Origin of the sequence: Plantibacter sp. Mn2098 (genome assembly GCF_049319745.1) — a bacterium.
In the GTDB taxonomy this organism is placed as follows: Bacteria; Actinomycetota; Actinomycetes; order Actinomycetales; family Microbacteriaceae; genus Plantibacter.
Genome location: NZ_JBMOUH010000013.1, coordinates 55,984 through 113,654, shown reverse-complemented (window position 1 = coordinate 113,654; position 57,671 = coordinate 55,984). Strand labels below are relative to the sequence as shown.

The 57,671-nt window shown below is 61.9% G+C and carries 48 protein-coding genes and 1 pseudogene (2 of these 49 only partly in view); 22 read left to right on the top strand and 27 right to left on the bottom strand.

What is annotated here, in order from left to right:
- Positions 1-168: the 3' portion of a helix-turn-helix transcriptional regulator gene (locus ACL9RL_RS18640; protein WP_422781788.1), read on the top strand. The gene continues 594 nt to the left of window position 1, outside the view; the window shows 168 of its 762 coding nt (coding positions 595-762); its start codon lies beyond the left edge, outside the window; it ends in the stop codon at positions 166-168.
- A gap of 64 nt (positions 169-232) precedes the next feature.
- Positions 233-616, top strand: a complete 384-nt coding sequence (locus tag ACL9RL_RS18635) for a VOC family protein (RefSeq protein WP_422781787.1) — start codon at positions 233-235, stop codon at positions 614-616.
- Between the two features lie 522 nt (positions 617-1,138).
- Here ACL9RL_RS18635 and ACL9RL_RS18630 read toward each other — a convergent pair.
- Positions 1,139-2,323 carry an MFS transporter gene (locus tag ACL9RL_RS18630; RefSeq protein WP_422781786.1) on the bottom strand — a complete coding sequence of 395 codons (1,185 nt, stop codon included), beginning with the start codon at positions 2,321-2,323 and terminating at the stop codon, positions 1,139-1,141.
- Positions 2,324-2,466: 143 nt separating this feature from the next.
- Here ACL9RL_RS18630 and ACL9RL_RS18625 point away from each other — a divergent pair, with 143 nt between their 5' ends.
- Positions 2,467-3,093 carry a TetR/AcrR family transcriptional regulator gene (locus tag ACL9RL_RS18625; protein WP_422781785.1) on the top strand — a complete coding sequence of 209 codons (627 nt, stop codon included), beginning with the start codon at positions 2,467-2,469 and terminating at the stop codon, positions 3,091-3,093.
- Between the two features lie 204 nt (positions 3,094-3,297).
- On the opposite strand, the gene ACL9RL_RS18620 is transcribed toward ACL9RL_RS18625, so the two are convergent.
- Positions 3,298-3,708 (bottom strand): Rid family hydrolase, encoded by a 411-nt coding sequence (locus tag ACL9RL_RS18620; protein ID WP_422781784.1) that lies wholly within the window; start codon positions 3,706-3,708, stop codon positions 3,298-3,300.
- Positions 3,709-3,783: 75 nt separating this feature from the next.
- Here ACL9RL_RS18620 and ACL9RL_RS18615 point away from each other — a divergent pair, with 75 nt between their 5' ends.
- The gene (locus ACL9RL_RS18615) at positions 3,784-4,161 is read left to right on the top strand and encodes a winged helix-turn-helix transcriptional regulator (protein ID WP_422781783.1); all 378 of its coding nucleotides are present in this window, start codon (positions 3,784-3,786) and stop codon (positions 4,159-4,161) included.
- 54 nt (positions 4,162-4,215) lie between these two features.
- Here ACL9RL_RS18615 and ACL9RL_RS18610 read toward each other — a convergent pair whose 3' ends face one another.
- The 3 genes from ACL9RL_RS18610 to ACL9RL_RS18600 form a co-directional block, all read right to left on the bottom strand.
- Entirely contained in the window at positions 4,216-5,742 is a 1,527-nt protein-coding gene (locus ACL9RL_RS18610; RefSeq protein ID WP_422781782.1) for an MFS transporter, read from the bottom strand.
- 194 nt (positions 5,743-5,936) lie between these two features.
- A complete protein-coding gene (locus tag ACL9RL_RS18605) occupies positions 5,937-6,857 on the bottom strand; it encodes an NADP-dependent oxidoreductase (RefSeq protein WP_422781781.1) in 921 nt (306 codons plus the stop codon).
- Positions 6,854-7,633, bottom strand: a complete 780-nt coding sequence (locus ACL9RL_RS18600; protein ID WP_422781780.1) for a TetR/AcrR family transcriptional regulator — start codon at positions 7,631-7,633, stop codon at positions 6,854-6,856. Before ACL9RL_RS18600 ends, ACL9RL_RS18605 begins: the two co-directional genes overlap by 4 nt.
- Positions 7,634-8,044: 411 nt before the next feature.
- Between ACL9RL_RS18600 and ACL9RL_RS18595 the strand changes: the two genes are divergently transcribed.
- A complete protein-coding gene (locus tag ACL9RL_RS18595) occupies positions 8,045-9,289 on the top strand; it encodes a cation:proton antiporter (RefSeq protein ID WP_422781779.1) in 1,245 nt (414 codons plus the stop codon).
- 142 nt (positions 9,290-9,431) lie between these two features.
- On the opposite strand, the gene ACL9RL_RS18590 is transcribed toward ACL9RL_RS18595, so the two are convergent.
- On the bottom strand, positions 9,432-10,148 hold the full coding sequence (locus ACL9RL_RS18590) for an SDR family NAD(P)-dependent oxidoreductase (protein ID WP_422781778.1): 717 nt from the start codon (positions 10,146-10,148) through the stop codon (positions 9,432-9,434).
- An 83-nt stretch (positions 10,149-10,231) separates the two neighbouring features.
- Between ACL9RL_RS18590 and ACL9RL_RS18585 the strand changes: the two genes are divergently transcribed.
- Positions 10,232-10,597 (top strand): winged helix-turn-helix transcriptional regulator, encoded by a 366-nt coding sequence (locus ACL9RL_RS18585; protein WP_422781777.1) that lies wholly within the window; start codon positions 10,232-10,234, stop codon positions 10,595-10,597.
- Positions 10,598-10,714: 117 nt separating this feature from the next.
- Here the strand turns inward: ACL9RL_RS18585 and ACL9RL_RS18580 are convergent, their stop codons facing one another.
- The gene (locus ACL9RL_RS18580; protein WP_422781776.1) at positions 10,715-11,086 is read right to left on the bottom strand and encodes a VOC family protein; all 372 of its coding nucleotides are present in this window, start codon (positions 11,084-11,086) and stop codon (positions 10,715-10,717) included.
- Between the two features lie 25 nt (positions 11,087-11,111).
- Entirely contained in the window at positions 11,112-11,882 is a 771-nt protein-coding gene (locus ACL9RL_RS18575) for an oxidoreductase (RefSeq protein WP_422781775.1), read from the bottom strand.
- A 53-nt stretch (positions 11,883-11,935) separates the two neighbouring features.
- Here ACL9RL_RS18575 and ACL9RL_RS18570 point away from each other — a divergent pair, with 53 nt between their 5' ends.
- Positions 11,936-12,244, top strand: a complete 309-nt coding sequence (locus tag ACL9RL_RS18570) for an ArsR/SmtB family transcription factor (RefSeq protein ID WP_422781774.1) — start codon at positions 11,936-11,938, stop codon at positions 12,242-12,244.
- A 147-nt stretch (positions 12,245-12,391) separates the two neighbouring features.
- Here the strand turns inward: ACL9RL_RS18570 and ACL9RL_RS18565 are convergent, their stop codons facing one another.
- The 3 genes from ACL9RL_RS18565 to ACL9RL_RS18555 all read right to left on the bottom strand — a co-directional run bounded on the left by ACL9RL_RS18565 (position 12,392) and on the right by ACL9RL_RS18555 (position 17,110).
- On the bottom strand, positions 12,392-13,723 hold the full coding sequence (locus tag ACL9RL_RS18565) for an ABC transporter substrate-binding protein (RefSeq protein WP_422781773.1): 1,332 nt from the start codon (positions 13,721-13,723) through the stop codon (positions 12,392-12,394).
- A 232-nt stretch (positions 13,724-13,955) separates the two neighbouring features.
- Positions 13,956-15,653, bottom strand: coding sequence for a CocE/NonD family hydrolase (locus ACL9RL_RS18560; protein WP_422781772.1), 1,698 nt, complete (start codon positions 15,651-15,653; stop codon positions 13,956-13,958).
- A 29-nt stretch (positions 15,654-15,682) separates the two neighbouring features.
- A complete protein-coding gene (locus tag ACL9RL_RS18555; RefSeq protein ID WP_422781771.1) occupies positions 15,683-17,110 on the bottom strand; it encodes a DHA2 family efflux MFS transporter permease subunit in 1,428 nt (475 codons plus the stop codon).
- An 82-nt stretch (positions 17,111-17,192) separates the two neighbouring features.
- On the opposite strand from ACL9RL_RS18555, the gene ACL9RL_RS18550 reads away from it, so the two are divergent.
- Complete coding sequence (locus ACL9RL_RS18550; RefSeq protein WP_422781770.1) at positions 17,193-17,816, top strand: TetR/AcrR family transcriptional regulator C-terminal domain-containing protein; 624 nt, start codon at positions 17,193-17,195, stop codon at positions 17,814-17,816.
- Positions 17,817-18,198: 382 nt separating this feature from the next.
- Here the strand turns inward: ACL9RL_RS18550 and ACL9RL_RS18545 are convergent, their stop codons facing one another.
- Positions 18,199-18,786, bottom strand: coding sequence for a helix-turn-helix domain-containing protein (locus ACL9RL_RS18545; protein WP_422781769.1), 588 nt, complete (start codon positions 18,784-18,786; stop codon positions 18,199-18,201).
- A gap of 94 nt (positions 18,787-18,880) precedes the next feature.
- Between ACL9RL_RS18545 and ACL9RL_RS18540 the strand changes: the two genes are divergently transcribed.
- The 5 genes from ACL9RL_RS18540 (at position 18,881) to ACL9RL_RS18520 (ending at position 23,298) form a co-directional block, all read left to right on the top strand.
- Entirely contained in the window at positions 18,881-19,846 is a 966-nt protein-coding gene (locus tag ACL9RL_RS18540) for an NAD(P)/FAD-dependent oxidoreductase (RefSeq protein WP_422781768.1), read from the top strand.
- A complete protein-coding gene (locus tag ACL9RL_RS18535; protein WP_422781767.1) occupies positions 19,846-20,445 on the top strand; it encodes an SAM-dependent methyltransferase in 600 nt (199 codons plus the stop codon). Before ACL9RL_RS18540 ends, ACL9RL_RS18535 begins: the two co-directional genes overlap by 1 nt.
- Positions 20,446-20,651: 206 nt before the next feature.
- Entirely contained in the window at positions 20,652-22,151 is a 1,500-nt protein-coding gene (locus ACL9RL_RS18530) for an MFS transporter (protein ID WP_422781766.1), read from the top strand.
- A 12-nt stretch (positions 22,152-22,163) separates the two neighbouring features.
- Entirely contained in the window at positions 22,164-22,472 is a 309-nt protein-coding gene (locus tag ACL9RL_RS18525; RefSeq protein ID WP_422781765.1) for a DsbA family oxidoreductase, read from the top strand.
- 49 nt (positions 22,473-22,521) lie between these two features.
- Positions 22,522-23,298 carry a DUF1883 domain-containing protein gene (locus ACL9RL_RS18520; protein WP_422781764.1) on the top strand — a complete coding sequence of 259 codons (777 nt, stop codon included), beginning with the start codon at positions 22,522-22,524 and terminating at the stop codon, positions 23,296-23,298.
- A gap of 53 nt (positions 23,299-23,351) precedes the next feature.
- Here ACL9RL_RS18520 and ACL9RL_RS18515 read toward each other — a convergent pair whose 3' ends face one another.
- The 3 genes from ACL9RL_RS18515 to ACL9RL_RS18505 all read right to left on the bottom strand — a co-directional run bounded on the left by ACL9RL_RS18515 (position 23,352) and on the right by ACL9RL_RS18505 (position 27,159).
- On the bottom strand, positions 23,352-24,251 hold the full coding sequence (locus ACL9RL_RS18515; RefSeq protein ID WP_422781763.1) for a hypothetical protein: 900 nt from the start codon (positions 24,249-24,251) through the stop codon (positions 23,352-23,354).
- Positions 24,241-25,917: an N-6 DNA methylase gene (locus tag ACL9RL_RS18510; protein WP_422781762.1), complete on the bottom strand. Its 1,677-nt coding sequence runs from the start codon at positions 25,915-25,917 to the stop codon at positions 24,241-24,243. The genes ACL9RL_RS18515 and ACL9RL_RS18510 overlap by 11 nt, the downstream gene beginning before the upstream one ends.
- A gap of 879 nt (positions 25,918-26,796) precedes the next feature.
- Positions 26,797-27,159 (bottom strand): hypothetical protein, encoded by a 363-nt coding sequence (locus tag ACL9RL_RS18505; protein WP_422781761.1) that lies wholly within the window; start codon positions 27,157-27,159, stop codon positions 26,797-26,799.
- A gap of 295 nt (positions 27,160-27,454) precedes the next feature.
- Between ACL9RL_RS18505 and ACL9RL_RS18500 the strand changes: the two genes are divergently transcribed.
- From ACL9RL_RS18500 to ACL9RL_RS18490, 3 genes are read left to right on the top strand one after another with little or no spacing between them, the layout of a single operon-like run.
- Positions 27,455-29,026 carry a type I restriction-modification system subunit M gene (locus ACL9RL_RS18500; protein ID WP_422781760.1) on the top strand — a complete coding sequence of 524 codons (1,572 nt, stop codon included), beginning with the start codon at positions 27,455-27,457 and terminating at the stop codon, positions 29,024-29,026.
- The gene (locus ACL9RL_RS18495) at positions 29,019-30,245 is read left to right on the top strand and encodes a hypothetical protein (protein WP_422781759.1); all 1,227 of its coding nucleotides are present in this window, start codon (positions 29,019-29,021) and stop codon (positions 30,243-30,245) included. The genes ACL9RL_RS18500 and ACL9RL_RS18495 overlap by 8 nt, the downstream gene beginning before the upstream one ends.
- Positions 30,242-33,355, top strand: a complete 3,114-nt coding sequence (locus tag ACL9RL_RS18490; protein ID WP_422781758.1) for a type I restriction endonuclease subunit R — start codon at positions 30,242-30,244, stop codon at positions 33,353-33,355. The genes ACL9RL_RS18495 and ACL9RL_RS18490 overlap by 4 nt, the downstream gene beginning before the upstream one ends.
- Positions 33,356-33,768: 413 nt before the next feature.
- Here the strand turns inward: ACL9RL_RS18490 and ACL9RL_RS18485 are convergent, their stop codons facing one another.
- From ACL9RL_RS18485 to ACL9RL_RS18450, 8 genes and pseudogenes are all read right to left on the bottom strand, one after another.
- Positions 33,769-34,863 carry an AAA family ATPase gene (locus ACL9RL_RS18485; protein ID WP_422781757.1) on the bottom strand — a complete coding sequence of 365 codons (1,095 nt, stop codon included), beginning with the start codon at positions 34,861-34,863 and terminating at the stop codon, positions 33,769-33,771.
- Positions 34,864-35,913: 1,050 nt separating this feature from the next.
- Positions 35,914-36,648 (bottom strand): triose-phosphate isomerase, encoded by a 735-nt coding sequence (locus tag ACL9RL_RS18480; RefSeq protein WP_422781756.1) that lies wholly within the window; start codon positions 36,646-36,648, stop codon positions 35,914-35,916.
- Between the two features lie 8 nt (positions 36,649-36,656).
- The gene (locus ACL9RL_RS18475) at positions 36,657-37,145 is read right to left on the bottom strand and encodes an RpiB/LacA/LacB family sugar-phosphate isomerase (RefSeq protein WP_422781755.1); all 489 of its coding nucleotides are present in this window, start codon (positions 37,143-37,145) and stop codon (positions 36,657-36,659) included.
- A 129-nt stretch (positions 37,146-37,274) separates the two neighbouring features.
- Positions 37,275-37,886 carry an HAD family hydrolase gene (locus tag ACL9RL_RS18470; RefSeq protein WP_422781754.1) on the bottom strand — a complete coding sequence of 204 codons (612 nt, stop codon included), beginning with the start codon at positions 37,884-37,886 and terminating at the stop codon, positions 37,275-37,277.
- 1,038 nt (positions 37,887-38,924) lie between these two features.
- The gene (locus ACL9RL_RS18465; protein WP_422781753.1) at positions 38,925-39,314 is read right to left on the bottom strand and encodes a hypothetical protein; all 390 of its coding nucleotides are present in this window, start codon (positions 39,312-39,314) and stop codon (positions 38,925-38,927) included.
- A gap of 161 nt (positions 39,315-39,475) precedes the next feature.
- Positions 39,476-40,267: an SDR family NAD(P)-dependent oxidoreductase gene (locus ACL9RL_RS18460; RefSeq protein ID WP_422781752.1), complete on the bottom strand. Its 792-nt coding sequence runs from the start codon at positions 40,265-40,267 to the stop codon at positions 39,476-39,478.
- A gap of 296 nt (positions 40,268-40,563) precedes the next feature.
- Positions 40,564-42,978 carry a hypothetical protein gene (locus ACL9RL_RS18455; RefSeq protein ID WP_422781751.1) on the bottom strand — a complete coding sequence of 805 codons (2,415 nt, stop codon included), beginning with the start codon at positions 42,976-42,978 and terminating at the stop codon, positions 40,564-40,566.
- Between the two features lie 83 nt (positions 42,979-43,061).
- Positions 43,062-43,628, bottom strand: a pseudogene (locus ACL9RL_RS18450) (recombinase family protein).
- A 1,379-nt stretch (positions 43,629-45,007) separates the two neighbouring features.
- Between ACL9RL_RS18450 and ACL9RL_RS18445 the strand changes: the two are divergent.
- Positions 45,008-46,984, top strand: coding sequence for a hypothetical protein (locus ACL9RL_RS18445; protein WP_422781750.1), 1,977 nt, complete (start codon positions 45,008-45,010; stop codon positions 46,982-46,984).
- A 535-nt stretch (positions 46,985-47,519) separates the two neighbouring features.
- Positions 47,520-48,401, top strand: coding sequence for a ParA family protein (locus ACL9RL_RS18440; RefSeq protein WP_422781749.1), 882 nt, complete (start codon positions 47,520-47,522; stop codon positions 48,399-48,401).
- A 583-nt stretch (positions 48,402-48,984) separates the two neighbouring features.
- Here the strand turns inward: ACL9RL_RS18440 and ACL9RL_RS18435 are convergent.
- A complete protein-coding gene (locus ACL9RL_RS18435) occupies positions 48,985-49,959 on the bottom strand; it encodes a replication protein RepA (RefSeq protein WP_422781748.1) in 975 nt (324 codons plus the stop codon).
- 2,267 nt (positions 49,960-52,226) lie between these two features.
- Between ACL9RL_RS18435 and ACL9RL_RS18430 the strand changes: the two genes are divergently transcribed.
- The gene (locus tag ACL9RL_RS18430; RefSeq protein WP_422781747.1) at positions 52,227-53,270 is read left to right on the top strand and encodes a hypothetical protein; all 1,044 of its coding nucleotides are present in this window, start codon (positions 52,227-52,229) and stop codon (positions 53,268-53,270) included.
- 18 nt (positions 53,271-53,288) lie between these two features.
- On the opposite strand, the gene ACL9RL_RS18425 is transcribed toward ACL9RL_RS18430, so the two are convergent.
- The gene (locus ACL9RL_RS18425) at positions 53,289-53,582 is read right to left on the bottom strand and encodes a hypothetical protein (RefSeq protein ID WP_422781746.1); all 294 of its coding nucleotides are present in this window, start codon (positions 53,580-53,582) and stop codon (positions 53,289-53,291) included.
- A gap of 458 nt (positions 53,583-54,040) precedes the next feature.
- Between ACL9RL_RS18425 and mobC the strand changes: the two genes are divergently transcribed.
- A complete protein-coding gene (mobC, locus tag ACL9RL_RS18420; RefSeq protein WP_422781745.1) occupies positions 54,041-54,397 on the top strand; it encodes a plasmid mobilization relaxosome protein MobC in 357 nt (118 codons plus the stop codon).
- A gap of 5 nt (positions 54,398-54,402) precedes the next feature.
- Positions 54,403-56,079, top strand: a complete 1,677-nt coding sequence (locus ACL9RL_RS18415; RefSeq protein WP_422781800.1) for a relaxase/mobilization nuclease domain-containing protein — start codon at positions 54,403-54,405, stop codon at positions 56,077-56,079.
- Here ACL9RL_RS18415 and ACL9RL_RS18410 read toward each other — a convergent pair.
- Positions 56,076-56,966 carry a hypothetical protein gene (locus ACL9RL_RS18410; protein WP_422781744.1) on the bottom strand — a complete coding sequence of 297 codons (891 nt, stop codon included), beginning with the start codon at positions 56,964-56,966 and terminating at the stop codon, positions 56,076-56,078. The two genes, ACL9RL_RS18415 and ACL9RL_RS18410, sit on opposite strands and share 4 nt — an antisense overlap.
- A gap of 60 nt (positions 56,967-57,026) precedes the next feature.
- Here ACL9RL_RS18410 and ACL9RL_RS18405 point away from each other — a divergent pair, with 60 nt between their 5' ends.
- Positions 57,027-57,563 carry a hypothetical protein gene (locus tag ACL9RL_RS18405; protein ID WP_422781743.1) on the top strand — a complete coding sequence of 179 codons (537 nt, stop codon included), beginning with the start codon at positions 57,027-57,029 and terminating at the stop codon, positions 57,561-57,563.
- Between the two features lie 71 nt (positions 57,564-57,634).
- Here the strand turns inward: ACL9RL_RS18405 and ACL9RL_RS18400 are convergent, their stop codons facing one another.
- Positions 57,635-57,671, bottom strand: partial view of a hypothetical protein gene (locus ACL9RL_RS18400; protein ID WP_422781742.1) — the final stretch only. Its footprint extends 1,082 nt past the window's final position; 37 of the gene's 1,119 nt are visible here — the last part of the coding sequence; the start codon falls outside the window, past its right edge — the gene reads right to left on this strand; its stop codon occupies positions 57,635-57,637.

The following is a 57,671-nucleotide window of genomic DNA, read 5'->3' as shown; positions in this document are numbered from 1 at the left end:
ATGACTGCGGAACCGACCGGCGAGCGTGCGCCACGCCGATCGCTCAGCGCTGAAGACCTTGACATCGCCTACGGGACGCTGCGCACGCTCAACGCTTCAAATGGCCCCGACGTGTTTCCGCGCGGCGCATCCCGTACAGCCCGGGCGAGTTTCGAAACACCGACATGACGTTGTCGCGGAAGCGGCGCACCATGGGGGGATCGGGTCGTGCGACCCGGCCGAAAGGAACACCATGGACTTCGCATCTATCCGCATCATCACCGAGGACGTTGACCGTCTCGCCCGCTTCTACCAGCTCGTGACGGGCACGGACGCCACCCGCCCCGCCCCTGTATTCGCCGAGTTCCGTACCGCCGCAGGCACGCTAGCGATCGGCAGCACGGCGACCGTCGCGATGCTCGGCGAACATGCTCCCAAGCCTGGCCGCAACGACTCGGTCATCATCGAGTTCCTCGTGACGGACGTCGATGCGGAATTCGCGCGCCTCCGGGACGCGCTGGAGGACATCGTCCTGGAGCCAGCCACGATGCCGTGGGGAAACCGGTCAGCGATGTTCCGCGACCCCGACGGCAACCTCGTCAACCTGTTCACGAGGCCGGCCGGGCAGTCTCGCTAGCCGCACGGCCAGGGGACGGCCCCAGGACGCATGACAGACCAGTGTTTCCGCGGTCTTCGTTGAGACCGACGGACCACGGCTGGAGGATCTACTTAGACTGACACCACTTGCATTCTGTCGGCCAGGGTCAAGGACACCCATTTCCGTTCGAGGACGCAGCCAACCGTTGCCACGGCAAGTAGCGCCGGCCAGCTGGATCGGCCAGTGGCCCAGTTCCAATAGTCGCGGTCGACGATGAAACACCGAAGGACTTCAACCGACCTGGTCGCGTGCGCGGGGTCAGCCGCCAGGATCCACGTTGAAGACGTTGGAGCGTGATTCTCCTGCAGGTGGCAGGGGTGATGGCGATTGGCTGGAGCTCTCCGAGAACACGTCTGCGCAATAGCCGACCTCCCCAGGGTGCCGGTTGTGCTGCTATTCGGACCCGGAGGTGCCTGGCGGGAGCGGGCCTGCCAGAAAGGGGGGCCTCGGAACGTATCGGTTCCGAGGCCCAGCTCGACCGCGTGGTTGTGGTGTGGGGAGTCAACTTCGCGGGAAGGCGTGTCGCTTCGCAACGATGGTGACGATCGCGGCGGCTGCTGCTAGGACGAGGCAGACGTCCACCAGGATGTTCGTTCCGTAGGCGCCCAACAGGAGCCCGCCGATCAGGCCACCGCCGGCGATCGACCCGCTGAAGACCGAGATGAATACCGACTGTGAGACGTCGCCCGCTGGGCCGGAGGCGTTCACGATGGCTGTGGTGAACAGTGTCGCTGAGCTTCCGAATGCGAGTCCCCAAGCGGCCGCAGCGAGGAACACAACGACCGGTGAGTCGGAGAGGAGCGCGAGCGCCAGCACGGCCGCCGCGAAGAGGACAGTGCTGACGACGATCAGCGTCCGCAGGCGTCGATCGATGTGTGTGCCGACGACGAAGATGCTCAGTACCGCTAGCGCGCCGAAGACGAAGAGGATCCAGCCCGTCTGCGCCGCCAGCCCGATGTCCGAGAGATACGCGGCGATGTACGTGTAGAGGATATTGTGCGCGATCACGAACGCAGCGACGACGAACAGGATGGTCGGTACGCCCTTGAGCGACAGGACGTGCCTGACAGTGTGCCGATCGGTGCGGGGGATGCCGGGGAGGTTCGGCAGGAAGATCAGTACCCAGACGATGGTGAGCGCGGTCATTGCAGCGGAACCCCAGAACGCCAGCTGCCAGGTAGCGACCTGGCCAATGAGGACGCCCACTGGAACGCCGAGTGCGAGAGCGACGGGGATGCCGCCGAGGGCGATCGCAATGGCACGGCCCTGCTTGCCGGCGGGCGCGATTCGGGCAGCGTACGCGCCGAGCAGCGCCCAGATGACAGCGGAGGACAAACTGGCGACGAAGCGAGCGATCAAGGTGACCGTGAGGTCCGTGGACAGGGCGGTGAGCCCGTTCGTCACGATTTGGGTGAGCAGTGCCACGATCAGGAGGTCGCGTCGTCGCCAGTTTGTCGTCGCTACGGCGAGTGGGATGACGGCGATTGCGGTGCCGATGGCGTACACGGTGACGGTCTGGCCGGTCACTGCGACGCTCTGATGCAGAGTCTTGCTCATTGCGGGGATGAGTCCGGCGGGCAGTGCTTCCGTGAGGATGCCGATGAAGCCGGAAATGAACAAGCCGATGAGGGCGAGGATCGGTAGTCGGCCTGTGCTCGACTGCGTGATTGGAGAGGTGGTGGTCATGCAAGCGGCTTTCTGAGCAGACGCGGATCCAAAAGCGGATCGAAGATGCCACGTGTCGAATGACCGGGCGCCAGTAATTCTACGCAGCGTCGATTAAAAGTCAACACAACGTCAAAATTTATCGACGCGGTACAATCGGTCACATGGCTCCATATGCGTACGACGAACACGGGCGGCGTGTGATGGCTCCGTCCAAGGGCGAGCAACGCGAGAAAGCGATTCTCGATCAAGCCGAGAGACAACTTGTCGAAGCTGGTCCAGACGGTATGACCGTCGAATCGATCGCGAACGCCGCTGGTATCACCCGAGGGGCGCTCTACTTCTACTTCCGCTCGAAAAACGACGTCCTCGCAGCACTCGTGCAGCGCATCGTGGTCGAGTTGACCGGGGCGGTAGCGAGCCGGGAGAAAGCGGTGCCAGGACAGCCTCGTGATGCGCTCATGAGTGCTATCGAACTCACCGAGGATCTGTGGTCACGACACGGCGCAGTCATGCGGGCCGCAGTCGACCTGTCGCCGTCGGTTCCCGTGATCGCCGAGCTCTGGAACGGCGCGCGAAACGAGATCGCGGAGAGCGTTCGACTCATCGCTGTGCACGGCGGGGCGCCCGACGGGACCGGTCCAGACGGCGCTGCGACACTTAGCCGGATCCTCGTCGGTGCGACCGAGCGGGCGTTTTACGAGGCGTCAGTGCGCGGAGCGCCCCTGAGCGACGTGGCTCGCGCGCTCGAAACGGTCTGGACGCGCACCCTCCGCCTCGACATCGAGTAAAACAACGAGCGGGTCGCGCTGCAGGTGTGGGTGGGTCGGCGAATCCGTAGGAAGCGGCCCTTCGCGAGGTGCTGCGCCAGGTTTTGTCTGCCGCGTCTCGGCGAGGCAGCCCGTGCGATGCACGTGCTGCCGGTGGGGACGTGTCTGTATGACCGTGGGGGGTCACCCCTCGAGTGCGTCTTGCCCGGGGTTTATTGCGTCGCGTCAGTCCAGCACGGCATACGCTTCGAGCTCGACCAGCACGTCGGGCTCGAAGAGGAAGTCGACGCCAATCGCCGAAAGTGGCGGTAGTGGCATCGGCAGGTGGAGTTCCTCCCGCACCTGCTCGATGCCGGCGATCCACTCCGTGAACATCTCTGGCGTGGACTTGGTGAGGAAGAAGCGCAGCCGCACCACGTCGTCGAACGTGGCGCCGGCTCCGGCGAGCCCGCGTGCGGTGTTGCGGAGCACTTGCGCGACCTGGCCGGCCAGGTCGTCCGGTGCGAGGCGGTTCCCTTCGCCGTCCCGGGCGATCTGTCCGGCGACGTGCACCTGCCGGCTCCCCGTCGCGACGGATACGTGGTCGTAGTTGACGGGTTGGAACATGCCCTCAGGGGAGGATGTTGTGACGGTCATATGATCCCTTCTCTCAATAGTCGGTTCCCTATGTATACCTTGTGCAGCAAGGGAACTTCAACGAGACTAGGTGGCATGGATAACACCGCACCGACCATAACGAAGCTGCTGCAGGTCGACGCTCCGCACCGAGGGCTGCTCGACGAGCTGCTCGACAAGTGGTCGCTCCAGGTGCTCGATCAACTTTGTGAGCGTTCGCTGCGCTTTAACGAGCTCCGGCGGGCGATTCCGGCGGTCGGCCAGAAGTCGCTTACGGCCACCCTGCGTCGACTCGAACGCAATGGGATGATCACGCGCGTCGTGCTCGAGGCCCGGCCGGTCGCGGTGGAGTACCGTATCTCGCCGATTGGTGAAACGTTGAACGAGCTCGTCGATGCCTTACTGCGCTGGACCGACCAGCAGTTGCCCGCGGTGCAGGAGGCGCGCGCCCGCTACGACGGCAGTGGAGCGTAGCGGGCGCGGTACGATTCCGTCCAATGTCGGCGCCGTGATCATCTCGTCTTTGGTTCAAGCGGTCTGCTCGGCGCTGCCAGTAGCTCCGGCGATGCCCACGCGCAGCGGCCCGCTTCGGAACATGAGGCCGGCGATCACGGCCGCCCCGACGAACACCGCCGACGCACTCCAGAACACGAGGTGGTAGCTCGCGATCGTCGCGTTGGAGATCGTCGCCGGCATGGTCGCGGTCGCACTGTTGGCCGCGAGGTGGTTCGCAACGGCGAGCGTCGCGATCGAGCTGAAGACGGCCGTCCCGATCGACCCGCCGAGCTGCTGCGCCGTGTTCACCATGGCCGATGCGACGCCCGAGTCGTCAGCGCGCACACCGCTCGTCGCGGCATTCTGCACCGGCCCGAAGATGAAGCCGAAGCCGAGGCCCGTCACGAGCAGCGCCGGCAGCACACTGCCCGCATACCCCGTCTCCGCGCCGATCCCGGTGAGCAACGCCATGCCGGTCGCCGCGAGCAGGCAGCCGATCGGGATGAGGGGGCGCGGGCCGGTGCGCGGCATCAGGACGGACCCTGAAACGACCGCGCCGACCATCACGAGCCCGATCATCGGCAGGAAGCCGAGCCCCGTTTGGATGGGCGTCAGGCCGAGTGTCTCCTCGAGGTAGTAGGTGAGGAAGAGGAAGATCGCGAACATGCCGGTGCCGCAGATCGCGAGCGTGAGGAACGCGGCGCCGCGGCCACGGTCGAGGACGACACGCAGCGGTAAGAGCGGATGGTCGACCCGCCGTTCGATGAGCACGAACACGACCAGGAGGATCGCTCCGACGATGGCCGGGCCCCACGTCCACGGGTCGGCCCAGCCGCGCGCCGCAGCATTGCCGAGCCCGTAGACGAGGCCGCCGACGCCGAATACCGAGGTGATCGCTCCTGCGATGTCGAGTCTGATGTGGGCCGGTCGCTCGCCATCGCGCACGAGGATGACGGCACCGATGAACGCGATCACCGCGATGATCACGTTGACGTAGAGGCACCACCGCCAGGACAGGAACTGGGTCAGCACACCACCCATCAACAGCCCGATGGCACCGCCCGCTCCCGAGATCGCGCCGAAGAGGCCGAACGCTTTCGCGCGTTCCTTCGGGTCGTCCGCGAACGTCACAGACAGCAGCGACAGCGCGGCGGGTGCGAGCATCGCCGCGAAGACGCCCTGTGCGACGCGGGCGACGAGGAGCAGTTCGATGCCCTGTGCAGCACCACCAACAGCCGAAGCAATGGCGAACCCGCCGATGCCGATGAGGAGCATGCGCTTGCGCCCGATGAGATCGGAGAGCCGTCCGCCGAGCAGTAGCAGACTGCCGAACGCGAGCGCGTACCCGGTGACGACCCACTGACGGCTCGCATCGGTGAAGCCGAGGTCGTGTTGGGCACTCGGGAGGGCGATGTTCACGATCGTGGCGTCGACGATGTCCATAAACTGCGCGAGCGCGAGGACGACGAGGATGAGCCAACGGTAGCGGCGGATGTGGGCGCCGACGCTGCTCGCGGCGGGCAGGCCTGGTGCGCCGGGTGGCGGGGTGTGTGCAGTCATGGGTACCTCTGAGGAGTGTCGGGTCGCCTGATGCGACGGTCTGGAGGAAGAGGGCGGCGACGCTGGGCAGATGCACGACGTCACGGCGACGAACGGATGCGTTTCCTGCGGGCGGCGCGAATGCGGGCCAGAAATGCAGGCGCGACGATTCAGGCCACTACGGTCGTCGCCGTGGCCTGACTGGTCCTGGGGGTCTACTCCACGAGGAGGACGAGCTTGCCGCGCACCCGACCTGACTCGCCGACGCGGTGCGCCTGGGCGATGTCCTGCAGCGGGAACGTCTGTCCGACGGGGAGCGTGAACGCGCCGTCGGCGATGAGCCCGGCGACGAGCGGGAGTGCGTACGTCGCTCGGCCGCCGTCGCCACGGCTGAACCGCACGCCGTGGGCGTGTGCACCGTTGACGTCGGCGACGGTCAGGACGTTGTCGGCTCCGCCGGCGAGATCAATCAGCTCAGGAAGGATGCCGTTGCCTGCGATGTCGAGTGCGAGGTCGACGCCGCCTGGGCTGAGGTCGCGAACCCGGTCCGCGAGGCCGTCTCCATAGACCACGGGCACGGCGCCGAGGGACGCGAGGTACGCCTGATTCGAGGGTCCCGCCGTTCCGATGACGCGTGCACCGCGGCCGATGGCGAGCTGGGTGGCCGCACTGCCGACACTGCCGGATGCGCCGTTTATGAGAATGGTGCGGCCGGCGAGGTCCGTGCTTTCGCTCAGCTCGCCGAGCTGATCGAGCGCGCGGGCCGCGGTTTCTGCGACGGCGGGGAGGGCAGCAGCGTCGGCGAAATCGAGTCCGGGTGGGATCGGCGCCCAGTCGGACAGGATGAACAGCTCAGCCTGGGCCGCGCCGCTGGGGCCCGCCCCGACAACCCGATCTCCGATCGCGACGTCAGTCACGCCATCTCCGAGTTCGTCCACGACGCCCGCGGCTTCGTAGCCGAGCGTCTGTGGGAGCTCCTGGTCCATCAGGCCTTGGCGTTTTTTCCAGTCGCTCGCGTTGACGCCGGCGGCGTGCACGGCGATCCGGATCTCGCCCGCTGCGGGGTGAGGCTCTGGGAGGTCGACGATCTCGAGGACCTCTGGGCCGCCGAAGCGGCTGAATTGTGCGGCTTTCATCTGGTGCTCCGTTCTGAGGCGGTCCCGTCGGGGCCGCGATGGTCGGTGTTCGGCGCCAGCCCCTGCAGCAGCAGGTCGAGCGCGAAGTCGAACCGCTCCATGTCGTCGCCGGACGCCAGCTCCTCGGCGTATTCGACCGTCGCGGGGAAGCGGTCTGCCGGGAGCATGCGGAACCGTGCGATCGTCGCATCGCGGTCGATCACCCGTTCGTCGACGCCGGTCGCAGGGTCGCGACGCAGTGAGGCCTCAAGGCTGTACGCGGCCACGTAGAGCGTTGCCGCGTCGATGCCCCACGCAGCGATCCCGGGTGCGATGCCGCCGGCCAGCAGGATGGAGAGCATCCCTTCTGACAGCTGCATCGCGTCGAGGTTGTTGGGCGATGCGGACAGCGCCGCCCGTGCGACGCCCGGGTAGCGCAGGTACGCGTCGCGAAGTTGTTGACACACGTCGGTGAACTGTTCGACCCATCGTGCGCCGTCCGGCTGCGGGACCCGCACACGTGCGCTGATCGCGCCGATGAGGAGGTCATCGAGTTCTGCCTTATTGCGCACGTGTACGTACAGTGATGCCGCGCCTGTCTGCAACGCTGCGGCGACGCGGCGCATCGTGAGGGCATCGAATCCTTCTGAGCCGATCAGCTCGAACGCCGCATCGAGGATGCGTTCGCGGGTGATCGGCTGCTTGCGGGGCTTGGGCGTCTGCGCCGCCTCCCACGCGGCAACCTTCGCAGCCCATCCCTCTGCCGAGGCACCTGGCCGTTCATTCGTCTCATCCATACGACAAACGTAACACGAACACTGTTCGTTGTACGATTAATGTTCGTAACCGAGTGGCGGTATCGGGTAGTTCTCAGATTCGACGCTAGGACGGTGGCGTCGTCCAGTGGTGTAGATCCACGGATGGCTGCTCCGCACAGGCTCGGAATATTGCCGTGGCGCCAGTGAGGAATCAAACTCTTTCGGGCGGCGCTGGCGCAGAGCGGCTGGAATCTCGGCTGAAGATCCTAGATGCGTGGGGAAGTCGATGTGTCAGAACCGCCTGAAGGAGTATCCTCACCCGGGGTGCCCCGAGTCGCGCATTACCTTGGCGAGCAGCGACAAGATGGTCTTTGTCAGGCGTCGGCGAATACAGACGAACTGCACTGAATCTATGAAGGCCCGCTTGCAGAGAATGGAAAGGTAGTAGTCATGGTGTGGGTCATCAGTATCGCCGCAGGGTCTGCGTTGTTGTGGGGAGTGGCACACCGACGCCTGCAAGAGTTCGCGATCAGTGGGCCGTTGCTGATGGTCCTTGTCGGTGCACTGATCGGTCTGATCGTGCAGGATGAAGCATACAAGTTCTTCAATTCGGAAGTCGCGCTGCTGAGTGCGGAACTCCTTCTGGCGCTCATTCTGTTCACTGATGCGACCAATCTTCGGGGGACTTTTCGTAGCCACTTCGCAAGCATTCCCCTGCGTCTGCTGCTCATCGCGCTGCCTCTGTCGCTGATCCTGACGACCGCCGTCGGTCTGGTGCTCCCTATGCACCTCTCATTCGCCGCAATACTCTGTATCGCCTGTATCGCCGTCCCCTCTGACTTCGCGCCGGAAGCCAGATTGTTGCGCGATGGCCGCGTGCCTGCGCGAATTCGCCGCTGGCTCAGTATCGAAAGTGGGTACAACGATGGACTCCTCAGCCCCATATTTCTCGGATCACTCGCCCTCGCGGCCAGCACTCCAGGCTCACACGTCTCCGATGCTGGGCAGGCGATCCTCTTGGCAGCGCCCTCTGGACTCATCGCGATACTCGTTGGCGGCGCAATTGGCATCGTCGTTGGGGGTATCGTGCGCTGGACGCATCAGCGCGGATGGACTGACGCGCAGGGCGCTCGCATCGCTGTGCTTGCGCTTCCATTCCTCACTTTTGTCATCGCCGTAGCACTACTTGGCAATGGCTTCGTCGCGGCCTTTGTTTGCGGGGTTGCATACCGCTTGGGACGCGGACGTGGCGATGCCACCGAGGAAGAGCTCGTTCTCGCCGACGACGTCAATTCCATCCTGACCCTTCTGCTGTGGCTCGCCTTCGGCGTCGCCGTCGTCGTCCTCATCTCCGAGCCCTATGACTGGTGGCCAACTGTTCTTCTCGCCATCTTCACGCTCACCCTTGGACGATTCATCCCGGTCTACCTCGCCCTCGGTGGCACACGGCTCCCCGGTCGGGACAAGCTCTTCATAGCCTCATTCGGTCCTCGCGGAGTCGCCTCAATCGTGTTCGGACTCATCGCCTTCAATCGGTTTCCCAAAGACGAGGCCTTCTCCCTCCTAGCCGCCACCGCGGTGGTTGTCCTCGGAAGTCTCCTCATACACGGCATCTCCGCGCCCTTCGCTGTGCGTGCACTCTATCCACCACGGCAGGGATTTCAAGCTCAAGGTCCCGCCGCTCAGCGCCGCTAGAGTTCATCACCGTCAAGGTCTGCCGAACGGCACGTCTTCGATCGTCGCGACCTCCGTGACCAAGTGCCGCTCCGACGTGGTCAACGACAACGGCCCTGACCTCAAATGACCAGGTCTGTGACTCTTGACTGGGCTGTTCTGGCTATGTGTTGGCTACGAAGCGTCGGATCGTATTCGGCGCAATGCGGAGCAGCGCGGGAAGGTATCTGGTCGATCCGGGCAATGCCATCGATCTTCTGTCAGCGAGGGCTCTGATTGTTGCGGTGGCGATTTCGGAGGGCGGGAGTTTCTTGCCCGTCGCCGTTGCATTCATGGGGGTATCGACGAGCGGAGGGAGAACTTCAAGAACGTGTGTCCCCGTGGGGGCAAGTTGGCGACGCAGCCCGTCGGCGAATCCATGGAGACCGGATTTGGCCGCTCCGTAGGTCGGAGCGCGCTTCGGAGAGACCAGCGCGTAACCGGCGGTGATGAACACCACTTCCGTCATCGCCGGCCATCTGACTAGCGCCGCTGCAGTGAGGTGTATTGGCGCGCTGAAGTTGAGGTCGAGCTCGCGCTCAAGGTCGTCAGAAGCATCGCCCGCCGTGAAGTCCCGCTCAACAAAGGACCCGGCATTGTTGATAAGGACGTCCAGATGCCCGAACCGTTCCTGGATGGCAGAGAGCATGCGGACTCTCGCGTCTGGGTCTGTCACGTCCGCCTGGATGGCTAGGGCGTTCGGGTGCGCGTCAGCGAAACGGCTCACGCTCCCAGCTGAGCTTCCACACACGGCGACGGAGTCGCCCCGTGCCGTATACGCATCCGCTAGAGCGAGCCCGATACCCGAGGTGCCACCGGTGATGAGAACGTTTTGTGGCATAGACGTGCGACTCCTTAAGGAAGTTTCTCTTTGTTACTATCTATGTAATCGATACTCGGCTATTCGCACAAGGAGGCACTGTGATGGAACAAAGTCACCTGATGGATACCGAGGTGTGTAATCGAGTGACCGGGGCGTTGTCCAGAGTTGGCGACAAGTGGTCCGTGCTGCTGATCATGCAGCTTGACGGGGGGCCGAAACGGTTCAGCGAACTGCGGCGCGCGATTGGCGGTATCTCGCAGAAGATGCTGGCAGCAACGTTGCATGGACTCGAACGGGACGGGTTCGTTACCCGGACGGTACTTCCAACCAAACCGCCTGGTGTGGAGTACGCTCTCACCGGACTTGGGTGGGACCTGGTCTCCCCGGTCAAGGCGCTCGGTCATTGGGTGCTTGAGAACATCGACCGCATCGAGAGTTCCCGCGCCGATTTTGATCTCCGGGCGTAGCCGGCGGGATGGTTTCGAGAGCGCCGTTCGTATCAGTTTGCGAGCCGCTCCCTCCGCCGCCTGCGACGATGCGGTGTCGTAGGCGGCGGACGAGAGATGACGTCTCGGGCAGTACGGCTAGCTTGATTGGACTTCGGCCACGCAGAAGAGGTTGCCTTCCGGATCGGCGAGCACCGTCAGGCGCATGCCGGGGTATTCATCGAGCACCTCCCAACGGAGGGTGGCTCCTAGGCTGATGAGTCGGGCCACTTCGGGCTGCCGCTGGCCCCATGGAACACGGAAGTCGAGGTGCATCTGATTGTCGCCGCGCGGACGTGGGTTGCGGTGGAAGTGAAAACGGAGCCCGTTCGCGGCTTCGGCCTGAAGGTATACATCGGACTCACTACCGGCTGGTTCTCCTCCAGCTGCGGCGGCCCAGAATGAGGCAAGCATCTGGGGATCGGCGGCCTCGACAGTGATTCCGCCAAGGTGAAGTTCTGAAGCGCTCATGGGTGGTCTCCTGATCGGGGTTGGCTTAGAACGTGGGAATGATGCCGCCATCGATTCTGAACTCTGCTCCAGTCACCCAGCTCGCACGATCGGAAGCGAGGAACGCGACCATCTCGGCCGCTTCCTCTGGCGTGCCGGGGCGGCGCATCGGGATGCCGAGATGGTCGACGATGTTCTGCTGCACTTGGTCGAGCGAGAGCCCCTGCGAGTGAGCCATCCGGCCGAGTGAGTCCGCGGCTCCCTCCGTCAGAATGAACCCAGGGAGGACATTGACAACGCGGACACCGGCAGGACTGACTTCGGTAGCGAGCGTGCGGCTATAGGCGTTCAACGCGGCTTTCGAGGCGGCATAAGACGCCTGTCCCGGCTGCGGGTAGTGGCTCGATATCGACGAGATGTGCACAACAACGCCGCGTCCGCGTTCGACCATCGCCGGAACAAGTTCCCGGTCGAGACGCACGACTCCGAGGAAGTTCAGTGTCAGATCGCCCATCCATGCATCGTCGGGGATGGCGAGAGATGGCGCATCGGCGCTCGTTGCTGCAGCGTTCTGCACAAGGACGTCGATGGGCCCGTGTTTCACGGCCGCGGCCGCAAACGCGGTGATGCCGTCTGGGGTGCTGAGATCCGCGGGAATGTAGGTTGCGTCCAAACCCTCCGGCGGGGCCGATCGCGCACCGACAACCACATCCGCTCCTGCTCGAGCGAATCGCGTCGCCATTGCCAGGCCAAGGCCTCGCGATCCTCCCGTCACCAGGACGCGTTTGCCGGAGTATTCGCCGTGTTCGGTATTCATAACTTTAAGCATATCGATGTTCGACGATCATCGATCATTGATATGATCATCGTATGCGAACCGTCTTCCATCCGGCCCTTGACGACATCCCCCTGCATCAGGTGATGAATGCACTCGGGAGCCCGGTCCGTCTCGCGGTTGTCAACGCGTTGCTCGATGGCGAAGTGCACCAAGGAAGCGAGTTCGACTTCGGAGTCGCGCAGTCAACGCTGAGTCATCACGTCAAGATCCTCCGCGAAGCAGGACTTGTGCAAAATGACCCCGAAGGAACTCGCTGCCTACTCTCCCTGCGGGCAGTGGAACTTGAGGACCGTTTCCCAGGCTTCGTCGAGCTGTTGCGGGTGATGAAGGCTGCCGGTTGAGCGCTCAATAGCTGACCCGCTGGTTCACGGAGCAGAAATAGTCACGAGGTCGTACAGGATCGCTCGCCGCGTGTCAGGGCATAAGAACGCGCTGCTTCCACGTTCTTGGTTCCGGTCCGCCGTCCGGAACCACCGCGGTCGCTCAGTCTAGAAGGCGGCCTTCCATGCAGACTGTGCAGCCTCGGCCGCCTGCTTGGCGGAATCGGAACCGAGCGGAGTCAGCGCGGGGTAGTTGAACGGGTAGACGGCGTCCTGACCCGCCTGGTTGTTGGCCACCCACACGGTGTCCCAGGCGGGCTCGAAGGTCGAGGTGTAGTCCTTGATCGAGTCGAGGAACGGTGTCGCCGCGATGTTCGGCTGAGCCGGGGAGAACCCGGACTTCTCGACGAACGTTGCGTAGTTCTTCGGGTTCGAGAAGTAGTCGAGCCATGCGAGCGCTGCTGTCTTGTTCTTGGTGTGGGCGGCGGCCGCGAGCTGGAGTTCGATCTTGCCGTTCAGGAACGCGTTGTCGGAGGCGGTGTCCGAGGCGGGGAACGGGAAGTAGCCGTAGTCGAAGGCACCGTTGACGGCTGCCTTGATGGTCGGTTCGTTCCAGGTGCCGTCGACGGTCATCGCGTACTTGCCTGCCGCGAATCCGGCCGGGATCTCGTCGTAGCCGGTTCCGGCGAAGTTGGACTGTGCGTTCTGGAAGATCGTCTCGGTCCTCTCCAGGATGCTCTGCGGTTCAGCGTCAGTGAGCGATGCCGTCCCCTTCCAGAGTCCCTCGACGAGAGTTCCCTTGTCGATCGCTCTCGGGTAGGTGCCTCCGACCGCGCCGAGCATGGCGAGGCCGGCCGGCCAGGTATCTTTGCCGCCGATGCCGAAGGGGGTCTGTCCGTTCGTCTTGAGCGTGTTCATGACGTTCTCGAGTTCGCTCCACGTGGTCGGAACGGCGAGGCCGTACTGCTGGAACAGCGCCTTGTTGTAGTAGACGCCCGTCGAGTAGCTGAGGCCGGTCGGGACGGCGAATTGTTTGCCGTCGATCTGCTGGAAGTCGAGCACGCTCTTGGCGTAGTGGGAGAGGAACGGCTCTTTGGTGAGGTCGAGCAGTCCACCAGTCAATGCGAGGAGCACGTCGTCGGAGGTCGATTCTTTGGCGAAGTCCGGGACTTCGACGAAGTTTTTGACGACGATGATGTCCACGTTCCCGGCGGTCAGGCGCGAGGATTTCGTCGCGGGGTAGTTGTCGTTGGAGACGGAGGAGAACGTGACCTTGACGTCCGGGTACTCCTTCTCGAATCCGGCGTTGATCGCCTTGAACGCTGCGTCGGACGAGTCGGCGCTCGATACGAGGATTTGGAGTTCGCCGGTGGGCTTGCCGCCGTCGGACGTCGCACCGCCTCCGCCGGAGCATGCGGCGAGAATGGACGCTGTGACGAGTGCGGTGGCGCCGATCAGACTGCGCCGTACCAGGGCTTTCGCTGGTTTCTTCGTTGCCATGTTCTTTCTCACTCCTCGTGATCGCGACACTCAGGGTGCCGTCCGAATTACCGAAACACTCCGTCTAACTGAGCGTCAATCTCGAGGTCGGAATGCGCTGGATATCTCGAGATGGCGCTGCGCCCGCCGACGATGATGGCGAACGTGGTGCGACTCTCTGCTGTTCGACCTGGCCCGGCGGCATTGTGCCGCCGGGTTCACGGCCTCTTGTGTTCTGTTGGCGCGGTGAGCTCTACACCTCCACGACGGGTATCAAGAGCTGGCTTGGATACTTCGGTCCACTGTAGAGAGTGATGCGGTTACGGAACACCGTCTCCGGGCGGTCGACGGGATCGTCGTGGCCAGCAGCGCTTCCGCTCAGTGTCAACCGGAGGCGGTGCCCCGCGGGCAACGTGATACCCGTCGGGCACAGCTCGACATCGACGCTGACGATCTCGCCCGGTTCAAGGAGTTCTGCCACGTCATGCACATGGAACGGCTGGCCAGGTCGACTGCGCTCAGAGTCGACGGCGCGATGAGAAGCACGCTGCCAACCGACGCTGAGAGGTGTCAGGCCCATGCGATGATCGCGGAGTTCGACGATGCTTCCCTCGGCATCGACGGCGTCGACGGTGAGGAATAGGTCTGCGTCACTGGTTGAGGAAGAGATGTACAGACGAGCGGACACCGGGCCGAGTACCGTCTCCTCTGTTGAGAGCGGGCCCCCGAGAAAGACGATGTCACCGTCTGGTGCGTCGTAGCTACGCGATGATCCGCTCGACAACTTCACGCGCTCCAGGGTGGCGGCCCCTGCATCGAGGTACCACGGCGTCCACGTGGTCCCGGGAATCGGCCACTCGGTGGCGTCCAACCGTGTGCTGGTCCCGTCCGTACCGCGAAGCGAGAGCTGGATGGTCGGCTGAGTGCTCCAGTCTCCAGTTTCATCTTTGAGGTGGTAGTCGAAGAATCGTCGCTGCAGCTCGACCGAGTCCGGGTCGTCGAATTGTCCACCGGCATGAATTTCCAACCAGCGTTGGGGGTGCTTGACGCTCTCGAAACCACGGATCGTCCCGCGCAGATGCAGGTCGTGATCCGACCAATCTGCAGTAGCGAGGAGTGGCACATCGATTCGACTGAGGTCGGGGGTTCGTGCTCGGTGGTACTCGTCGATGAACGGGTGATCCCGGACATCCTGGGCCACATCGACGCGGTTCGCCGCAAGTGTGGCGGCATCGAGCACGGTCGCACCCGCGATAGGGAGCCCTGAGTGCGGGTTGGTTCCCGCGTCAGCTCCGTGCTGCACCGGAAGGACGAGATGCGGGTACCAGAATCGCTCCCAGAACTGGTAGAGGATTCCGCCGTGTCTCGTGGCATCTCGGTACCAGTCGCTCAGGCCGTGCCACACGCAGATGGCGGCGAGATGTTCTGGCCGCCTGGCGGCGACGAGCCACTGGGTCATGGCATAGTACGACTTCCCGCACAGACCAACTCGACCGTTCGACCACTCCTGGGTACCGGCCCATTCGATGCCGTCTGCATAATCGTCGATCTCATCGGGTGCCATCGGGTCCAGTCGGCCCTCGGATGTTCCCGTGCCTCGAGAGTCAACCCGGATGCACACGTAACCGGCGGCAACCCATACCGTGGGATCAACCACCTCCCACGTGCGGTAGTCATCGTCCGCGACCGCCTCGACCTCGGTCGTGGTGAAAGTGTCGGCGAGATCTGCACCGCGATCAGCATCCATATGAGGGTGGCTCTTCGCCTGCGCCAACATACGGTGGCGCAACTGCTCGATCGGGAGTCCTTTGCCATAGACACCGTGCGTCATGATGACTGGGTACCGGCCAGCTGACGCCGGCCTGAACACGTCGGCTCGCACAATACTGCCCCGGGACGTGCGGATAGGCACATCCCACTCGATGGTCATCGATTCATTGCTGGTGGACATTCCACTTTCCCTTCTCTGAGTCGTTCGTGTCAGCTGACAAGAACGTTGTTGCGATCACGAGCAGCCCGCTCGGCGCGCGCGAGCAGTAAGGCCAGAGAGCCCAGCGCCACCGTGGCTGCGAATAGCCACCATGAGACGAAGCCAAAAGCGTTCGCAGCGTGCTGCGGAGTCATCGGCTCCTGCAGATGGCCGGCATACAGGGCCGCGATCACGGCTGTTCCTGCAGACGCTCCGAAGCGCTGCAGCATATTGAGGATCGGTGCGGCATCGGGCACCTCGGTCCGATCGACAGCGCTCAACCCCGCGGTCATCGCCGGCATCGTACTGAGCGCGACACCAAAGCCGCGCACGAGCATCACTGCGCTGAGCACGGCGTAGTCGGTGTGCGTGCCGCTGAGCGCGAGCGGCACTGTTGCGATCGCCGTCACGAGTGCTCCGATAGCGACGAGCGTTCCGGCGCCGTAGCGGTCGCTGAGTCTTCCGGCCAAGGGGAAGCCGATGGCAGTGCCGATGATCTGCGGCGCGAGCAGCACACCCGCCGTCAACATGCTCTCCCCCCGGGCCTGAGTAAAGTACAGGGGCAAAACGACCTGCGCACCGAAGTTCACCGCGCCACCGAAGAACATGACTGCGGCCCCGGAGGCGAACACCGCGTTGCCGAACAGCCGGATCCGCATCAGCGGAGTACGGCTTCGTAGCTGCCAGATGACAAACGCCAGCAACAGAACGGCGCCGCCTGCGATGCAGAGGAGCGCTGTCGTCTCACCCGCGCTGGTGAACGAGCTGAGTCCATAGAGCAGGACAGGCATGCCGCTCATCGCCAGCACGAGCCCTAGGACGTCGAGTGGACCGGCTGGGCTGGTGGCCACCCGCGGCAACCAACGCAGACCGGCGATGAACGCGATCACACTCAACGGCACGTTCAGCCAGAAGAGCCAAGCCACATCAAGGTGCTCGAGCATGACGCTGCCAAGGGTCGTGCCCAGCACTGGGGCCACGACGACAGCGATACCGACGGTACCGCCCACCCGTCCGAGGAACTTGCGTCCTGTGATGAGCGCCAGGATCGTCTGCCCCGTCGGCACGAGCAAGCCACCAGCCAAACCTTGTAGCGCCCGCCCGATCAGCAACACGGGCAACGAGTCCGCCACTGCGCAAACGACCGAAAAGCAAGCGAACAGCGCCAGCCCAAGCAGCCAGAGGCGTGTCGTACCGAGCTTTCGGCCAAGCCACCCGCTCACCGGAACTCCAGCGGCAAGTGCGAGGAGATACACCGTAGTCACCCATTGCACTGCCGAGTCATCAACCCCAAACCGCTGTCCCAATGCGGGAAGCGCGGGGCCGACGATTGTGGACGACAGCATTGAAGCGAACGAGCCGACCACGATGATGATCGCCTGCCCCCAAACAGCAAGAGGCACCCGTGTCAATTCCGGATCTGTGTCGCTCGACTCCATAGCCGTCTCCTTATCGATGATAAATTTCCTCAGCGATGATCCTGCCTTATCTCTGATAAGCTGTCAAGCGGAGGGGGGCTTCATGATCGAAGGGCAGCGCAGGCAGCGGCTGGACCGCCAGCAAATTGTCGCCGCAGCTCTGGAGCTGCTCGACGAAGTGGGTCTGGATCGATTGACAACACGGGCGCTTGCCCAGCGCCTCGGAGTGCAGCAACCGGCCCTGTACTGGCACTTCAAGAATCGTGACGAGCTGCTGGCGTCCATGGCGGAGAAAATGCTCACCGAGGAGCTCCCGGCTCAGCCCGAGGTCGGCTCGGATCCCAGTGTTTGGCTCGCCGAGCGCGCGCGGGCATTCCGGCGGGCGCTTCTTGCGCATCGCGACGGTGCGCGCGTGCATGCCGGCAGCACGCCAGCACTCGCTCAACTTCCCATGCTCGAAGCCCAGATCTCGGTCATGATGGATGCCGGCCTAAGTGCACGGGAAGCGCTACAAACCGGAATGGTGATTTCGCGCTACACCATTGGGTGGGTGCTTGAAGAGCAAGCTTCCATTCTGCGATTGCCAGCCCCTGACGATATACAGAACGATGCCCCCGCACTCAGCTCTGCACTTCAGTCATTCGACCAGGGGGACTCTAATGCGAACTTCGAGTATGGTCTTGCCGCAGTGATCGACGGCCTTCTGCGTGCATCCGCAAGGAAATAGACCAGGGAGATACGCCTTCCCGCGCCCTATCGCGATAGCCGAGGATGATCGCCACATTCGCGCGCATCGGCAGTTAAGCCGATCGGACTCACGCGGACTCAGGCTCCGCTGCTGATCGGAGCTGGCTCCTGCCGTCCTGGTCCTGGCAGCACGGGTTGCGCTCGTGCACCACGAACATCCCAGGGCATTGCTTGCCGTTCTCGATGACGTTGTTCCCGCTCGGCTGCAGCGGTGGGTGATCAGATCGCCGCCAATCGAGCGCGGCAATGGCAGGGCAATGCTCACGAGGGGCTCCGTAGATGACTTTCAGGACCTCTCTCGAACGCCTGAGCCGTCCAAAAAGTCAGCAAAAGACCGACGGCTCATCAAAGGAGACGTGTGACTAGTGGTCATCAGTAGTGGCGCGAACGTGGGCGCGTTGCCCTTGGCGACCGACGAGACTGAGGTACTCGACGGGGCCCGCGCTGGTGGCACCAAACCAGTGCGGGGTCCTGGTGTCGAATTCTGCAGCTTCTCCTGCTTTGAGCACGAGGTCCTGGTCGCCGAGGATGAGACGGAGGGTGCCGTTGAGGACGTAGGCCCAGTCGTATCCCTCGTGTGAGCGCAGTTCGGGAACGGTGTCGTCTCGTCCCGTGAGAAGGACGAATTTATAGGCCTGGATCCCGCCGGGTCTGCGGGTGAGCGGGATGATGATCGAGCCGTCGCTGCATGACATGGGGCGAAGATCGACGCGCGGGTTGGCGGTACGCGGCGCATCAACGAGAGAGTCGATCGTAACGCCGTAGTAGCGGGCCAACGGCAGGAGCTGCTCCAGTGTGGGGCGGCGCAAACCGGCCTCCAATCTGGAGAGCGTGCTTGTGGAGATTCCTGTCTCTGCGGCAAGTGTTGTCAGGCTGACGTCACGCCGCAATCGGAGGTGTTTGAGTCGGGGCCCGACGGTGTCGAGCGTCTGGTTAGCGGTCTCATCCATGCAAGCAGTTTGCCATTTGGCAAGGATGTTTGCCAGTGGGAGTGGTTGCGCGTGACACTGAGGATGACATCACGAATGACTGAAGGACGCGGCGATGAACAGAGAGCAAGAGGCCCCCCGGGTTTGGGAAACGGCGATCATTGGTGGCGGTTCAGCTGGTCTGAGTGCCGCCCTGATCCTCGCCCGGGCCCGACGACGCGTGATCGTGATCGACGGGGGCAAGCCTCGAAATGCGCCGGCAGCTGCAGCGCATGGCCTCCTTGGTCACGACGGCATTGACCCGTTGAATCTGCTCGAGAAGGGGCGCGAGGAGGTTTCGTCGTACGGGGCGCACGTCGTTCACACGACTGTCGTTGAATCCTCGGGCTCTTCCGACGAAGGCTTCGTTCTCCACTTGGTGGACGGAACGAGCGTGCGGGCAAGTCAGTTGCTGCTCGCCTCCGGCGTGCGAGACGAACTTCCCGCGATCCCGGGTCTTGCGGAGCGGTGGGGTCGGGATGTTGTGCATTGCCCGTACTGCCATGGCTGGGAGATCCGCGATCAGCGGATTGGGCTGCTGGCAACGGGGCCGATGTCGGCGCTAGAGGCGCTGCTCTTTCAGCAATGGAGCACGCACGTGTGGTTCTTCCCGAACGGGATGGAGATCCCGGCCGAAGAACTGCAGAAGTTGATTGCAGTGGGTGTCACGATTGTCGCAGGGCGGATTGGCAGTGTCGAGGTAACCGACGATCGATTGGCGGGAGCGCGCCTCGACAACGGAACCCGCGTCGCTCTTGATGCGCTGGCAGTTCCTGCCCGGACCGTTGCGCGTCTTGATGGACTCGAAGGTCTGGGCATACGGACCGTTGAGAATGTGGCTGGTGTTGCCGTGGTTGTCGACGCCGCAGGGCGCACCTCGACTCCGGGTGTGTGGGCGGCAGGCAACGTGGTGAATCCGGGGATGCAGGTCAGTGAGGCCGCTGCAAACGGGGCACGGGTGGCTATGACGATCAATACCGAGCTCGTGTTCGCCCGCGCCTATCACGCGCTGGTTGATCGCAGGAAACTCGGGGTTGTGTGATGAGGCAGTTCGATAAGAGCTACTGGGAGCGCCACTGGGTCACGGCCGAGGGCGACCGGGACCTCCGTCTCCCTGTTCACCCCTATCTTCTGGTAGAGACCGCCGGTTTGCCCACCGGGGAAGCACTGGACGCCGGGTGTGGGGCGGGAGCCGAAGCGCTCTGGCTTGCCGAGCACAGCTGGCAGGTCACTGCTGTCGACATCTCTGCCACGGCACTGGCGACCGCCAGGGTGCGCGCCGCCGATGCCGGTCTCGATAGCCGGATCGAGTGGGTGGAAGCTGACCTGGGCCGCTGGGTACCGGAACGGCAGTGGGGCCTCGTGGTCACGAGCTACGCCCATGGGGATACCGGACAGCTCGCGTTCTACCGACGGATCTCCTCCTGGGTGGCACCGGGCGGCACGCTTCTGATCGTGGGTCACAGTCACGGCCCGGACCATCCTGACGATGCGGCCACGACCCTGACCGAAATTACACGACTGTTCACGGACCCTGACTGGCGTATCGAATCGAGCTACGCGAACGCCCGCACCCTCCATGCTGGCAGCGGGCCCGTGCAGTTGCGCGACGTGGTAGTTCGTGCCTCACGCCTGCTCTGACGCATCTCTTATCTGCGTAGCTGCGCCGAGGTCAGCCTCGGCGCAGCTTCCCTTGCCCTCGTGCCGACACGGCCGGGCAGTAAACAACACAGAAGGAATCCTGACCCATGCACCCAACCTCCCCAATCAGCGCGGACACCACCGCACCCTTGATCGATGATCCGCGCCGACGGCGTGCGATCCTCTGGGCCGTCTGCCTTGCATTGATGGCTGTCGTCGCATCCGTCTCCGGACTCAACGTCGCCCAACCGCAGCTGGCGTCCGCGTTCGGCGCCTCCCAAGGGCAGGTGCTCTGGATCATCAACACCTACACCCTCACCCTCGCGGCGCTCTTGCTGCCGCTGGGTGCCGCGGGCGACCGGCTCGGACGTAAACCTGTCCTGATCGCGGGGCTAGCGGCCTTCGGCGTAGCGAACATCGCCGCGGGAATGGCGCCGACGATGGAAGTCATGCTCGCAGCGCGTCTGCTCAGCGGCGTCGGTGCGGCAATGATCATGCCCGTCACACTCTCGGTCATCACCGCTTCGTTCCCAGCCAAGGAACGCTCCAAAGCGATCGGAATGTGGACCGCGGTCGCTGGCGGCGGTGGCATCCTCGGCATGTACCTCTCAGCGCTCCTCGTGGACGTGGCGAACTGGCGGTGGCTGTTCGCGCTGCCCATCGTGCTGACCATCTCTGCAGCTCTGGTCGGCATCCGAGCCGTACCGAACTCCCGCGAAGCGGCCGTCGGCCGCTTCGACGTCCTGGGTACCCTGTCGTCGATTGTCGCCACTGTTGGGTTCACCTATGCCCTGCACGAGGCACCAGCGCTGGGGTGGAGCAGTCCATTGGTTCTGACGCTGCTCGCCGCGGCCATAATCGCGACCGTCACGTTCGTGGTGTGGGAACTGCGCGCGGCCCACCCTTTGCTGGACATCCGACACTTCCGCACCCGAGGGCTCTCCTCTGGTACGACGCTCTTGTTGGTGCTCTTCGGTGTGCAAGGTGGTGTCTCTCTCGTGCTGTATCCGTTCTTCCAGATCGTCCTCGGCTGGAGTGGACTGCTGGCCACGCTGGGGATGATGCCGATGGCGCTGCTGATGATGGTCGCGTCAGGGCTGGCCCCGCGCCTCGCGGCCCGCATCGGCGCTCGCGCATCGATGGTTATCGGACTCGGCATCGCCATGCTCGGTCTCGCACTCATGGCGTCCCTCGTTTCAGTATCCGCCGGATACTTCAGCGTTCTTCCCGGCCTGATCGCCATGGGACTTGGCGCGGGTCTCGCGATGACGCCGTCGACCGAAGCAATCACGTCCTCGCTTCCGCGCGAACAACAGGGGGTGGCCTCCGCACTCAACGACCTCACTCGCGAGCTCGGCTCCGCACTCGGCATCGCCATGCTCGGAGGGCTCCTGGTCGCGGGGTACCAGAACGCCATCGCCGCGCGTCTGGGCGGTGTCCCCGCTAACCTCGCCGCTGCGGCGAGTGAGGGGCTCGCGAATGCTGCCGCCGCAAGTCAGCATGCGGGTCCATACGCGGAGCAGATCCTCACTGCAGCTCAGGAAGCGTTCATCGCAGGATGGCAGCAGGCCATGTGGACAGGTGTGGCCGTGATGGCCGTCCTCGTGATCTTCGTCCTCATCCGCGGTCCCAAGCGTGCTCCCACCCCGACTGTGAAACGTGTCCAGACAGACCAAGATGCCGCCTCCGTCACGCTCGACAGCTGACCTTCGCCCCCAATGAAAGGACACCATGCCATGAGAAGCGCAACGTCGAATCCTGTCCGAGTCCAAATCTGGTCAGATCCCCAGTGTGTGTGGTGCTTCATCGCCCATCCGAGGTTCGAGAAGACCGTGAACGCCTTCGGCGGTGAGGTCGAACTGACCTACCGATCCTTCGAACTCCGCCCTGGCATCGCCGTAGAGATCGATAAAGAGCAGGAAGTCGAACACCATGCCGGCGCCGAGAGAGCACGAATCGCGACGATGAATGCCCTTCGTGAAGCCGAATGTTTGCTGACAATGCTTCGGGGTGTGTGGTTCGATTAGGCAAACACGCTGGCACGACCGAGAATGCCGCATAAGACCGGGGGACGCATTGGCAGGCTTGCCGTTTGCGAAGTATCACTGGAACCGCCTCGACAAGGGCGCGACCGTGGTTGTGACCCTGACCAAGGCAGCCAATGTGCGGCTGATGGACAGCACGAACTTCAATTCGTTCAAGAACGGCAGAGCGCACAAGTTTTTCGGAGGCTTGGTCAAGACGTCACCCTTCCGGATTACTGTCCCTCGCACTGGGAGCTGGTACCTGACCGTTGACTTGATGGGGCTGAAAGCTAGCAGTGTGCGTTCGACGGTTGCTGTTGAACCCCCGGCGTTGCCTGTCGCGAAATCGGCGTCCCAGCAGTCCTTGCAAGGAATCCGACACGAACGTCCGCCCGTTGTTCCAAACGAAGACGGTGAGACGTGGGACGTGTTCATCTCCCACGCGAGTGAAGACAAGTCTTCTGTTGCTGAACCTCTCGCGATCGCGTTGCGAGAACGTGGGCTCAAAGTGTGGCTCGACAAGACCGAGCTGCGGATCGGCGACAGCCTGCGAAGGAAGATCGACCACGGGTTGGCTCACAGCGCGTTCGGCATTGTCATCCTGTCGAGTTCCTTTTTCGCGAAAGGCTGGCCTCAGTACGAGCTCGACGGCATTATCGGGCTCAGTGTCAATGGCGACCAGCGCATGCTGCCCATCTGGCACTTAATTTCACGAGACGAGATCGCACGGCAATCGCCCTCTCTCGTGGACAAAATCGCCCGAAACACAGCTGTAGACACGATCGCTGAAATTGCCGACGAAATTACTGCCGTCGTGAACGAGACCTAGCTCCAGACACCGAGGGCTCTCGATCGCGGCCTGTTGGACCATGATGATGCGGCCTAGAAAAGGCCGGTCTCGGTGTCGTCTTCGGCGACGGGGATCACGCGTCGTTCATATTTGCTCCGAACTTCGACGTGGTGGGTGACTGAGGTGGCGGCGAGGATCTGTTCGATCATCTTCGTCATGAACTGTTCGGGGCGGACATCCTCGGGCACACGGTCGAGTTCGATGTTCACTGTTGGGTTGTCGTCTGACCAGCTGACGAGCGCGAGGCCGGTGGCGGTGTAGCCGTTGCCGCCGCCGATGTCGCGGAGTTTGCGCATCATGTCGACGGTCTTCTCGAACGCGTCGGGTTCCTGGGTGAGGATAGTGTCGCGCTGGACGAAGAAGAACCCGACGGCTGCGAGAGGGTAGCGGCTGCGGAGGTTGCCGGCGTCGCCGTAGGCTTCCTCGAAGCGGTTGCTGAGGTTCTTGCCGAACGATGACACCATGGTCTTGGTGCTGAGGAGGAGTTCCGGGCCGCGGTCCCATCGTGCGATCGCGACATCGACTTGCTTGTCGTACGCGCGACCCAGGACCTTCGCGTCTGTCGGGGCGACGACGGGCATGGCCATGAGCTTTGCTCGCACCTCGTCGGAGAGGACGCGTGGCAGCTTCTCGAGGAGTACGGCGATGTCGCGGGGCATGATGCGTGGTCTTGTTGCGCGTGGCCAGACTTCGTCGGGGCCGAAGCCGGCGCGGCGGAGTTCGTGGGCCAGCCAGGAGTCGACGCCGTTGGCGAGGGCGCCGGTGGCCCATCCCTTGTTGGCCGCGACCGGGATGGTGAGGAGGCTTCCGGCGAGTGAGTAGTCCGGCGCGTACTCGGGTTGCTGTCCGGGACCGTGTGTCCACGGGTCGTTGAGGGGCGCCGCAGCAAGAGTTGCGTCAAACGGGGTGAACGAGTCCGGGTTAGCTACCATCGGCTTGTCCCCGCCCGCCACTGCGTCCGCGGACCGTGCGGCGGGAAGTCAGGGCTTGGTGATCTGCACGAAGCGCATCGAGCTCGGGCGTCGACAGCACGCCCTCAAACAGGATCTCGTCGACCAGCGCGACGGCGCCGAGAAGGTCTTTCCTCTGCAGGAGCCTCTGTATGCGCGGCTTCACCACTGCAAGGGCATCACGGTGCTCAGCGAGCATGGCGGGTGAGGGCATCCACCATCGGTCAGCCTCGCGCGGTTCGATCTTCAGGATCCCGCCGCCGTAGGAGCGTCCGACGAGTTCTGCGGAGAGCAGCGTCATCGAGTTCAGCGATGCCACGGGGAGCACATCGCGGCCGATATCGCGCAGTTCGTCGTGGAGGTAGACGCCGTGGATGCTGTTCAGGTGGCGGGCGCCTGCAGCGTTCGTGGTCAGCCGTGCAGTGTCAGCGTTCATGCAGGTGAGGAACAGATCAGGGGCGTCCAGGATAGGGACACGCCACCAGGACTTTCTGATGCGGCATTTGTAAGCCTGGTCGACGCCGGTGGCGTGTCCGAAATCGATGTAGCGCAGCGTTGCCTCTGCTGGGGTGTTGCTTGGCCAGAGCAGCCAGGTGGGTTGGTCGCGTTGACCGAGGCGGGTCAGGCCGGAGTCCGTAAGTGCGAGCCCGCGGAGGTGGGAGCTCCCCGGGGGGCTGATGCGGAGCAGGTCGCGCCGCGGGATGCCTAGTTCTTGGACGCGTGTCGGTGAGAGGGCGAAGAACCGATTCCCTCCGGTGACGGCTCCAAGGGTGGTGTCCCCGTATGCCTCCAGCGGCCCGAAGGTGTCGTCTGCTGCGAGACGGGACATGACGGTTGTGGTGGTCTCAGACAGTGCCATCGGTGTCCACCGGTCTGCGGTGTCGATCGGCGCCCAGGTGGTGCCGGATTCCAGCATCTCAAGCGTCGTAGCGTTGCGTGTTTGTCGCAGCGCGGCGTGACCGGCTGGTGCCTGCTTCCAACCGTCGGCTTTGACCAGCACCGTGTCTGCTTCAGCATCAGGGAATACTTGTTCGTCGAAGACGACAAGTTCGACACTGGCGAAGTTCTCTAGCAAGAAGCGTCTGACCGGAGCGGCGTAGTTCACGCTCAACAGCTCTGCGGGAAGGACCAAGCCGAGCCGACCCCCGTGCTTCAGGAACCCGGCGGAGTGCGCCACGAACGCCGCCCAACTTGACGAGAGCCCAGTGAGGGCAACGCCTTGGTGCAGGGCTGCGAACCGGGCACGGTCCCGCTGCTTGCCCGTCCACTCCTGGTAGCGGATGAACGGCGGGTTACCGATGATCGCGTCGAACGTCGGAGTGGCCTCGACGAGGAAGAAATCGCTGACAGTGATCTGCGCCTGACCACCGATTGCCGCAACCAGCGCCTGCGCGGCGTGTGCGCTCGGACCATGGATCTCGACACCATGCACGACCGGTTCGGACGCCCCAAGCGCGACCAGACGGTCCACAGCGGCAGTCAGGAACGCGGCCTCCCCGGTGCTGGGTTCAAGCACGCTGTCGGCGGCCGTGCGGATCGCCCACTGGGCAATGTGCTGGGTGATCCCGTCCGGGGTGAAAAACGCACCGCGTGCTTTTCGAGCCGTCGACGTATCGAGCGGGGCGGGCACATCAAAGTCATGGAGCACAGCATCACACTATGGGACAAGCCACCGACATCCCGTTCGGCAGGCGGTCCCGCGGAGTATCACCTGGTCTCCAGTCGCTCGTGATCGTGCCGCGCACGGAGTCATCGTTGCGGAGGAGCTTGTCGCCTCCGTGGGCCGGTCGATACGAGAGGACTCGCCAGCGGCGAGACTCTCACCATCATTGAGTCGGACGGCCTTGGCAATATGTCTCGTAACCAAAGTGCCTCATAACCCATGAGTTCCGAGACGCCGCTCGCGCGCCTAACCGAGGACGAAGGCCCGTAACCTAATCACTACGTGGACAGGTTGTTGCCATGGTCATTGGCCGACGACCTGTTCTCGAATTGAAGATTCCAGAATCGCCCAAGGTGGACGCGTGGGAGTCCAAGTTCGATGCGGAGCGTACGAATGAGTTGACCCAACTCTGCCGCCCCTGTCGACGCGAAGGTCTCCATGAACGTGCGAGCGGCTTCGACCTCCTCAGCTTCGCCGAGCAGGGTTCAGGAGATCGACAGATGCAATGTCTGCTGGACCTCGTCCTCTTCTCCGCCGACCGCTTGCTCGGGTATTACCGGGTCGTTGAACATGTTCATGGGGATCAGCTCCGATCTTGGGTAGTGGGCTCGTTTGCGATTCGGGTCCCATTCGGAGATTAGGGTGGGCGCGAATTGTGGCTACCGTCCGTCCGTCCACAGCGTAGCTGCGTCGTCGGGGGAGAGCGATGCCGCGACTGTCTGCTTCGCTTGGACAATGACTTTGGTCAGTTGTGTGGAGAGGTCTGTGACGAGAGCTTCGCTTGCGCGCGTATGGCCGGGGGCATCGCGCCTGCGGCGGTGATCGTTTGGATCTGCTGCAGTGGTGGAGTGCCGTCTGTTGCGTTCAGCGTGGCGAGAACATAGGACGCCTCGAGCGCGCTTTCCGAGTGGGCGATGGATCGAAGCCGTCGTCTGCGGTGAGCAGCACGAAGCAACGGTTGCCGGCGGCGCGCACGGCCTCCCACCATCTAGAAAGGTCGCCTGGGCCGGCGTCGCTGTCGATGATGACCTCATGCGAGATCAACACCCGAATGTGTTCCGGGGAGGCGTCGACCAACCCCTCCAGCTCTACCGCCTCACCTAAGGGGACCCAACCGCGCTCGCGGGCCCGGTCAATGAGCTTCTGTCCCACACCGAACGTGAACACCAGGTACGGGTCCATTGCGCCTTCGCTTGTCACCAGTATCAGGCTGTGCACGATCTCCATCCGATTCTCCGTTCTCTTGCAGGCTCAGGTGCCCTCGGCATGTTAATGCGTTCGTCGATCCGCCGCAGCAGCGCAGTAGGAGGTCTGGCAGTTACACCTCTTCAGCAGCCCCGAGGTGCCGGGGCTGACGCCGCGCGGCAGGGCTCACTATGCACTGGCCCTCAGCGCGCATCAATCCGCCGATCGCGGCGCCGAGGCGATATCTATTGGACTCAACTTACGGGTCTGAGACGTTCTCGGCTCGGCGCAATTCTGGTTGGTCCGCGGTGCACCAAGATAGAAAGCGGAGGAACAGATGAGCCCAACTACGAGAGCAGCACAGCGCGCCGAGCTGCACCGCACAATCTGGCGGATGGCCAACGATCTTCGGGGATCGGTCACCGGGTGGGACTTCAAGCAGTACGTCCTCGGCACGATCCTTTACCGGTTCCTGAGCGACGATCTAACCCGCTTCATTGACGAGCAAGAGCGCCGGGTGGACCCGACGTTCTCGTACGCAGAGCTGGACGACCAGACTGCCGAAGGTGGTCGTGCGGCGACCGTGTCGGACAAGGGCTTCTTTATTCTCCCAAGCCAACTTTTTGAGTCGGTACGTGCGAGCGCGCGAGACGACGAAGGGAAGGAACGGCTCAACGAAACGCTCTCAGCGGCCCTGTCTGCAATTGAGCGTTCAGCGCTTGGGCAGCGTAGCGAAGCAGACTTCCGTGGCCTCTTCGCCGACATCGACGTGAACTCGCCCCGTTTGGGCTCGAGCGTGGCCGCGCGCAATGACCGTCTCAAGAAGATCCTTGATGCCATCGGAGGTTTGGACCTCGGAGACTTCGGCGACCACGCGATCGACGCGTTTGGCGATGCGTACGAGTACCTCATGACCATGTACGCGGCCAACGCCGGCCGGTCAGGCGGGGAATACTTCACGCCGCAAGAAGTCGCCGAGCTCATCGCCAGGATCACGACGATCGGGAAGACGGAGCTCAACAAGGTCTACGACCCGGCGTGCGGATCCGGATCACTCCTGCTGAACTTTGCCAAGCTCCTTGGGCCAGACAAGGTGCGGCGTGGCTACTTCGGGCAGGAGATCGAACTCACTACCTACAACCTCGCACGCATGAACATGCTGCTGCACGGCATCGGGTACGAGAAGTTCGACATTGCTCTGGGCGATACGCTCGCCGATCCGCAGCACTGGGATGACGAGCCGTTCGATGCGATCGTTTCGAACCCTCCCTATTCTACGAACTGGGCGGGAGACGATGACCCGGCGCTGCGAACCGATGAGCGATTCACACCGGCCGGAGTGCTTGCTCCGAAGAACGCTGCGGACCTGGCATTTGTTATGCACGCGTTGGCGTGGCTTGCCCCCAATGGAACGGCCGCCATCGTGGAGTCCTCCGGAGTCCTTTTCCGGGGTGGCAACGAGCAGAAGATTCGCAAGTACCTGGTCGACGGCAACTACATCGATGCAGTCATCCAACTGCCCGCGAACCTCTTCTTCGGCACGCCGATCGCAGCATGTGTCATCGTGCTCAAGCGTTCAAAGAACTCGAATGACGTGCTCTTCATCGACGCGCGTCGCGAGTTCGACAAAGCTGCGACCAAGAACGTCCTCTCGGATCGACACAGAAATCGAATTGTCGAAACGCTCGTGCAGCGTCAAGACGTTGATGGCTTTGCCAAGCTCGTATCAAATATCGAACTGGGTGCTGCCGATTACAACTTGGGCGTTGCCACATATACGTCAGTCGAGACCGAGGTCGAGGGCAATGTCGAGGAGTCCCTGGCGGATCTTCGTCTGGCCCAAGACGGCGTCGATCTCGCGCGCGCGAAGCTGCACGAGGCTCTAAGTGCGGCGGGCTTCGATGACTAACGAATGGACTCCAACACCACTTAGCGAAGTTGCCACCCGGTACATCGAGTCGGTTCGCGTGGACCCGGATGCCATGTACACGAGCCTCGGGGTGAAATGGTACGGCGAGGGCGTCTTCGCGAGAGAGCCGCGTGCCGGCTCTGCGATTCGTGCTTCGAAGGTTTTCCGAGTCCAAGCGGGGCAGTTCATCTACAACCGCATGTTCGTCACTGAAGGATCCTTCGGACTCGTGCCGGAGGCGCTGTCAGATGGCGTCGTCTCGAACGAGTTCCCGACGTACGACGTTGATCGCACTCGGCTTCTTCCAGAATGGCTGCGACTTAAGTTTCAAGATCCTGCTGTGGTCGACGTGGTGGCGAACCAGGCGAAGGGTACGACGAAGAGTCGGCGGCGTTGGAAAGAGGACCAGTTCGAGTCCTTTGTTGTCAACTTGCCGCCGGTGCCCACTCAGCGTCGCATCGTCGACCTGTTCAGTCGCCTGGATAGGGTCCTCCAGCTCACGGAAGAAGAAGGCGCTGCTGCTCGACAGGCTGTATCTGCTTTGCGCGAGCATCGCCTCAAACCCTCAGAAGACTGGCGAGAGACAACGATCGGCGAGGAGCTCATTCGAGAATCTCGACCTGTGGTTGTGGACCCCAGTGCGGAGTATTCAGAGATTGGTCTGAGGTCACATGGTCGCGGGGCCTTCCTCAAGGACTCGCTGAGCGGTGAGGCCCTTGGCAAGAAGCGCGTGTTCTTCGTGGAACCCGGAGACCTATGTTTCAACATCGTCTTCGCGTGGGAGGGGGCGGTCGCGGTTCTCGGCCCTGAAGTCGCGGGCCGTATTGCATCACATCGATTCCCGACGTTCAAAGGTGCTGAGGTCTGGACAGCTGCCTGGTTCGACGAGTTCTTCAGGACGCGTCGGGGGCGACAACTACTCGTTGACCATTCGCCGGGCGGAGCTGGCCGCAACAAGACGCTCGCGGTCGGTCGTCTGATGGAGCAGGTCGTTTCAGTTCCAACGGAGGCGCAGGCGGTCGAGTCCCTCGAAGTTCTCAAGGCGATTGACGACGCCGCACGCGCGGCGCAGGACTACACGCTCCGGCTCAAGGGCCTGCGCGCCCAGCTCCTGAGGGTGCTCATGTCGGGTGAGCACAAGATCCCAGCGGGCTATGACGTGCTCTTGTCGGACGAGGGCTCTGAGGCGCCAGTAGAAGGGGCGTACGCGCGAGCATGACCGATATCAACGTTCCTCCCGCAGGTGGTTCCGACGCTGGCAAGCCGGTCGAGCCTCTGGTGATCGGTGATGAGTCGACTGTCGTCGCAGAGTTCAAGCCGGAAGACCGTATCCGGACGGGCTACCAGTCCGAGGCCGCGCTCGAAGCTGACTTCATCCGACGGCTGCAGGAGCAGGCCTACGAGTATCTCCCGATCAAGGGCGAGGCGGATCTCGTAGCCAACCTGCGAAACGAGCTTGAGCGACTGAATAGCCTCGTTTTTACCGACGAGGAGTGGCTGCGCTTCTACGCGAGCTCTGTGACGAAACCGAACGACTCTGTCATCGACAAGACGCGCCGGATCCAGCAGGATCACGTTCAGGTGCTCGTGCGTGATGACGGAACGACGAAGAACGTCCGCCTCATCGACAAGTCGAATATCCACAACAACCGTCTTCAGGTCATCAACCAGTACGAGACAACCGGCGCGACGAGCGCCGGTTTCGTGCGCGGTCACCGCTACGACGTGACGATCCTGGTGAACGGCCTGCCGCTGGTGCACGTCGAGTTGAAGCGTCGCGGTGTGCCGATCTCCGAGGCCTTCAACCAGATCGAGCGGTATCGGAGAGAGTCATTTTGGTCGGGCACAGGGCTCTTCGACTACGTCCAGATCTTCGTCATCTCCAACGGGACTCACTCGAAGTACTACGCGAACACGGTGCGTCTCCGGCACGTTCGCGAAGCTGAGCGCTCGAACACGCAGCGTCGCGGGAAGGTCACTTCCAACTCGTTCAAGTTCACTTCGTGGTGGGCCGACGCGCGGAATGGGCGGATCGCCGACATTGAAGGTTTCACCCGCAGCTTCCTGGCGCCACGAACAGTGCTCGCGGTACTGACGCGCTACTGCGTTCTCGACACCAGCAATGAGCTGCTCGTGCTGCGCCCCTACCAGATCGTCGCCGCCGAGCGAATCGTTCAGCGCGTCGATATTGCCGGGAACCATCCAGAGCAGCTGGGCACTCTGAAGGCCGGCGGCTACATCTGGCACACCACTGGTTCGGGTAAGACGCTGACGTCGTTCAAGACCGCTCAGCTCATTGCCGAAATGCCGCAGATCGACAAAGTGCTGTTCGTCGTCGATCGCAAAGACCTCGATGCGCAGACGATCCGCGAGTACGAGCGCTTCTCCCCGGGCGCCGCGAATGGCAGCCGCAACACCACCGCCCTTGGCAAGCAGCTGACTCTGCCGCTCGGCGCCGTGCTATTGCGTCGCGCCGGCGATGCGCCGATCACGAATCAGAAGATTGCCGTGACGACGATCCAGAAGCTGGATCGGTTCGTCGCAGGTAATTCAAAGCACGAGGTCTACGGCAAGCGCGTCGTGCTGATCTTCGATGAGTGCCATCGCACGCAGTTCGGCGACATGCAGCACAGGATCCGAAAGGCGTTCCGAAAGGCCGACTTTTTTGGGTTCACGGGTACGCCCATCTTCGCCGAGAACGCTGCTCGAGCTTCGGGACGACTGCCTCAAACGACTGAGCAGACGTTCGGCGACCGCCTGCACACGTATACGATCATCGACGCGATCAAAGATGAGAACGTGCTCCCATTTCGGACCGCCTATCACCGCACGATCCATGTGAAGGCGACGGGCAAGGATGCCGAAGTCGAGGGGATCGATACCGAGGAAGCGCTGCTTGCGCATGAGCGGATCCAGCTTGTCGTCTCGTACATCTTGGAGAACTTCAGCCGTCTCACCGGGCGAGATGATCGTCTGACTTCTGCGGGCCGCAGGGCTGCGGGCTTCAACGCGATGCTGGCGACTGCCTCCATCGATGCGGCCAAGCGCTACTACGCCGAGTTCGGCGTGCAGCAAGCAAATCATCCGGATGCTGGGAGGCTTCGGATCGCAACGATCTTCTCGTACTCTCCGAACGAGGAGCTTCCCGACGGAATCCTGGACGACGACGAGTTCGACACCGACGGGCTGGATGAGCCGAGCAGGGATTTTCTCGAGGGCGCGATACAGGACTACAACCAGCTCTTCGGGACGTCGTTTAGTACGTCGGCTGATGGATTCCAGGCCTACTACGACGACGTCACCGCGCGCCTCAAGAACCGAGATCTCGATCTCGTAGTCGTCGTGAACATGATGCTCACCGGCTTCGATGCCACGACGCTGAACACGCTCTTCGTCGATAAGAATTTGCGGCAGCACGGCTTGCTGCAGGCGTATTCGCGCACCAACCGGATCCTCGATTCGACCAAGCATCACGGCAACATCGTCACTTTCCGTGACCTGGACAAGTTGACCGAAGCGGCGCTGAGCTTGTTCGGCGACAAGGACGCCTCGAGTGTCGTTCTCATCGAGCCGTACAGTAAGTACTTCGACGACTACGCCAAGGCCGTCGAAGAGCTCGCCCAGCTGTTCCCAGTCGGTGATGAGATCGTTGGGGAGCAGAGACAGGCCGACTTTGTCTCGTTGTTCGGCCTGATCTTGCGACTTCGAAGTGTGTTGTCGTCGTTCGATGAGTTCGAGGGAAACGACCCGCTTAGCGAAGCCGACGAGCAGGACTACAGAAGTGAGTACGTCGATCTCTTTGAGCGCCGGCGCCGTCAGGAGAAAGACTCCAAAGTCTCAATTCTCGACGACGTCGTCTTCGAGATGGAGCTCATCAAGCGCGTCGAGGCCAACGTCGACTACGTCGTTATGCTGGTGGAGGAGCGGCGGTCGGCTGAGGCAGGGGGCGACACGAGCGCGGCGGAGATCCTTCGGCGGAAGCTCAACGCCACCCTCGATTCGAGCCCCTCTCTTTATCCGAAGCGGGAGTTGATCGCTGGGTGGCTGGCGGAGGACGCCCACCGGGACCTCACTGAATTTGTTGCCGAACGTCGAGCGGCAGAACTCGACCAGATCATCGACGACCTCCATCTGGACGCTGGAAAGACTCGTCATTTGATGGACCTGGCATTTCGTGACGGGGAGCTGCCGGCTGCGGGCCCAGCAATCGCCGCGGTCCTGCCACCTGTGTCGAGGTTCTCTGCAGCCGGAGCTGATCACGCCGCGCAGCGTAGTGAGGCAGTCGATCGCCTGACCACCTACTTCGATCGCTTCTTCGGCCTGGTTTGACCCGTCGTGTAGCCCTCATGTCTCCCGTCTTCGCTGAGCCAAGTCACACCTAGAACAGTGTCAGTTTCCCTAACGGGCGCAAAATCACGTCAGCCTTGCTGGGGATAAACAGTACTGGCGTGAGTATTATCGCCAGGTTCAAGGACGTGCGAGAGGCCTGAGTCGTGAGACCTCGCGTGGGTTCCCTGGAGCTGCAGGCGTTGTCATGGATCGGCTAGGGCGTTGTCTCATGCGCAGCTCGACGCGGCAGCGTGGTGTCGGCGCCGGAGCGAACGCCATGAAGTGTCTCGCCACTCGAGCCTCTTTCAACCCATGCGATGCGAAACATCTGTCCACGTGTGCCCGCTCAGCGTTGTGCGCGTTCGGACGTGAGTCTGTTTGGCTCTCATGTCGGACCCGCTGGGCACTGCGTGTCAGCGTTGGCGGAGGTGTTCGCGCAGGCCTGGGATCGCGAAGTCCAATCGTCCTCGTCCTGCTGGTTCGATGAGGCCGGCGTCGATGAGTCGAGCGCGGTAGTTGCCGATGGTGTTCTTTGCGTTCCCGAGTCGATGGCCGATGTCTGCGGTCGTTGATGGGTCGTCGTCTTGAGCCATCGCTTGCAGGAAGTCGAGGTCTTTCGGCGACGCGGTCGCGAGCGCTGCTTCTATCACGACTCGGGTGTTGCGGCGATGGGCGGCGGATATGGCAAGATCTACGTCCTTCGCTGTGAGAGGAGCATTCGTGGATTCTGCGAGCTGCCAGAGGTGGTACCCGACGAGCTGGATGAGGAATGGGTAGCCGCCGGTTGATTCCGCGGCGGTCCGGAACAGCGCAGGGTCCACTGGCACCGGTAGGGCAGCGAAGGTCTCCCGGTAGGAGCTCTCCACCTCATCGACGGCGGCGGAGTGTAAATCGATGCGATCGGCTCGGCGGAGGAACGTCGCCACTCCTTCGTTCAAGAGGTCGGAGACAGCCGCCGGAAGCCCTGCGAAGACCAGTGCGATCGGCAGGCCCTCGCGAATGAAGTGCTGCACAGAGGCAGCCAGTTGAGCGAGTTCATCGCGGTCGGCGCCATGGATCTCATCCAGGGTGATCGCTAGCCCGGTCTCTTGAGCATCCAACCGCTGCAACAGCTGCTCGCCAATCTGTCGCCAGCCGGCCTGTTCGGCGGGGGGCAGCGAGGTCGTAACCGAGAACCCGGCCGCTCCAATGCCAGTGATCCTCCGGCCGGCAGGCCCGTCTCCTAGTTCCTCGTTTGCGGTTCGCATGGATTCACCGATCCGCCCGAGGAACCCACGCGTGGCCGTCTCCGAGATCACCACCCAGCCTTCGGCGCGGGCGGCGTCCTCCGCCTCTCCGAGCATGACGGTCTTGCCGATCCCTCGAGCACCGGTGAAGATGGTCAACAGTCCTGGTGCTCCTGACCGGATACGCAGCCCATACGCGAACTCGTCCAGCACGCCGGCTCGGCCGATCAGCTGAGGAGGCTCCGCCCCTGCCGTCGGTCGAAAGGGATTCTTGCCGAGCATCTCGCCACCTCCAGTGAACTCCTGTGTACTGAGTGTACTTCGGTGTACCCGAACTGCGGTTGAGGACGAGCGGATGCGGTCGTTGACGGTGGGATTCTCGTCCGATCATTCAGAGGCTGGCGTGTGGGATGCGGTGGAATCACCTGACGTGTAGAGCGGCGGGACACGAGTCGCTCTCGTCGGTGGGGGAGCGGTGTGTGTGAGCGGCGTATTCGCCTGTCAACGAGTTGATTTGGTGCTGTGGACGTCGGGGCAATCTGCGAGGCAGCATCCGCAGATGGGGTGTTCGGGTGTGCCCATGTCGGCTTCGTTCGTGCATGAGCAGTCTGGGCATGCGCATGTGACTCCGCGTACAGGGTGCCCGAGCCGCGCGCGGTCGTCGTCCGAGAGGTCAGCGCTGAAGAGGACGCACTGTAGCGTTCCATTGAGTTCGATGTAGAGGTCTTCGGTGTCAGGCATGGCAGAGCAGGATATCGCTTGGCTGGCCTGGAGGGCTATGGCCGTGGGCGTTTGGCGATGTAGTCGATGAATGGATGCCGGCGTCGCGGAGCAGATTCATCAGCGTGTTCTGGTGAATGTGCCGGCCGGATTGCTCCCGGGAGAAGCTATTGATGTCTTATTCGCATCCAAAGGGGAATGCGCCACCTTTGACTTGACATAATATATATTATCGGTGTTTTTTGTGTCTAGTGATGTTCACCTCAAAGTGACACTTGTCGGCACCATTGGCGTGAACGAAGGCACCCGGATTTCATCCCAGAACAGTCTTGTGAGGTCCCGCTTGCGGAGTTGCTGTCGACGGTGGGTGTCGTGTGAGCTTGAAATGGGTTCGACGGCGGAGAATGCTGCGTCCGAGACAACGAGTGCCATCCGACTCCGACGAGTTGAGCAGTTTGAACGAGCCCGCCGGCCCAGACGATCCAGCTCGACCCGGCGCTCACCGTCCCGTCGCTAAGGTTCTAACCAACGACACCGCCACTCACGGCGATCAAGGCTTCATACACCCGACCCGCGGCGATGGTCCGGCGTGAAGTAGCGGTCACAATGGGCTCACTTCAGCTGCCGGTAGGCCTCATCCACCACAGCAAATAGCGCATCGACGTCGTGTGCGTGTCGTCCGAGGAATAGTCCATCAACTACATTGCCGAGTCTAGTAAGCATCCCAGGACCCGCGGCACCGCCGTAGATTACGCGACTTCCATGCCGTGACGGATCCGAATACAGACTTGAGCGCAAAGAATCGATGACGGCAATGATGTGTGGATCCGGAGCGGCGAGAGTGGAGCCGATTGCCCATACCGGTTCATACGCGACGATGACTGGTCCGGTAGGGGTGCCTGACAGACTGGCCACCAGTTGATCGACAGACGTGCGAGCTGCCTGGTTGGCAGGTACCCGCTCACTCTCACCCACGCAGATGACAGGTGTGAGACCAGCGCGGAGCGCAGCTGCGGCTTTCAGCGCGGTCGACGTGTCGTCCTCGAAGAAGACCTTCCGTCTCTCTGCGTGTCCAACGGCCGCGACTGAGGCACCAATCTCTGCGAGCTCGCAGGCTGTCACCTCACCCGTTATGGGGCCCCGATTGAATTCGCTGATGTTCTGGGCACCGACTTGCACTGGGGTGCCTGAGAACTCCTCAATAGCAGGGAGAATTTGGAGATAGGTAGGCAATACGAAAAGATACAACTCGTTTGTGAGTATTGCCGGGTGAACAACAGCTTGCTCGGCCACTTGAGCAAACCATCTTTTGGCTTGCCCGTGGGTGAAGTAGGCCTTAAGGCTCACTCCGATTGTCAATGGCGTTTGGCGCACAATTGCCGGTTCTCGTATTGTTCGATAGCTGCAATCTTCTGAGCCGAAGGCGATGTGCTGTCGAACCGATATGTGAGCCATTCTCGCGCCAGACGACGCGCTAGTTCGATGCCAACGACACGCTGGCCCAGAGCTAGTACCTGGGCGTTGTTTGAGAGGACGCTTCGCTCAATGGAGAATGAATCGTGGGCCGTGACGGCACGCACCCCAGCAATCTTGTTGGCTGCAAGTGCCATGCCCAGCCCCGTACCGCAGATCAGGAGAGCGCGATCTGCGAGACCGGAAGCAATCTGTTCAGCCGCGTTGAAGGCAACGTACGGATACGGCTCACCAGCAGGGTTGTCTACTTCTCTCACCTCTAAAACGTTCGGCGCGGACTCGAGATCCTGTTTGAGGACACTCTTGTAAAAGGCGCCGGCGTCATCGCTGCCGATTAGAATTCGCAAAAGTGATGGTTGGCTTCGCGGCATGGACTACTCCTTCAGATGTTCTGGGTTCCTCAGCGTGATGCTTCACAAACCTGCGGTCGACGCGCAACAAGCCCGTCGAGACGGAATGAGATTGCGGAGATATCGATTGACGTCGTTAGATTGCGTTCCTCATTCGTATGCCTTCGCCGGTCCTGTGGTCTCTGCGCTTTGCGAGTCCGTCGTGCAGATGGCTAGCGCACTGACGTAGGTGAGGTTGAATTCCAGCGCGAGGTTTTTGTCAGTATCGGTGTCCCCGATGTACAGCACGTTTCGGTCCTTGACGAAGCGGTCAAGGCAAATCTGTATAAGTTCAGCTTTCGAAGTAGACGTCTCGGTAGTTCTGCCGAGCACTAGCGAGAACTTGTCGGCGATTCCCGCCTCGATGAGCATCGCCCGTGTCCAGTGTTCTTCGCTATGGCTTACCGCGCATACTGGCACGCGAAACGATTCAATGTACTGGACGACCTCATGTCTGATCCCCACGGGGGCGGTAACCTCGGCGAGTTTGCGTTTGCGTTCCGCGATCTTGATGGCGATTGACGATGGAAGCTCGAGTTGGCGTGCGGTTGTGAAACTGTCATTGCCAGCCGCAAATGACTGATGCACCACCGCAAGGTGCTGGGTGTGTTCGAAGCCATAGTGGGCGAGTGCCGCACGCCAAGCTTCGAGGTGCAATTCGTCTGTGCGCAGGAGCGTCCCTCCTACGTCCGTGATGACCAGCGAAGGTGATCTTGTAGACATTGCCCCTCCCCACGGTTTCAAGGAGAGTACCATCGGTGGTCGTAGCATGACCAGTCGTCCCGGACACCTTAGTCGAGGCGTTCCTCGCCTCGGGAATGAGCCGGTATCTAACAGCACCGGGCGCCCGTCCCGACGCGTACAAAACGTTCTGGAGAGCTGCAGGTGCTCGCTGTATTGGGTCTCGAAATCAGCACCGCCTCGCGTGCGAATCTCGCGCTTCGCTGATACCGCTGGCCGGGCTCGTTGGGGTTCCGGACGTTCAGGTACCGTGCCTCTAAGCTACAGGCAGCGAATCTTGCCGGTCTTGAGGAGCGGCGTCTCCGCGCCCAAGCGCTGGTGTAGCTCTAATGCCGCTGCGTCATTCGACAGCGGTACCGGAACAGGTGCGGGACTGCCGCGCAGTCATGATCGATACCTTCCGCCGTCGGATCATTGGCGGATCGATCAGAGATCGGATCACCGTCGAGGTCCCTTTGATGCGCTGGACATGGCGCATTGGTGACGCTGATCCCAACCGGCCCCGTCGCGCTCACAGTCACCGGAGCAAAATTCGCTAATCGACGCGTTTTGGCCGCGGCCATGGTCACGCTAGGCTGCTCTGGTCAGCGGGCCGCGTCGCCTCCTGTATCGACAACGCGCTCATAGCGCCCGCTTGACTGTGCAGCGCGAAGTCGAGGACTGCATCCCTGGAATCAAGGATTGCCGCTCGCGTAGCTTACGTTCGAGAAGAGTTAGGGCTTGCGGAATCGTCGCTGGCACGCCAGCTGCTCGAACCTCGTAGACATGCCAAACTCCTCTGGTGATTCAGGCATGGTTCCGTATACCTTGAATTCTATGGATGACGCGATTCTAGTTTTTGCTGGCGGTCGTGGAACGCGCCTGTTTGGGGCACAGGGGGGCTGCAAAGCGGCAACAAGAATCGCCGATGAAGCACTCCTGATCGACTACGCGCTGCTGGAAACTGGCCCGCTGGCGGCGGGTGTCACTGTACTTCTAAGTTCCGAAGGGTGTGAGGAGTTGCAGGGGCATTTTGACCGGCTACTCCCTAGTGTCGACGTAGTTCGCGCACCTGCTGGAGGGACGGCACAGGCTGTGGTTGACCTCCTGACTCTCGCTGGCGGGCAAATCTCTGTCGTCCTGCCCGGTGACGTTGTCGGGGACAGAGGTGCCTTGACAGAGTTCATTCGGCGGGCCGACCTCATCGTCCGAGGGGCGGAAGAGCCATTGTGCGTGATCGCTAGCACGGACGTCGCGCCCGACGAGAGCGATCCTGGTTTCGTGGTTAGCGATTTCGATGGCGTTGTTTCCGAGCTTGGTAAAGCAGCGATGCCGACCTCGAGCGCGTGGGTCGGCGTTCGACTTATGAACCGAGCGTTCGCGCACCAATATGTTGAATCGTGGGATGGCAATCGCGATGATGAGCAGCACATGTCGACCCTTGCGCAGCGAATCCCAGGCTCGGTCCGAAGTTTGCGCTGCGGTAGCCTGTTCGACGTAGACGACGCTCAATCCCTAGCGAGAGCGCGCGACCTCGCGGCAACCTGGCGTGCAAGTGCTTAAGACCTGGCCAGAGTTGGGTACACGACATGTCATGCCCCTAGCATCGTGAATCCGCCATCCGTCGCCAGGAGGCCACCGGTCAGATGTGCGGCCTCATCCGTAGCAAGCCAAAGGCAAGAGCCAGCCAATTGCTCTGCAGAGGGGATCGCGCCCATCGGGGTGCGAGAAAGTATGGATTCTCGCTTCCCACGCGCCCAATCTGGTCTGTTCACGAGTTGCGCGGTTTCGATTGATCCCGGCGCGAAGGTGTTGACCCTCACGACTGGAGCCAAAGCCAACGCGTAGGATTTTGTGATGCCAAGTATCGCGTATTTCGATGCGACGTAGTGTGGTGCGCGCGGCGATCCGTTGACGATCACAGTCGACCCGACGTTCACTATCGCTCCTCGGCCTTGTGCAACCATCCTCTTACCGAACTCATGCGTCATCATCAACGTGCCCTTGGCGTTGACGTCGAAGACGGTGTTCAAGTCAGCTTCTGTGAGCTCCGTCCATCCTTGTTGGTTGGAGGCCGCGCTCCCCGCGTTGTTGATGAGGACATCCAGCTCTCCGAAAGTTGAGAAAACGCCCTCAGCCATCCTGTCCACGTCATCCCAACGCGAGATGTCTGCCTGCACGATAGCTCCTTCACCGCCTACAAGACGGATCCGTTCGAGTGTTCTTTCTGCACCCTTTTGCGACTGGTTGAAATGCACTACGACGCGAGCCCCTTCTCTCGCGGCGCGCACTGCGACCTCGGCACCCAACCCAGTGGAGGCTCCGGTCACAAGTATCACTTTGCCAGCGAAGCGAGGGTAGACGTTCGTTGTGCTATCCGTCATTACGCTGCTCTCGTCGAAACTGAGGTAAGGCCATCCGATGAGGTCAAGTAGGAGCTAACTCTGACCGGCAGGCGACGTGCGCCCTTCACGAGACTATATAAACTTGCGGGGCTCTTCATCGGCCACCGGCATATCTGGTTTCTCCCTGCGGTCCTAGGATTCAACCTGGCCGAATGCTTGAGACGTCAGCTTTCGCGCGCACCCTTGCATGAGGTGAGGAGTCCGCAACCGACTCTGTGTCGAGTCCGGCAACGCGCTCCAGGTTCCGTCGGCCCGAAAGTCGGAGAGCTGAACACTCATGCGCCGCGGACTTCTGACCCTCGATGCTCCACAGAGTTCTGACTCAGGGCGCTACCGCGTGGTCGTCGACGGGCAGGCACGTCCTGCCACATTTGGGAGTACTCGCTGTCTAGGCGGCGTTGAAACCGCAGAACCTCGTTGGGCTCGGCGAAGACTGCCCCACGAAGTATGTACTGAGCCTCCTCGAGTCCAGGCAGGCCCAGCCAATCAAAGCTGGAGGGGCGCGCGACGACATGACGTGCGCCCCTCGGCGCTGCTAGGTAGTACTCGGATCGGCCCCAACGATCGTGCACCGCGTCTTCAACCCTTGACTCCACGAGGGCCAGCCCCAACGACTCGATTGTTCGCATTGCATACTCCGCTTCGCGTAACGCCTGCTCGATGTGTCCGACGCCCGATGCGGTTTTCCGATAGTGCTGATGATCGTTTCGAACCTCGTTCACCTTGCCCCGTTGCAGCGCCTGAGCGACGCTCTTGAGCCCAGAAATGATTCTCATACGACTTCCTTCTGTCAGGCAGAGGAACGGGACCGTCGAAGTGAATGGGAATTTCTTGAGACGGCTTCCGCGCGCGTAAGCGGGGAAATTGTCGATCGGGCGAGCCAACGATTCCGATTCACTGGACAAAGCAGTGAGTCGCGCAGATAGAAACTCGAAGCCCCGAGCCATCGTATACACATCGAGTTTGCCGCTTAGAAAGTCGTAGGTCTTTAAAGAGTCGCCGCCGAACTTCACTGACTCCTGGACGAGTTCAAAACCGCGCGCATTATCTGAGTCAAAGCCGTACTGATAAGCGTGTGGATCGGTAACGTGATCGTGCAGCAGTGCCCATGCGGAGAACGCCAAAGATTCCTGCAGGAAGCGCTCGAGCTCACGGAAGTATTTACTCGCTACACCCAGGAATTCTTCTGTATCTCGAGCGCCGGGAGCACTCGACGCACGAGTCAGACCCAGCAGCTTCTCGTGCAGCCTCCAGTACTCAGCGCGAGGATCCTGCTCACTATGTAGTGGGAAGCCCAGCTTCCAGAGGATGCGATTCGCGATGCTCGCATCGCTCGCCTCTAGACCATGCCCAATTCTCAGATTCTTGGCGAGTCGCCCGAGCGCTGCTCTGCCGATGAGACCTAGACGCGTCACGCAGTCGACTGGTTCGGCGGTGCGGAAGAACGTATCGAGCTGTTCTTCGAGCGAGTCAGCCACGATTCCTCGTAGCATCCATTCAAGGTCGGCTCGGTCTCCGGCGTCGGAAAGATCGTATATGTGCGTCAGCTCGTCGCGGAGACGGAGAGCTGCGAACCCGGGGTGATCCGAGACGAAACGTACTCCGAGTCTGCCGAGTTCTGGCGAGAGACCGAATGCTCCTGAACGGCGTTCCTTATTGAGGACAGGCCGCCGAACTTCACCCGCCGGCACCCTGATTGCAGATTCGAACACTAGCGAGTCGAGCGCACCCTGCAGCACCGGCTCATCGACGAGCAGGGCGATCTGTAGGAGTTGCGCTCGGTCAAGGTTTCCCACGGCAGAGTCCGCGTCCGCGATTTCAAGAAATGGGCTGACAAGTCGCCGGAGGGCTCCACCAGTGGAGTTGAATAGGTACGCGATGAGTTTTCGAAGCTCTCCTAAGCTGAGTCCGTCCCCGAGTAGGGTCGCCGATACTCCCACCGTGGTATCCGAGAACATTATCCTGTCCACGTCGCGCACGTCGTCAGCAGCGCCGAACCAGTCGACCTCCTTGCTGTCGCCGTTCGAGAGTGCATCCTCGAATTTTTCGCGATGGCTATTGACCATGGCTGCGCTGCTGGTGGTGAGATGAACGCGATGCGCTATGTCGCACATCGTATCGGAGCAATGGAAAGCCTCGACTCGTCGGCCTGAGGACAACTGTCGAGTCGCTTGAGACTCGAGTAAGCCGTAGGGACCAGTGACGTAACGGCCATACTGTTGGACTCCGGATGGCGTGCCGTCTAGGAAGCGCTGAGTTTCCTCGTACGTCAGTACGGGCTGACCCTCTTCGAACATCGATGCGTACACGTCGTAGGACTCACGGCCGAAGGCGAAGGGAAAGCGGATCTTTTTAGCGAGGATCTGTGCAGAGATCGCCTTCGCGATGCCGTTCAGGTCAGTTGCTTCGATGTCGACAAGGAGCTTCTCCCTGCCGATAGCCAGTGCGCAGAGCAGCCGAGCCTCCTTGGCTGGAATCTTGTCCGCCTTCGCAGTTGCCACTTTCGTTAGCACTGCATCACCGTACTCGGTCAGCTTGATGGCGTTCGACAGGCCATCGGGAATCGAGTAGTCGTTCGCGATGATCGAGTCGCCCAGGAGCCGGACCAAGTCGACAAAGCTCGCGTACTTTTCGCGAAGCGCATTACTTCCGAGTGTTGCTGCTAGCTCAGGTGGTAGTTGAGATGGCACGAGAATCCCCTCGATCTGTAGCACTATTGTGTCAGTCGAGTTACGAAATGCGCATGAGTAGGACGCTCAGGCTGTTTGAGATGTCACAGTATTGAGGTCTTGCTGGTGAAGTCGCTCTGGTGTCGGCAAAGCGTTGCCTGGCTCCAGCTGACGAGTGCAGCGGCTTCCATGGTCGGACGGTCGCGACGATTTCGAGCTTCTCAGCGATCATGTTGGGGTTCACTCGCGGACGCCTGAAGCGGGTGCCAGCGTCGCGCGCTGCCGCGATGCCGGCGTTCACGCGTTCGACGATGAGCTCACGCTCGTACTCGGCCAGGGTCGCGAACATGTGGAGCATCAGCCTACCCGTCGACGTCTCAGGGCCGATACCGGCTGAGAGCGATCGCACGTGGATTCCGCGGCCGCGCAGGAGCTCGACGGCGTTGAGGACGTCGATGAGGGATCGGCCCAGCCGATCGATGTGCCACACGATTACGGTGTCGCCTGCCTCGGCGTACTCGAGGACCTTCGTCATGCCGGGGGCTGTCTCACTACCCGAGGTCACGTCCGCGAACACGTCGCTTCTGCACGCCCGCGTCGAGGAGCGCGTCGAGTTGCAGCTGCGCGTCCTGGTCGGCGGTGCTGATTCTGGTGTACCCGATCTGCCTCATCGCATCAGCATGTCTCAGAAACCTATGAATGCATATATGAGACATGCTGATCAGTGAGATGGGTTTTCGAGACATCGTCTCGTGCACAAGATTTGCGGGATTCCGCTCTCGCGGTCGCCAGGACTGTCGGCGGGTCGCTTGTCTCGTAAACCTGTACATTTCCGAGACGCTGGAAAGTGGGCGTGGAGCGCATTGGGGGCAGTTAAGAGAGAGCAAAGCGACGCGGGGCACGATCAGGCAGACGCTGTAGGTCAGCGCGCGAGCATCCGCCGCCCCCTCACCTGGGTATCAAACCGGAAGTAGACCGAGAAACGCCGGTGAAGCGACTTCTCTTGGCATGCTGCGACGAACCGAATCAGAATACGAGTTGAGCGGAAACTTGATTGAGCGTGTGCGAGGGGGTTCCCTGTCTTCGTGCCTGTGCGAACGAGATCGTAAACCCGGGCGACTCTTGGGCGGCGCAGATTTACACTCGAGTTCATGTCCGAGCTGCCAGTCGTGCGTTTCTTTCCGGACTGGGGCAACCCATGGTCGCTCTGGGGTGGAGGCCCAACGAACCCCAGTGAACTGGCCCTGTCCGCGGAACTCCAAGAAGCTCTCGCAGTCTGGACGAAGGTCTGGACGGTGGAACTTGACCCGGTGATCGAGGTGCATTGGCCGGATGTCGCCGTCGGTCATGCCTGGGTAGCTGAGGGAAGTCGTCTCGAGAGCCGGCTGCGAGCAGAGTTGGCAGGCCGGAGAACGGTCGAGCCGTCATATCAGACGTATGGACCCGACGCGGAGGAGTAGAGGTTGCGGGACTGACGCGACACGAACTCAGCGGCCGCGCCGGACCTGACACGCGCACTGAATGGACAGCCCGACAGACGTGTTCGCTTTCGAAAGACGAATCGACCGCGCACGACACGCCGCCCTCGCTCATCTTAACTGGGCACTTAAGGCCACATCATGGAGCTATGTCAGGCGTAAATGCAGGTATTCGACGCAACCGTCTCCCCGCAGGAGTGACTGGTTGGACCCCACGTCTCGTATTCTCTCCCGAGACGAAGATCGCTCTGAAGGCGGCCGCCGAGCAGTCCGGTAACTTGTCGCCGGCCCTCTACCTGGAGGTCCTTCTGAAGCAGCTAAAGGACGCCCAGGGACATCTTCCTGTCGTGGAGCCCACGCTTGACGGAAGTCAGGAGGGCGATTCCGCAGCGGCTTAAACGAATGAGCCCGGTGCTTTCGCACCGGGCCATGAAGTTTCGTAGCTCAGAACCCTTGTCTCGCCAAAGCCACGGTTCGAGCTAAACCCCGAGAAAAATCCGGTCTAGCCCGGAGGCTTTTCCGCACCCATTTTCGGAGGTGATGCAGCCATAGTAGCCCACAAAGGCACGAGTGTGCCTGATTTCGTGATTGATGTTGCTCCCAGCCTGTCCTCCTTTGTGGGGACTGCGTGGGATCTCACCCGTCGGATAAGTCCGCGTGTTGAGGTTCGGGTGATGCAGCGTGACGTGTACGGGCGCCTGGATGAGAACCAGTACCCATGGTTCTATCGGGTGGGTCCGATGGCGCCGTCGACGCCGTGGTGCGTGCGTTTGGCTGATGAGCAGGGACTGTTTCGGCTGTTGTGTTTCGACTTCGATGGCAAGGATGCTCACGGGGTCAACGATGAGCTGATGGAGCAGGCAGCCGACGAGTGCGACGCCCTCTCCCGGATCCTGGACGAATTGGCGATCGCGCACGTGATCTGCCAGTCCTCTGGCACTGGTGGCCGCCACATCTGGCTCGCCGTCCAGGGTGGCGCTGCGGCGTCAACCGTCGCCGGCGTCTCGCACGCCGCTCGCGCAAACTACCGCACCCTGGACCACGGGATGCTCCTAAACGCCCGTCAGGGCGCTGCGCGGCCGCCGTTGTCCCCGCACCGCGACGGCAGCACGTCAACCATCCTTCGCGGGGATCTCACCGTCCTGGTTGAGCCGTCGACGACGCCCGCGCAGTTGCAGGAGCTCGCCGGCGTCCTGGACGCGCGAAAGCCGGCGCTGCGATCCACTGACTCCTCCCCCTCCGGCCCAATTAACGACGCTCATCAGACGCACCGGCCGCTGAGCGCGAAGGGTGCCGCACACATGGCGACGATCGGTGGCGGCGCGAATCCGTCCTGGACGGGGTTCATGTGTCTACTTGCGGCCGCTCACGCTGGCTGGAGCGCCCAGGATGTCGAGCATGCTGCGCGTACGGCGCCGGGGATGGAGCACTACCGAAGCAGGAACGCCGGCCCGGGGAGGCGGCGCCCGCGTTCGGCCGAAGAGGCGGCGAGGCGCCTGGAGTCGCAGTGGGCAAAGGCGCAGCAGTTCGCGGTCGTCCAACGCGCTCTCCCGGCCCGCAAGGACCCCAGAGACCTCTCGGAGCTGACCCGCATTGTGGAGGACGCAGATGCCCTCCTGATGCGTTTCAAAGCTTCTCCCGGCCGGTGGGCGCGCACGGAGGCTGCGATGTCGCAACGCACTGTCCTGTCCGCCCTAGCCTTCCTCACCCTGCAGACAGGCAAGCGCACGGTGGCGGCGTCCATCCGCGAGCTCGCCTTACTAGGCGGCATCGGCCGCACTACCGTCGCTGACGCTCTGCAGGTACTCGCCGAGTCTGGCTGGGTGCAATGTACCTCGGTCGCGAAAGGTGGGAACGCTGCGGAATGGTGCCTCTCCCCCAGTCGAATGGCTCCCGAGGGAGGGTTTTCCACAGTGTCCGGATCTGTCCGGTCACAACCATCTTTTAACGCCGCCCCCCCTTCCGAGATTTTTGCGAAGCGAACATCTCTAGTGCGGCAACTCGAGGATGAACTCACAGACGGACGTCATGACGTGTTTACCCGCGCCGGACTTGGACACGTCGCTGGAAAGGTCTATGGGGCACTGCGCAATATCGGACAGGTGAGTCGCGAGGATGTCGCGAGGATGATGGGTGTCTCGCTCCGACACGCAACTACGATCCTCAGTCGTTTGCGTACTCACAGGCTGCTGGTGAGGGCCGGAACAGGCTGGCGCCGGTCAAAGAACGACCTTCGTCGTCAGGCCGCGGTGGTGTTGGGTGTTGACGGGTATTTAGAGGGGCGTGCGGAGCGGTATCGGATCGAGCGAGAGGTATGGACGTGGTGGCAGGCCGAGATGGACACAATGCATAGTGCGCCACATAGCCGTCCACGGCGCTCGCACGTAACAAGCCGCACCCTTACGTTCGTCGAACACTCCCCCGCTGAGCGCGCCTGGCCGCGCTATCCACGAGCAGGCGACGGTCGAGGCGATCACCGAGAAGCCCGGTACTGGGCCGAGAACGGGATGCTATCCCCCGACAGCCTCTGGTGGTCAAGTGTCGCTTGACTTGACCGTATCGTCCTTGAATGCGCACAGGTAAAACAATACTTGTTTGTATTGTCCAACGATTCGTCTGCTCGAGTTTGGCTTTGTGCGTGGGCCGATTCACGATTGCAATGCGCTTGATCGCGCGAGGTCGCGGAGCAACGAGGGTGATATTCGGTCTTGGGCCCCGCCCGGGTGCGACGTGTCGAAGCGCGAGAGTCCCCCGACGCTGGCTCCGGTCATAGCGGGCAAGCGTTGTCACCGATGCGAATCTGGTGACACCCGTGAACCACAACGCGGGGCTACTAAAGCAATACTTGTTTGTATTGGTTTAATTAGTGACTAGCACGCGGTGTATGCACTGCCCCGCGGGGCGTTGTCGAATACTTAAACAATACTTACATCCGTTGCATGTATTGCAATACTTGTAAGTATTTATAGCCATCCAAGTATTGTCATACACAGCGTGTCGCCGCGGCACCGTCGGCTCTTATGGGATCCTAGATCCCAAGACTTTCAATACAACCAAGTATTGTTTTTATTTACTGGAGGGCTCATGGTGGTCAAGATCGCGATCGCGAATAACAAAGGTGGTGTGGGGAAGTCCCAATTCACGGTCCAGTTAGCCGCCGCTCTGGCGCGGAAACAGTACCGCGTGCTCGTTGTGGACATGGATCCTCAAGCGAACAGTTCGAGGCGACTCGGTGTGGCCTGGAACGCAGATGAGCCCACCCCGACGATGTCCGAAGTGATTAAGGCTGATCAGGAGGGCGTCGGCGAGTCTGTTGTTGTTGCTTGTGGCTGGGTTGACGCCGCGGGGGAGTCGACGGCAGAGGCGTCGCTCATCGACGTGCTGCCTGCCCGTTTTGACTTGATCAATAGGGAAACTGAGGCCGGCGTGGTTGGCGCGGTACGGCGTCTCAAGAAGGCGTTGATCGGCTGGACCGATGACTACGACGTTGTTCTCATTGATACCCGTCCCGATTTGGGTCACCTCGTCCAAATGTCGATGGCGGCAGCAGATAGCATCATCATCCCAACCGACCCGAACTATGACTCTGTTGAGGCGGCCGTGCGCGTCGTGGACTTCGTCGAGAAGCACGGTGTGGACCTCGGGAACCCTAGCCTTAGTATCAGTGGCGTCGTAGTGACACGCCGAAAGAACACCATCGAACATGACTACCAGCTCACGGGCCTTAAGGAACAGTTCGGCGACCTCCTTTGGAATCTCAGCGGAACTGTCAAGTTCACAGATGGGAGCGAGCTCTTCAACCCGCCCTATCTCCCGGAATGGTCGAGGTTCGCCGAGGCCGATTCGGCCGGCGCTTCCCTGAGTACGTGGGACGACCGAAGTTCTCGCAAAACCGTGGCGCTGTATGACTCTGTTGCAGCACAGTTCACGAAGAGAATCATCAAGGCGAAGGAAGTGGCAGCGTGAGCGCACCTGCACGTCAGCGACCCACCGGACGCAGTCCTATCAAGCTCGTTGCGGACGTTGAGCAAGTTCGCACACCCGCAGCCTCTCCGGCCGGAACAGCGTCCCTTGAAACCCCTCCAACGCCCGTAGAACAGATCTCGCCTGAAATCACTGCTTCCGCCAGCCCAGTCCCGGTAGTCACGCAGCCCGCCTCCCGGGCCATAGAAGGTGCTCGGAAGCCAGTAACGGTCACGCTGAGCGTCGACACAAAGCGTCGCGCAGAAACTGCCGTGATGCGCACTGCCGGACGAGCAAACGGCTATGCAAGCTTCTCCTCGCTCGTTGAAGGTGCCATTGAGCGCGAACTCGCCCGCCTCGCCGAGGAACACAACGGCGGAGAGCCGTTCCAGCCAAACGAAGGCGCATTCCGTCAGGGCAGACCGCTGGGTAGCTAGACCACACGAGCTTCGGAGACGAGTGCATCGACATCGTCAAATCGCAATCAGTGCCGATGATCGCAATCCACTGCCTTAGCGATGGGGGAGCGGAACTTGTTCGACGGCGTCACATGCGATCTGACCACACCTCGCACGGGCGTCTGTACTCAGTCGCGAAGGATCCTTCGGCCCTTGTACGCAGATAACGACGGAACGGACGTGCGGCTGGGGCGGAGAATCAGGAACGTATCGGTGACCTCGATGTGCAGGCCCTCGTAAACCACTTGAAGCTCCTTCAGGTTCTGAATGAACCTATCTTTGAACGCACGCGGCCGAGCGTATTGGCTGCCGAACTGCGCATTCAGGTCAGCCCATTTGATCCGAGTCGGACTCGTCAGGTAGTACATCCGATACGTCAGCCACAGGTACTGATCCAGCTTCAACGGAGACTTTCCCAACATCTTCATGATGTCCGAATCCACTGGGATCGGCGCGTCAACGATCGACTGAAAGAACTGAGGGCTCAACGTCACCGTCGACGTCCACAAACCAGGGTTCTCCGGCTCATCACGGTCCGGAAACCACAGTTGCGTCCGCGAAGCGATCTGCCAATATTCCGTGACCTCCCCATGGCCTGTCTCGCCCATAGCCAGGCCCTCAACCGAAAGCTGAGCACCAAAAAGTCGTCGCATATGCTCCGTCATCAACGCGGCATTCTTCCCCCCGCGAGTAAGTCCCAACTTGCGCATGAACGCGGACATAGACGCGCCGAGCTCGAGCTCGGGCGAGTTCGTGCGAACCGCCTCAGTAGCCATCCACGTCAGCGCATGTCTCGGAAAAATCCCGTACGGATAAGCTTCACGGCGCGTCTTCGTTTCGGGATCATTCAACAACGCTGGGCGAACCATCAGGGTGACGTTGCCGTTCCGACGCTCCCAATATGGAACGTCCCTAGGCTCGCGATAGGGCAAAGAGACTTGCGCCCAAACGCGAGCAGAGTACGCGATCTCGGAACTATCGAACTCGGGATCGAGTTCTTTCGCGGTCAGATGATTCAGCAGCCTGACCTGGGACTTAGAGATTCGCAGACTGGACGAAGAAGCTCTCGACGCGCCCGCGGCAGCAGGTACTGGGTTGGCCATAGGAGCTTCGCTCTCGTGTCGAGGTCAGATGTAGGTGCCTAAAGCGTGCAGCGCAATAACCGTGAAAACGTCGGAACGGGCGGCGTGTCGAGAATCGCCACCGCAGTACACACCGCGATTCGTGTACTCCGGTGGCAAGGTGAGTAACTCCGGTGGCGCTTACGGTGTACTACAGTGGCGCCGACGTGTACTGCAGTGGCGCATATCCATCTCCCCGGTGGCCGCGATCCCAACAAAGAGTAAGGATCACAGCCCTGTGGATAACTTGCCCCTATAGCTCTTCCTGTAGACATTCCCTATAAACGAAACAACTACCAAGACGACCACAGAAGTAGATCGGCACCAATCAACGCGACCTCAGCCTCCGGTAAACCCTAAACACGCCTCTGAGCGCAACGACATGTGGTCAGGTGCTCCAATGAGCTTCCCCAGGCGTGTACTGCGGTGGCGCAATTAAACTGCAACGGTCGACGCTCGCGGTGCGCCACCGCAGTACACGCCATCAATCGTTACTACCCTCACGCTTAGATCACAGCGCCACCGCAGTACACAAGTCGCGTTCTACGCAGCGCCACCGCAGTACACGAACCACTCAACGTCATTAATCTATGACGCAGCGCCACCGCAGTACACAGCGCCCCAGTGCCACAGGAGTACACGCGGATCCGCCAATCTACTGTGTAGCCTGACCGTCGCACCGCCACCGCAGTACACCTTGTCACGAGAACGCCACCGCAGTACACCTACACACGATCTCTCTCGCTCCGCGCACCGCCACCGCAGTACACCCCTCTGCACATCTTGTCAGGCGCCCAAAACTGCGACCCTCGCCACCGCAGTACACACCGCGCTCAGCTATAGACGTACTTCAACTCGAGGCGCTCAATCAGTGTCTTGACACCGTTCAATGCGCCGCTGCAGAGACGCAAGTTTCAGCCAAATTCGCGCCGCGTGTTTCGCGCTCGCGTTGGATGTGGACAAGACTCGGGTAAGGGAGAGACATCGGAGATTAGGCAGGGGATCTGGAAGACGTCTAAACCGAGGTACTCCGAGCCGTCGAGGGACTGTCAAGCACCTGTCAGTGAAACCAGTACGCAGACGTGTTTCAGTTGATGTCGGTTCACCGTCGACCGCATGCCTTGCATCTTGAGCTCGGACTGGGACTTCCCGCTGAGCTCGATCACCCGCTCCTGTCAACCGTGCCAATCAGCAGTGGGCCGGCCGCGGCGATCCACGCCGGCCGTGATCCGCGCAGGGGACAGGCGGATCCAAATCGCCGGTAGGAGGGAGAGAGCGTCGACCGTGCTAAGGGGCTGTTGACCTCACGAGTACCATCCGAGTACTCGAGGTGAGCCCCTTCATTGCCTGCAGTTCGACGAAGAGGAGGCTCATCTTGTTGACTCACCCGTTGTGTGCCTGCAGTGCCTGCTCGCGCTTGTGCTGGGTGACGTCTCGCCAGAGGTGATCATTACTGCGTTGGTTACCGAATTGCGGCGATTCGAAGCGGAAACCGGAATTCCGGCCCGTAAGGGCTCGTCTAGCCTCGCTGAGCTTGTATCGCTGCTCGCGGGGCTCGACGACATGGATCAACCGGCAGGCGCAGCAAGCCGGCGACGGCATGGTCTGAGTCCGAAGGATCCCGACCATCCGGAGGCACCTGTACCGTCCAGGAGGTCGCCGATGCCGGCCTTGATAGCCAGATCGAGTGCGTAAAGGAAGACCTGGGCGACGCGGATGCTACGGGCGGCGAACCAGGCTGCTATGCGGCGGAGGCCGCCGATCGCGGTGACGCCTTTCTCGTCGTCAGGGATCTCGGCAAGACGACGCGGGGGTGGTCATCGATGACCGTGTGCAAGGCTTGCGATGCGCGTTCTGGGGCTTGCCCGGCGTTCTCGCACGGTGCCGCTCGCCCTGCTGACGGTCGACAAACTACTAACCACGTTCAGGAAAATGTTCCGGGGTTCTTTCGTATCAACGAGGATCCCCGACCCGGGATACTCGTGTTCGTATCGACGCGCGACTTCACTCACTCTGACATCAAAATGGTGCAGCAGGTTGGGTCGGCACCGACCAGGACCGTGTGAACAGTCGAAGCGGGCAAAACGAGCTGACGTCACGCCGCGCCGCACCCGCTCGATTCCCTGTCGATATGCATTCCAGAATGCATTTTTGGTTAGGATGATTGAGGGGGTTCGTCGTTTGATCGGGCTCGGGGTGAGGAGCTACGCGTGGAAGAGAAAAAGGGTCTGCTGGTCATCGTCGCAATCGTGCTCGTGCCGCTGCTCTCGATTGGTGCGCTGCTCATGATTCCGCTGCTGCTCGCTCAGCCCGCGGCAGCGTCATGTTTGCCCGGTGCTGGGGTCACGGTGGACGTGTCGCAACTGCCAGCCGTTGACGGCTACACGCCGGAGCAGGTCGGCAATGCGGCCGCGATCATGAACGCCGCCGCCTCGCTCGGTATGAGCGCGCAGGCGCAGACGGTGGGCGTGATGACGGCCCTCGGTGAATCTGGGTTGAGTGTGCTCGCCTACGGCGACGAGGCCGGCCCCGATTCACGTGGCCTGTTCCAACAGCGCGACTCCTGGGGGAGCCTCGCGCAGCGCATGGACCCCACGGCTAGCTCGATCCTGTTCTTCGCCCGCCTGCAGACCGTCGCGGGGTGGGAGAAGATGACCCCCTCAGCGGCCGCGCACGCCGTCCAGGTCAACGCGGACCCGGACCACTACACACGGTATTTCGAACCGGCTACGACCATCGTCGCAGCGCTCAGCGGTGGAGCCGCACCCGGCGGCGGCTGCAGTGTCAGTGCGGACGCCGTGACTCTCGCGCAGCAGATCATGACGGCGCACGCGGAAGGCCGGTTCAAGACCTTGGTGGGGCCGAATCAGCCCGACCATCTGCCGGAGATCCAGGCCATTGCCAACGGTCAGAGCGTCCCTGATTGCGGCATCGATGTGGGCATCTTGCAGGCCATGGTGGTGGCTCTGAACAACTTCTCCGCGGTTGGCGTTTCCGACATCAACCGCAAGTGCACCGGGCAGTCGCTCGGGGCTGGACCGAACTCGTCGCACAACCTCGATGGAGGAGGTCACGCGGTGGACTTCTACGCGCTCAACGGTGCTTCGATCACCGGAGCTGATGCGGACTCCATCAAGTTGATTGGCCTGCTCGACGCGCTCATGCCCAAGGGCTCGCGCATCGGTCAGGCGGACTGCCGCGCCGCCGCCGGTACGACCGTCACCCCGGCGAACTTCTCGCAGATCAATGACAGCTGCAACCACCTCCACGTAGACAACGCGTTCGCGAAGTAGTTGCAGCTGCCTGTGCGACTAGGCGTCGGTTGAGCTGTCGGCCGTAGCGTCCTTGCGTGCAGCGCGTGGACGGCCACCCGCGCGACGCTGCGGCACATCGATGCCGAGCTTACGGACGGTTTTCTCGTCCCACCCCGCGCGCTCTGCAACCTGGTACGCCTTGGCGTGTTCGCGCTCCGCATCAACCACCGCAGCGCGCGCATCAGCGACCCGCTGCGCTGACGACGCGAGGTCAGTAATGCTCTTCACTTTCGCATCGCGCGCCTGATCGAGTTCGGCCGCTGCGGCCCGGGCAATCTGTTCGATATCCATTCTGCAATGCTATCCGGATTGGGTCTGTTTCGGAGCCCTCGCGGCACACAAAGTGACTTGCTGGGGCAATGCGAAACGCCTCGCGCTGGGCACCCCTTCGGCCTGACCCAGTCGCCGAATCAGCAGAGATCCACGCACGTTCCGAACCGCATCGAGGACGAGGGACGCGGGTCAACCGTGCTGGAACGTTCCGAGGCCGTGGAACGCCACCACGCACGGCAGACCGCCACTGTCCTAAGCCGCCTTGCAAGGTGGCAAAACCAAAACCGGACCCAAAACACTAGAGTGCGTATCTTGCAGAGCAAGTTATTCACTTACGTGCCGTAAGTGCTTGAAATCCTCGACTTCTTGTCGCAGATTTGGGAGACTAGTCGTGTGTCTCCGAGGGGTTCGGAGTCGCTGCGCTGGCTGAACGGAAGGGCGGTGAAGCTGTGTCGGATGGTTCGCAGGTTGAGCGGTTGGGCAAGCGTCGCCGTGACAACGTGGCCGGTGGCCGCAAGCACTCGCACCGGGTGATGGTGACCCCGGAAGAGGAAGGCATGTTGCAGGCCCGGGCGCAGGCGTTGCACGTCACAGTTCCGAGACTGTTGATTGAAGCGGCGTTGTCGCCAGCGGGGGAGACGCCGGCCGATCGCCGCAACCTCGCGGCCGAGCTGCTGGGCGTTCGGGCACTGCTTCGCGCGGTATCGAACAACGTGAACCAGATCGCTAAGCACGCGAACACGACAGGGGATCTGCCCGCGAACACGACGGCGACCGTGCGCGCTGTCGATGACCTTTCAGCACGCATCGATGAGATCGTTCGGCGGGTGTGACGCGGATGATTCCGAAGCTCTCCCGCGGCGACCGCATGGCCGGTCTGATGAACTACCTCGTTGGTCCCGGCAAGTCGAACGAGCACAAGGACATCCACATTGTTGCGTCGTCACCGCTCGTGTTCGCCCACCCTGCCGGCGTCGAGCTGAGCCAGGCCAACGCGCTGAAAGTCGCTCGCGAGATGGACGTCCCACACGACGTATTCGACGTGACCGTGCCCAAGGGCCACGTGTTCCACTGCTCGCTGAGCCTCAGCGCAGAAGAGGGTATCCAGTCGGACGAACGGTGGGCGGAGATCGCGAACGAGTTCGCGGAGAAGATGGGGTTCACCGAGTCGTCCGGCAAGGCACCGATGCGGTGGGTTGCGGTCCGTCATGGGCTCTCGGAGAAGGGCAACGACCACGTTCACATCGTGGCGTCGATCGTCCGCGAGGACGGCACAAAATGGTCCGACTACAACGACCGCCCGCGGGCACAGAAGGCCGCACGCGAGCTGGAGGAGAAGTACGGCTATCGGCAGCTCGGAGTGCTTAACGCTGAGCCCGGCTACCACCGTGCGGAGAAGCAGATCGCGCAGGCTCGCGGGCTCGTGGAGCTGCCCCGTGAGACGTTGCAGCGTAGCGTGCGTGCGGCTGCATCAGCGTCCGTCGACGAGGCTGAGTTCGTGCGTCGGCTTCGCGGCACTGGCGTCCTGGTTCGCCCGCGGTTCGCGAAGGACCGTACGGACGTCATCGAGGGGTACAGCGTCGCCATGCGACCGGCCACCCGAGGCGAGCGCCCGGTATGGTTCGGCGGCGGACGACTCGCTCGCGACCTCACGCTGCCGAGGCTGCGCACGGACTGGCCCAACACCGCGGAGAACGCCCTCGCGGCGTCCGCCGAGTGGACCGCAGCGGCCAAGAACAAGCGCATCAGCTCGCCCGGTCGAGAGACGATCACGCCCGGCATGGATCAGTGGGCGGCAATCACGGCCGACGTCGCACGCATAAACGACAAGCTGCGCACCATCCCCGTCACTGACAAGGCCGCATGGGCGCAGGTCGCACGAGACACGTCCGGTGTCCTGTCGGCCTGGTCGCTGCGCACTGAGTCCATTCCCGGACCACTCGCAGACGCGGCACAGGCCCTGCGCCGATCGGCCCAAGTGTCCGAGCACATTCCCCTGGCGAAGCACGCCCCTCTGCCGTCGCCCAAGGGGGCCGGCATGATGTTCATGCAAGCAGCCGTAGGACCATCCACCGCGGCAGGGCAAGCGCTGCTTATGCGACAGATGATGACGACCGTCACGGCCGTCTCCCAGATGCAGCACGAGGCCGGCCTACTGCACCAGTCCGAGCGACTGCAGCGCGTGAACGAAGGCGCGTTGCGGACCGTCCACGACCGCCTCACCGCATCCGTGCCGGCGGCACCCACTGGACGGTGGGCGCAGGCCGCGGGAGAGGTCACGACCGTACCCTCACTGACCGCGGCCGCTGCACCGGCACCGGCGCCCACCAGCGCCCCAGGGCCGGCCGAACCGTTGACGGCCGAGCAGTTGGAGCTGCGCGAGCTGCAACGGCTCCGTGCGGCCTCCAACGGCGCTCCGGTCGGGGTGAATAAGACGAAGCCTGCACCGACGACGAAGCCCCCGACCGCAACAGGACCAAGGGCTCCGGAGGAAAAGAAGGGCCGACAGCGCTAGCTCAGGCCGAGGAATTGCTTTCCGGCTTCCACCAACTGGGCGACGATGACGCCCGTTGTGACTTTGCTGGTGATGGATACTGTCCCGGCTCGGACGCGATCCAGGAAAGCCTTCACACGGGTGCCTTCGATGCTCTGGTCTGATTTCACGGCGGCGGCAAAGTCTTGTGCATCTTGCGTGGGGAGGCCCAGAGACTCGGCGAACTCTCGCAGCGATTCGAGGTTTCCTGCCTGGACCGTGCTGTGCTGTTGGATGTCTGTCCCAGCGGCGATGTTCGTTCCGTGGCCGGTGATGTTGTTGGTGATGTTGAAGACCGTCTGAGCCATGCCGGTATCTGAGCTGACAGTCGGCCCGCCGAGTGTCCCTGCGTCCGGGGACTGCGCCTGCAGCTCTAACGCAAACTCCATCGCCTTCGTACGGATCATGTCGATGATGCCGCCGAGACTCTGCCTCGTGAGGACGTTGCTTGCGTTGAAGAGCGAGTGGTCTTCGATGCCGTACGTGCCGGTCTGTTCATATGCCTGCACTACTGGGTCCGGCCAATCACGAGATGGGTCGAAGTCGCCCTCCGCGAAGGACTCAATCTCTCTGAGGGGCTGCCGTAGCTCCACTACGAACCACTTCTTGAACTTCTTGTGGTGGGGGAGGGACTGCTTGACTTGGCTGCCCCCATAGCCAGTGAACAGACCGGTCACGCTGGTATTCAGGATGCGATACGGCGGCAAGTCCACGCTCGGGTCGGTGTAGCCGCCCAGTTCTCCCTTCACCCATGCCACGATCTCGGGTGCGCCGACTCGTGTAGCGACTATCTGCACCTTCCGCAGAAGGTTCGTCACTGTGACGGAGCTGTCGGTGCTTCCATCAATGATCTCGTCCAGATAGGTCATGGGAACAAGTTAGTGCCTTGACCAACTACTGTCGGACGCTCTCATTCGGTACCGTCTGGTATGGGGAAAAGTATTGACGACGTATTGAAAGAATTCGATAGGGCGGGGGAAACGAACAGCTATCAATGGTGGTGGCTCCTAGCCATCGCGCCAGCTCTTGTGGCTGCTGCAGCAATGAAATTCGCCGGCCCTGTTACGAAAGAGACAGCGCCATCAGTAGCAGTCGGGTTCCCAGCGATCCTTGCTGCCATCGGCGCGGTTGCGGTGGTAATCGCCCTTGTTATGCGGTCGCTCGACACTGCACCCAAACAAAAGTCTGACGTCATCGCCAAAGCTCAAACGTACATTCAGCATTCCGTACCCAAGTCGCCCGATGATCCGGAGGTGAAGAGCGACAACGCGTCGAACAACGCAAATGACGACTTGGCGGTGGTGCAATTTGTCGGCTTCGTTGAGGAAAAGATCGAAGAGATCAACCGTTTGAAGAAGACTCAAGACAGGAATCGCCTGTTCCGAATCCTGTTCGAGTGGACCGGGGCAGTATCCCTCGCCGTTAGTGCAGTGTTGGTCGTCTACTTCTGGAACCTCACTCGATAGCCACGTCGTCGTAAGCGCAGAGGTTCCCCACCACACGACGGGTGGTGGGGAACCTCTGCGCTTACGGAACCTTAGCGGCTGCCCTTTCGGATCTGCCGGTTCGGCACG

Bases quoted from the DNA above. Each gene is read 5' to 3' on its own strand.
- ACL9RL_RS18635 (WP_422781787.1), top strand. From the start codon at position 233: ATGGACTTCGCATCTATCCGCATCATCACCGAGGACGTTGACCGTCTC.
- ACL9RL_RS18630 (WP_422781786.1), bottom strand. From the start codon at position 2,323: ATGACCACCACCTCTCCAATCACGCAGTCGAGCACAGGCCGACTACCG.
- ACL9RL_RS18625 (WP_422781785.1), top strand. From the start codon at position 2,467: ATGGCTCCATATGCGTACGACGAACACGGGCGGCGTGTGATGGCTCCG.
- ACL9RL_RS18620 (WP_422781784.1), bottom strand. From the start codon at position 3,708: ATGACCGTCACAACATCCTCCCCTGAGGGCATGTTCCAACCCGTCAAC.
- ACL9RL_RS18615 (WP_422781783.1), top strand. From the start codon at position 3,784: ATGGATAACACCGCACCGACCATAACGAAGCTGCTGCAGGTCGACGCT.
- ACL9RL_RS18610 (WP_422781782.1), bottom strand. From the start codon at position 5,742: ATGACTGCACACACCCCGCCACCCGGCGCACCAGGCCTGCCCGCCGCG.
- ACL9RL_RS18605 (WP_422781781.1), bottom strand. From the start codon at position 6,857: ATGAAAGCCGCACAATTCAGCCGCTTCGGCGGCCCAGAGGTCCTCGAG.
- ACL9RL_RS18600 (WP_422781780.1), bottom strand. From the start codon at position 7,633: ATGGATGAGACGAATGAACGGCCAGGTGCCTCGGCAGAGGGATGGGCT.
- ACL9RL_RS18595 (WP_422781779.1), top strand. From the start codon at position 8,045: ATGGTGTGGGTCATCAGTATCGCCGCAGGGTCTGCGTTGTTGTGGGGA.
- ACL9RL_RS18590 (WP_422781778.1), bottom strand. From the start codon at position 10,148: ATGCCACAAAACGTTCTCATCACCGGTGGCACCTCGGGTATCGGGCTC.
- ACL9RL_RS18585 (WP_422781777.1), top strand. From the start codon at position 10,232: ATGGAACAAAGTCACCTGATGGATACCGAGGTGTGTAATCGAGTGACC.
- ACL9RL_RS18580 (WP_422781776.1), bottom strand. From the start codon at position 11,086: ATGAGCGCTTCAGAACTTCACCTTGGCGGAATCACTGTCGAGGCCGCC.
- ACL9RL_RS18575 (WP_422781775.1), bottom strand. From the start codon at position 11,882: ATGAATACCGAACACGGCGAATACTCCGGCAAACGCGTCCTGGTGACG.
- ACL9RL_RS18570 (WP_422781774.1), top strand. From the start codon at position 11,936: ATGCGAACCGTCTTCCATCCGGCCCTTGACGACATCCCCCTGCATCAG.
- ACL9RL_RS18565 (WP_422781773.1), bottom strand. From the start codon at position 13,723: ATGGCAACGAAGAAACCAGCGAAAGCCCTGGTACGGCGCAGTCTGATC.
- ACL9RL_RS18560 (WP_422781772.1), bottom strand. From the start codon at position 15,653: ATGTCCACCAGCAATGAATCGATGACCATCGAGTGGGATGTGCCTATC.
- ACL9RL_RS18555 (WP_422781771.1), bottom strand. From the start codon at position 17,110: ATGGAGTCGAGCGACACAGATCCGGAATTGACACGGGTGCCTCTTGCT.
- ACL9RL_RS18550 (WP_422781770.1), top strand. From the start codon at position 17,193: ATGATCGAAGGGCAGCGCAGGCAGCGGCTGGACCGCCAGCAAATTGTC.
- ACL9RL_RS18545 (WP_422781769.1), bottom strand. From the start codon at position 18,786: ATGGATGAGACCGCTAACCAGACGCTCGACACCGTCGGGCCCCGACTC.
- ACL9RL_RS18540 (WP_422781768.1), top strand. From the start codon at position 18,881: ATGAACAGAGAGCAAGAGGCCCCCCGGGTTTGGGAAACGGCGATCATT.
- ACL9RL_RS18535 (WP_422781767.1), top strand. From the start codon at position 19,846: ATGAGGCAGTTCGATAAGAGCTACTGGGAGCGCCACTGGGTCACGGCC.
- ACL9RL_RS18530 (WP_422781766.1), top strand. From the start codon at position 20,652: ATGGCTGTCGTCGCATCCGTCTCCGGACTCAACGTCGCCCAACCGCAG.
- ACL9RL_RS18525 (WP_422781765.1), top strand. From the start codon at position 22,164: ATGAAAGGACACCATGCCATGAGAAGCGCAACGTCGAATCCTGTCCGA.
- ACL9RL_RS18515 (WP_422781763.1), bottom strand. From the start codon at position 24,251: ATGGTAGCTAACCCGGACTCGTTCACCCCGTTTGACGCAACTCTTGCT.
- ACL9RL_RS18505 (WP_422781761.1), bottom strand. From the start codon at position 27,159: ATGGAGATCGTGCACAGCCTGATACTGGTGACAAGCGAAGGCGCAATG.
- ACL9RL_RS18500 (WP_422781760.1), top strand. From the start codon at position 27,455: ATGAGCCCAACTACGAGAGCAGCACAGCGCGCCGAGCTGCACCGCACA.
- ACL9RL_RS18495 (WP_422781759.1), top strand. From the start codon at position 29,019: ATGACTAACGAATGGACTCCAACACCACTTAGCGAAGTTGCCACCCGG.
- ACL9RL_RS18490 (WP_422781758.1), top strand. From the start codon at position 30,242: ATGACCGATATCAACGTTCCTCCCGCAGGTGGTTCCGACGCTGGCAAG.
- ACL9RL_RS18485 (WP_422781757.1), bottom strand. From the start codon at position 34,863: ATGCTCGGCAAGAATCCCTTTCGACCGACGGCAGGGGCGGAGCCTCCT.
- ACL9RL_RS18475 (WP_422781755.1), bottom strand. From the start codon at position 37,145: ATGCCGCGAAGCCAACCATCACTTTTGCGAATTCTAATCGGCAGCGAT.
- ACL9RL_RS18470 (WP_422781754.1), bottom strand. From the start codon at position 37,886: ATGTCTACAAGATCACCTTCGCTGGTCATCACGGACGTAGGAGGGACG.
- ACL9RL_RS18460 (WP_422781752.1), bottom strand. From the start codon at position 40,267: ATGACGGATAGCACAACGAACGTCTACCCTCGCTTCGCTGGCAAAGTG.
- ACL9RL_RS18440 (WP_422781749.1), top strand. From the start codon at position 47,520: ATGGTGGTCAAGATCGCGATCGCGAATAACAAAGGTGGTGTGGGGAAG.
- ACL9RL_RS18435 (WP_422781748.1), bottom strand. From the start codon at position 49,959: ATGGCCAACCCAGTACCTGCTGCCGCGGGCGCGTCGAGAGCTTCTTCG.
- ACL9RL_RS18425 (WP_422781746.1), bottom strand. From the start codon at position 53,582: ATGGATATCGAACAGATTGCCCGGGCCGCAGCGGCCGAACTCGATCAG.
- ACL9RL_RS18415 (WP_422781800.1), top strand. From the start codon at position 54,403: ATGATTCCGAAGCTCTCCCGCGGCGACCGCATGGCCGGTCTGATGAAC.
- ACL9RL_RS18410 (WP_422781744.1), bottom strand. From the start codon at position 56,966: ATGACCTATCTGGACGAGATCATTGATGGAAGCACCGACAGCTCCGTC.
- ACL9RL_RS18405 (WP_422781743.1), top strand. From the start codon at position 57,027: ATGGGGAAAAGTATTGACGACGTATTGAAAGAATTCGATAGGGCGGGG.